Source organism: Streptomyces spiramyceticus, assembly GCF_028807635.1.
In the GTDB taxonomy this organism is placed as follows: domain Bacteria; phylum Actinomycetota; class Actinomycetes; order Streptomycetales; family Streptomycetaceae; genus Streptomyces; species Streptomyces spiramyceticus.
Window position 1 is genome coordinate 4,903,126 of the sequence record NZ_JARBAX010000001.1, and the last position, 57,671, is coordinate 4,960,796.

The following is a 57,671-nucleotide window of genomic DNA, read 5'->3' on the forward strand; positions in this document are numbered from 1 at the left end:
GCGTGGTAGTAAGCCTCCAGCTCGGGCAGATGCGCGCTCGGGAAGAACGGCAGCCCGAAGCGGGCGGCACGCCGGGCAGCGGCCTTCGAGGAACCGCCGATCAGCAGCAGGGGATGCGGCTGGGTGTACGGGCGAGGGGTGACGCGGACGCTGCGGCCGCGGAACGGGAAGGGCTCACCGGTCCACGCCTGGAGCAGGGTGTCCAGCAGCTCGTCCTGGAGCTTGCCGCGTCTGCCCCAGTCGGCGCCCAGCTGCTCGTACTCCTCCGGCCGGTAACCGATGCCCGCGACCGTGACCAGGCGCCCCTTGCTGATCAGATCGAGTACGGCGATGTCCTCGGCCAGCCGCAGCGGGTCGTACAGCGGCCCGATGATCGCCGAGACCGTCACCGAGATGCGCCCGCCCGTCTCCCGACCACCACCCCTCAACGAGGCGCTTCGCGCCGCTGAATTTCCTTGTGTCGCACCGAAGACCGAGCCCGCGAAGACGAAGGGGGAGGGCAGCCAGCCATTGGCGGCGCCGTGGTGCTCCTCGGTCTGGACGGTGTCGATGCCGCGGTCGTCGGCGTACGCGGCCATCTCCAGGGCGGCCCGGTAGCGGGCCGAGAGCGTCTCGGGTGTCGCGTCGGGATCGACGAGGTTGAAGCGGACCACTGTGAAGGCCATGACGAAACGTCCCCCTCCGCCGGGTGTCGATGTGGCGAAGGGGGACGTTAGTTGACGTTTCGTCAGATGGACAGGGTTCCGGCGGGCTCGGACTCGGGCTCCGGCTCGGCATCCTTGCTCATGCCGGACTCCGGCGCCCCGGCAGCGGCCTTCTGCCTCGGCAGCACGGCGTACAGCAGAGCCGCTACGACGATAGTCGCCGCCCAGCCAAGGCCGTTGCGACCGATCCAGGAGCCGGCGAGCGGTCCGCTGAACCAGTCGACCTTGGTGAAGAGCATGCCCACCACCAGGGCAATGCCCCACGCGGTCATGGCCTGCCAGGCGAAGCCGCCCCGGTACCAGTAGGCGCTGGTGCGCTTGGTGTCCATCAGCGCGTCACCGTCGTACGTACGACGGCTCAGCATGTCCACACCGAAGACGCCGATCCACGCCGAGAACGCCACCGCGAGCAGCGTCAGGAAGGAGATGAACGAGCCGAAGAAGCTGGTCGCCACCACCATCAGCAGGAAGCCGAAGATCAGGCTGATGACCGCGTTCACGCTCACGGCCCAGGCGCGCGGCACGTTGATGCCCAGCGTCTGTGCGGTGAAGCCCGCCGAGTACATCGACATCGAGTTGATCAGCAGCATGCCGATCAGGGCGATGAGGAGATACGGAACGGCGATCCAGTTCGGCAGCAGCTCGCCGATGAAGGACACCGGGTCGGAGGCCGACGCCAGGTCCGGCGTACTGACGGCCATCACAGCGCCCATCAGCACCATCGGCAGGACGACGACGCCCGCGCCACCGATGGTCGTGCCGACCAGGCCCTTGCCCGACGCCGTACGCGGAAGGTAGCGGGTGAAGTCGGGGCCCGACGGAACCCAGCTGATGCCGCCGGCCGCGATGGTGCCGATGCCCGCGATCATCATCGCGGTCGAGCCGGCCGGCTTGGAGAAGACGGCCGACCAGTCGGTGTCGGCGATCAGATAGACCAGCACGAGGACGCTGAACGCGCCGAAGAGGTACGTCGACCAGGTGCTGCACCGGCGCAGGGCATTGATGCCCAGACCGGAGACGAGGAACGTGCAGCCCACGAAGAGCAGCAGCGTCACGACGATCAGCACGGTGTTGCTCTTGATCCCGAAGAGCAGGTCGAGCACGGTCAGCACGGCGTACGCACCGGTCACCGCGTTGATCGTCTCCCAGCCCCAGCGCGCGATCCAGATCAGCGAGCCGGGGAAGAGGTTGCCCCGCTGGCCGAAGACCGCCCGGGAGAGCGCCATGCCGGGCGAGCCGCCGCGCTTGCCCGCGATGGAGATCAGGCCGACGAGCCCGTACGAGACGACGGGCGCCGCGACGGCGACGGTCAGGACCTGCCAGATGTTCAGTTTGTTGAACACCACCAGACCCGCGCCCATGGTGAGAAGAAGCACGCTGATGTTGGCGGCGACCCAGGTGGGGAAGAGCTCGCGCACGCGGCCCGAGCGCTCGTCGTCGGGGACGGGCTCAAGACCGCGGGTCTCTATCGCGCCCTCGGACTCCGGGGCGGACGTTTCAGGCATGGGGGAACTCCGTGCAGGGGTGGGGGGAACGAACAGCATCTTACGGGCACACCAACGTACGGTCAGCCCAAAAGGTCCAAAGCGACGCCCCGACCCTCGTGTGATCCTCCGAGAACACTCCTCGGGCATAGACGTGACTGATACTGGGTGAGTTATGGAAATCGTCATCCTTGCTGTAGTCATCGCCCTGGTCGTGATCGGCGCGATCAGCGGGCTCGTGGTCAGCAGCCGCAAGAAGAAGCAGCTGCCGCCCGCAGCGCCGCCGAGCGCGCCGACCGTCACTGCCCCGCCCGCCGAACCGCAGGTCGGCGAGGACGCGGCGCCACCGCGCGACGAAGTGCGCCGGACCATCGAGGAGGTGGACCTCCCCGACGCCCCGACGGCCGTCAAGGAGCCCGTCAGCCTTGAGGACCTGATCGCCGCCGAGCCTCTCGCGCCCGAGATCGAGATCCCCGAACCCACCGCTGGCCGTCTCGTGCGGCTGCGCGCCCGACTCGCCCGCTCGCAGAACACGCTCGGCAAGGGTCTGCTGACCCTGCTCTCCCGCGAGCACCTCGACGAGGACACCTGGGAGGAGATCGAGGACACGCTGCTCACCGCGGACGTCGGCGTCGCCCCGACCCAGGAGCTGGTCGACCGGCTGCGCGAGCGCGTACGGGTGCTCGGCACGCGGACACCGGAGGAGCTGCGCACGCTGCTCCGCGAGGAGCTCCTGAACCTGCTCGGTACGGACATGGACCGCGTCGTCAGGACCGAGAGCGACACCGACACCCCCGGCGTGATCATGGTCGTCGGTGTCAACGGCACCGGTAAGACCACCACCACCGGCAAGCTCGCCCGCGTCCTGGTGGCCGACGGCCGCAGCGTGGTGCTGGGGGCGGCGGACACCTTCCGCGCGGCCGCCGCCGACCAGCTCCAGACCTGGGGCGAACGGGTCGGCGCGCGTACGGTGCGCGGGCCCGAGGGCGGCGACCCCGCGTCGATCGCCTTCGACGCGGTGAAGGAAGGTATCGCCGAGGGCGCCGACGTCGTACTCATCGACACGGCGGGCCGTCTGCACACCAAGACCGGGCTCATGGACGAGCTCGGCAAGGTCAAGCGCGTCGTGGAGAAGCACGGTCCGCTGGACGAGGTGCTGCTGGTACTGGACGCGACGACCGGCCAGAACGGCTTGGTGCAGGCGCGTGTCTTCGCCGAGGTCGTGGACATCACCGGCATCGTGCTGACGAAGCTGGACGGCACGGCGAAGGGCGGCATCGTGATCGCGGTCCAGCGCGAGCTGGGCGTACCGGTGAAGCTGGTGGGCCTGGGCGAGGGCGCGGACGATCTGGCGCCGTTCGAGCCGGAGGCGTTCGTGGATGCGCTGATCGGCGACTGAGCGGGTTTCCCCTCACCCGCGCCTTCCTGAAGTCCTCAAACGCCGGACGGGCTGGATTTTCCAGCCCGTGGGGGTTCCCCCCTGGACGAAGTCCTTGGGGGAGTTTGAGGACCACGCCCGAAGGGCGTCAGGGCGCAGCCGGTGGGCGGCGGTGGCAGATGTACGCCAGCGTGCCGAGCAGCAGCCGTGCCTGCGGCGGCGCCTCCGCCGTGTCCAGGGCAGGCGGACGCAGCCAGCGGACGGGTCCCAGGCCGCCGAAGTCGGACGGCGGCGCCGTGATGTGGTCGCCGGGCCCCAGACCGCGCAGGTCGAGGTCCGCGTCGTCCCACCCCATCCGGTAGAGCAGCTGGGGAAGCTCGGCGGCGGCTCCGGGCGCGACGAAGAAGTGGGCCCGGCCATCAGGCGTGGCGGCCACCGGACCGAGCGGCAACCCCATCCGCTCCAGCCGTACGAGCGCCCGGCGCCCCGCCGCCTCCGCGACGTCGAGGACGTCGAAGGAGCGCCCGACGGGCAGCATCATCGCCGCACCGGGGAACCCGGACCAGGTCCGCGTGACCTCGTCGAGCGTGGCCCCAGCCGGAACTTCGGGCGCGAAGCCCAGGGGATGGGCGCCGGGTGCCCGGCACGACGTATCGCCGCACGAGCACTCCCGCGGCGCCGAGTTTCCGGAACCCCCGGCCGACGCTCTCGCGCCCGGGACGACTGCCCAGCCCCAAATCCCGGTGTACTCCGCCACCGTTGTGCACTCTGATGTGCGGCCGCGGCGCCGTGAGCCGGACCGCATTTCCCGGCCGATCGTGAAGCCCATGCCCCCTCCAACGGGTCCAGTGCACCGGTGGTTACGACTGGTTACGACAGGAGCCGTGTCGTGCCGCTCCTCCCCGCTGCCACCGGCCTGTCCTGCGGCGCGCAGTGTCACAAAGGGTGGTGCGGCCCAGCCCGCGCGCTCCGGCGCGCATCGCCCCGCCAGCCCCTGGTCGTCGTATGTCAAGTGAATCGCGCCAGGCCGGAACCGAGTTCATTCGAAGGGGTGGCGAATGGTGGCGTTTCTGGAATCCCCATGGCCGGAGGGGTGATCGTAGGATTACTTTCAGTACACGAACCCCGAAAAGACGCGCCCATGGGTATGCCGGAGGCAAGCCGGACTCCTGTTCCAAGGGGCGCATCCTCCGGACAGGAGGCCGCAATTCACGGCACTCTGTCAGGGGTTCACGCAAAGAGGCTTCAGCGGGATGGGGGCGTTCCAGTGAGCGGCAGTGGCGCAGGCGGTATCAACGCTGGGAAGCGCCCGAACGAGCAGCTGGGCTCATGGTTCGTGCGCAGCGGCTGGTCCAAGGGCGAGCTCGCACGTCAAGTGAACCGCAGGGCACGCCAGATGGGCGCCCACCACATCAGCACGGACACCTCCCGGGTACGCCGCTGGCTGGACGGCGAGCAGCCGCGCGAGCCGATTCCGCGCATCCTCTCCGAGCTGTTCTCCGAGCGCTTCGGCAGCGTCGTCGCCGTCGAGGACCTCGGTCTGCGCACCGCGCACCAGTCACCCTCGGTGTCCGGAGTCGACCTGCCCTGGGCGGGCCCGCAGACGGTCGCCCTGCTCAGCGAGTTCTCGCGCAGCGACCTGATGCTCGCCCGGCGCGGCTTCCTCGGGACATCGCTCGCACTCGCCGCGGGCCCCGCCCTCATCGAGCCCATGCAGCGCTGGCTGGTGCCGGTGCCCCCCGGCGAGCCCGGGCACCCCGAGCCGGCCGCCGTGTCGCGACGGCCGTCCCGGCTCTCCAAGCCCGAGCTGGACCTGCTGGAATCCACGACCATGATGTTCCGCCAGTGGGACGCCCAGTGCGGCGGCGGACTGCGGCGCAAGGCCGTCGTGGGACAGCTCCACGAAGTCACCGACCTTCTCCAGGAGCCGCAGCCCGAGGCCACGTCGAAGCGGCTCTTCAAATGCGCCGCCGAGCTGGCCGAGCTGGCCGGCTGGATGAGTTACGACGTGGGCCTCCAGCCCACCGCGCAGAAATACTTCGTGCTCGCCCTGCACGCCGCCAAGGAAGCGGGCGACAAGCCCCTCGGTTCGTACGTCCTGTCCAGCATGAGCCGCCAGATGATCCACCTCGGCCGCCCCGACGACGCGCTGGAGCTCATCCACCTCGCGCAGTACGGCAGCCGGGACTGCGCGACGCCCAGGACCCAGGCCATGCTGTATGCGATGGAGGCCCGCGCCTACGCCAACATCGGCCAGCCCAGCAAGTGCAAGCGGGCCGTCCGGATGGCCGAGGAGACCTTCGCGGACTCCGGCATCGACGGCGAGCCCGAGCCGGACTGGATCCGCTTCTTCTCCGAGGCCGAGCTCAACGGGGAGAACGCCCACTCCTACCGCGACCTTGCCTACGTCGCCGGGCGCAGCCCCACGTACGCCTCGCTCGCCGAGCCCGTCATGGCGCGTGCCGTGGACCTCTTCGGCAAGGACGACGAGCACCAGCGGTCGTACGCACTCAACCTCATCGGCATGGCCACCGTGCACCTGCTGAAGCGCGAGCCCGAGCAGTCCGTGGTGCTGGCCGGACAGGCCCTGGGCGTCGCCAAGCGGGTCCGTTCCGAGCGGGTCAACAACCGGCTCCGCAAGACCGTCGACACGGCCGCCCGGGACTTCGGCGACGTCGCCGAGGTTCTCGATCTCACCGACCAGCTCGCAGCCCAGCTGCCCGAAGCCGCCGAAGCCGTCTGACAGGCGGACCCGCAGACCCCTGAACCCCCGCGGACGCCGACACCCAAGGACGCCGGCCGCGACAGCCACCCCGTGAAGCCCGACTCGGCTCCCCTGCGCCAGGTCAATCGGGTAGCCGTCGCGGCCGGTTTTGCTGTGGTGCACGTGACGTGGGCAGAGGGTATCGGCGGCCCACAGCTCCTGCGGGCAGTTCATTCGCACGTAACACGCACGACCTCTTCGTCACTGCGGCGAAACATCGGGCGGCATCTGCCGAAACGGCGCTGCGCCAACCTCATGGCGCATAACCGGCCCACCCTTTTCCAGCCGCACAGGCCAACAGGCTCCGCCCCCGCACGGGCCGCACCTACGACGAGGAGACGCCGATGCCCCCAGGCATCACGACGCTTGCCGCAGACAAGATCGAACTGTCTGCCGCCAACACCGGCTTCATGCTCATCTGTACTGCCCTGGTGATGCTGATGACGCCAGGCCTGGCCTTCTTCTACGGAGGCATGGTCCGCGTCAAGTCCACCCTCAACATGCTGATGATGAGCTTCATCAGCCTCGGGATCGTCACGATCCTGTGGGTGCTCTTCGGCTTCAGCCTCGCCTTCGGCACCGACATCGGCTCCGTCATCGGCTGGTCCTCGGATTACGTCGGACTGAGCAACATCGGCATCACCGAGCTCTGGGACGGCTACACCATCCCGGTCTACGTCTTCGCCGTCTTCCAGCTGATGTTCGCGATCATCACCCCCGCCCTGATCAGCGGCGCTCTGGCCGACCGCGTCAAGTTCACCGCCTGGGCGCTGTTCGTCACCCTGTGGGTCACCGTCGTCTACTTCCCGGTCGCGCACTGGGTGTGGGGATCCGGCGGCTGGCTCTTCGAGATGGGCGTCATCGACTTCGCGGGCGGCACCGCCGTCCACATCAACGCGGGCGCCGCCGCACTCGGCGTGATCCTCGTCATCGGCAAGCGCGTCGGCTTCAAGAAGGACCCGATGCGGCCGCACAGCCTGCCGCTGGTCATGCTCGGCGCCGGTCTGCTGTGGTTCGGCTGGTTCGGCTTCAACGCGGGCTCCTGGCTCGGCAACGACGACGGCGTCGGCGCGGTCATGTTCGTCAACACGCAGGTCGCCACCGCCGCCGCAATGCTCGCCTGGCTCGCGTACGAGAAGATCCGCCACGGCGCGTTCACCACGCTGGGCGCCGCCTCCGGCGCGGTCGCCGGTCTCGTCGCCATCACTCCGTCCGGCGGCGCCGTCAGCCCGCTCGGCGCGATCGCCGTCGGCGCCATCGCCGGTGTGCTGTGCGCCATGGCCGTCGGCCTCAAGTACAAGCTCGGATACGACGACTCCCTGGACGTCGTCGGCGTCCACCTCGTCGGCGGCATCGTCGGCTCTCTCCTCGTCGGCCTCTTCGCCACCGGCGGCGTGCAGTCCGAGGTCAAGGGCCTCTTCTACGGCGGCGGACTCGAACAGCTCGGCAAGCAGGCCGTGGGCGTCTTCGCCGTACTGGCCTACTCTCTGGTGGCATCCGCGCTCCTCGCCTTCGTCATCGACAAGACGATCGGAATGCGGGTCCCCGAGGACGACGAGGTCTCGGGCATCGACCAAGTCGAGCACGCCGAGACCGCGTACGACTTCAGCGGAGCGGGCGGCGGTTCGGCCTCCCGTACGGCCGTACCCGCGCCCGGCCAGAGCGACACGGCCGGCGCCGCGACGCAGACCAAGAAGGTGGACGCATGAAGCTCATCACCGCAGTCGTGAAGCCGCACCGGCTCGACGAGATCAAGGAGGCCCTGCAGGCCTTCGGGGTCCAGGGGCTCACGGTCACGGAAGCCAGCGGATACGGCCGCCAGCGCGGCCACACCGAGGTCTACCGCGGTGCCGAGTACACCGTCGACCTCGTACCGAAGATCCGTATCGAGGTACTGGTCGAGGACAGCGACGCCGAACAGCTCATCGATGTGGTGGTGAAAGCCGCCCGCACCGGCAAGATCGGCGACGGCAAGGTGTGGAGCGTTCCGGTCGAAACGGCGGTCAGGGTAAGGACCGGCGAACGCGGCCCGGACGCCCTCTGACCGGAACGCACGAAGCGCATAAACGGGAGCTGCTGGGTGACGAGCGTTGAAGTGACCACCGAACCGTCCGACTCGGGACCCAGCGGCTACGCGGCGGCCCGGCTGCGTCTTCTCCAGGAGAAAACGCAGTCCGGGCCGCCGCGCCGTTCAGGACTCGCGAAGCTGACCGACGAATGGCTGGAGGCGCTGTTCACCACAGCCGCCCGCGAAACCGGAGTACGCGGCGCCGCCCTGGTCGCCGTCGGCGGATACGGCCGCGGCGAACTGTCGCCACGCAGCGACCTCGACCTGCTGCTTCTGCACGACGAGCACACCAACAAGGCAGAGAAGGGCGCCGTCGCCGCGCTCGCCGACCGCCTCTGGTACCCCGTGTGGGACCTCGGCCTCGACCTCGACCACTCCGTACGTACACCCGCCGAGGCCCGCAAGACCGCCGGCGAAGACCTCAAGGTCCACCTCGGGTTGCTCGACGCCCGTCATGTCGCCGGCGACCTCGGAGTCACCGCCGGGCTGCGCACCGCCGTCCTCGCGGACTGGCGCAACCTGGCCCCCAAACGACTGCCCGAACTCCACGAGCTGTGCCAGGAACGGAACGTGCGGCAGGGCGAGCTGCAGTACCTCCTGGAACCCGACCTCAAGGAAGCCCGCGGCGGCCTGCGCGACGCCACCGCCCTGCGCGCCGTCGCCGCCTCCTGGCTCGCCGACGCCCCGCGCGAGGGCCTCGACGCGGCGCGGCGCCGGCTTCTCGACGTACGCGACGCACTGCACCTCACCACCGGCCGTGCCACCGACCGTCTCGCCCTCCAGGAGCAGACCCAGGTCGCCGCCGAACTCGGGCTGCTGGACGCCGACACGCTGCTGCGGGAGGTGTACGAGGCGGCGCGCACCATCTCGTACGCCAGCGACGTCACCTGGCGCGAGGTCAACCGCGTCCTGCGTGCCCGGTCCGTCCGCCCGCGCCTGCGCGCCATGCTCGGCGGCAGCAAGCCCGCCCCCGAACGCACCCCCCTCGCGGAAGGCGTCGTCGAGCAGGACGGCGAAGTGGTGCTCGCCCGTACCGCACGGCCCGAGCGCGACCCCGTACTCCCACTGCGTGCCGCCGCCGCGGCCGCCCAGTCCGGGCTGCCGATCTCGCTGCACGCCGTACGGCACCTGGCGACGGCCGCGCGCCCGCTGCCCGTCCCGTGGCCCGCCGAGGCACGCGAGGAACTCATCACGCTGCTCGGCGCGGGCGAGGCCACCGTCGGCGTGTGGGAGGCCCTGGAGGCCGAAGGGCTGATCACCCAGCTGCTCCCGGACTGGGAGCGCGTGCGCTGCCGTCCGCAGCGCAATCCCGTCCACACCTGGACCGTCGACAGGCACCTCGTCGAGGCCACGGTCCGGGCCTCCTCACTGACCCGCCGCGTCGGCCGCCCCGACCTGCTGCTGATCGCCGCCCTGCTGCACGACTTCGGCAAGGGCTGGCCCGGCGACCACTCCGTGGCGGGCGAGATCATCGCCCGGGACATCGCCACCAGGATCGGCTTCGCCGGACACGACGTCGCCGTGATCGCCGCACTCGTACGCCATCACCTCCTCCTCATCGAGACCGCCACCCGCCGCGATCTGGACGATCCGGCCACGGTCCGCGCCGTGGCCGACGCGGTCGGAGCCACCGGCACCCTCGAACTCCTGCACGCCCTCACCGAGGCCGACGCCCTCGCCACCGGACCGGCCGCCTGGAGCACCTGGCGTGCCTCACTCGTCACCGACCTGGTGAAACGCGTCGCCGCTGTCCTCGCGGGCGAAGCCCCCGCCGACCCGGAGCCCACCGCCCCCAGCGCCGATCAGGAGCGCCTCGCCATCGAGGCCTTCCGCACCGGCGGACCCGTCCTCTCGCTGCGGGCGCAGACGGAAGGGCAGCCGGCCGCGACAGGGGACGAGCCCGAACCGCTCGGCGTCGAGCTGCTGATCGCCGTACCGGACCAGCCCGGTGTGCTCCCCGCCGTGGCCGGCGTACTGGCGATGCACCGGCTGACCGTACGCACGGCGGAACTGCGCTCCGCCGAACTCCCGCACCCGGTCGCGGACGGCTCGGCCGCGCCCGGCGACGTACTGCTGCTGGACTGGCGGGTGGCGGCGGAGTACGGATCGCTGCCCCAGGCCGCCCGGCTGCGCGCGGATCTCGTACGGGCCCTGGACGGCTCGCTCGACATTCCGTCCCGCCTCGAGGAGCGGGAGCGCGCGTACGAGAAGAACCCGCACCGCCGGGGCGCCCAGGCCCCGCCGCCCCGGGTGACGGTCGCCCCTGCGGGCTCACGCCTGGCCACGGTGATCGAGGTCCGCGCCCAGGACGCCCCCGGCCTGCTCCACCGCATCGGCCACGCACTGGAGGCCGCGGACGTACGGGTGCGCAGTGCGCACATCAGCACGCTGGGCGCGAACGCGGTCGATGCGTTCTACGTCACAGGGCCCGACGGGGCTCCGCTGCCGGAGATCGAGGCAACCGAGGTGGCCAGGGCGCTGGAGGGTGCGCTCCGGTAAGGAGCAGGGGGCAGACCCCACCGCAGACGGACAGATACCCTGGGGGTCATCTCTGTCCACCCGTCCCCTGACCCGAGGATTCGCGACCGCCGTGTTCGATACTCTTTCCGACCGCCTCGCAGCGACATTCAAGAACCTCAGGGGCAAGGGCCGCCTTTCCGAGGCGGACATCGACGCCACGGCGCGGGAGATCCGTATCGCGCTGCTGGAAGCGGATGTCGCGCTGCCCGTCGTCCGTGCCTTCATCAAGCAGGTCAAGGAGCGCGCGACCGGTGTCGAGGTCTCGCAGGCGCTGAACCCGGCCCAGCAGGTCATCAAGATCGTCAACGAGGAGCTCGTCGGCATCCTCGGCGGCGAGACCCGCCGTCTGCGGTTCGCCAAGAACCCGCCCACCGTGATCATGCTCGCGGGTCTCCAGGGTGCCGGTAAGACGACCCTCGCCGGAAAGCTGGGCCTCTGGCTCAAGGGCCAGGGCCACTCCCCGATCCTGGTCGCCTGCGACCTCCAGCGCCCCAACGCCGTCAACCAGCTGAGCGTCGTCGCCGAGCGCGCCGGTGTCGCGGTGTACGCCCCGCAGCCCGGCAACGGTGTGGGTGACCCGGTCCAGGTCGCCAAGGACTCCATCGAGTACGCGAAGAACAAGCTGCACGACATCGTCATCGTCGACACCGCGGGCCGCCTCGGTATCGACCAGGAGCTGATGCAGCAGGCCGCGGACATCCGCGACGCCGTCAGCCCCGACGAGGTCCTGTTCGTCGTCGACGCGATGATCGGTCAGGACGCGGTCAACACCGCCGAGGCCTTCCGCGACGGCGTCGGCTTCGACGGCGTGGTGCTGTCCAAGCTCGACGGTGACGCGCGTGGTGGTGCGGCGCTGTCCATCGCCCAGGTGACCGGCCGTCAGGTCATGTTCGCCTCCAACGGCGAGAAGCTGGACGACTTCGACGCGTTCCACCCGGACCGCATGGCGTCCCGCATCCTCGGCATGGGCGACATGCTGTCGCTCATCGAGAAGGCCGAGCAGACCTTCAGCCAGCAAGAGGCCGAAGCGATGGCGGCCAAGCTGGCGAAGGGGCCGAAGGAGTTCACGCTCGACGACTTCCTGGCCCAGATGGAGCAGGTCAGGAAGATGGGCTCCATCTCCAAGCTGCTCGGGATGATGCCCGGCATGGGGCAGATCAAGGAACAGATCAACAACATCGACGAGCGCGATGTGGACCGTACCGCCGCGATCATCAAGTCGATGACCCCTGCCGAGCGCCAGGACCCGACGATCATCAACGGCTCGCGCCGGGCCCGTGTCGCCAAGGGTTCGGGTGTCGAGGTCAGCGCCGTGAAGAACCTGGTGGAGCGGTTCTTCGAGGCGCGCAAGATGATGTCGAAGATGGCCCAGGGCGGCGGGATGCCGGGTATGCCCGGGATCCCCGGCATGGGTGGCGGCCCCGGCCGTCAGAAGAAGCAGCAGAAGCAGGCCAAGGGCAAGCGCAAGAGCGGCAACCCGATGAAGCGCAAGCTCGAGGAGCAGGCCGCCGCCGAGCGCCGCGAGCAGGCCGGGCAGCCGGGCGCCGCGCTGGGGCTGCCGGGCGGTCAGGTCCCGCAGGACTTCGAACTGCCCGACGAGTTCAAGAAGTTCATGGGCTGACGCCCGCTGTTCATACGCGCCGTGGGCGCCCCTCCTTCATGGAGCGGGCGCCCACGTTGCTTGCGGGGTCAGATCACGGCGTACGCGCTATCAGGTACCGGAAGACGTTCGACATCCAGACCGTCCCGTCGGTGCGCAGATGAGGATGGAGGGCCTCGGTGAGTTCCTTCTCGACCTGCGCCGGATCCGTCGCCCGTACGGCCGAGTCGAACAGCCCGGTCGACAGCAGCCCGCGTACGGCGCTCTCCATGTCGGCGTAGCCGAAGGGGCACGAGACGCGCCCCGAGCCGTCGGGCTTCAGCCCGGCCCGCGAGGCCACGTCCTCCAGGTCGTCCCTGAGCGCGGGACGCCAGCGGCCGCTGTGGGGGGCGCGCAGCGTCTCGGTCAGCCGGGACGCGACCCGCAGCACCGAGGACGTGGCGCAGCGCTCGGGCGGGCCCCATCCGGCGATGACCACGGGGCTGCCGCGTTCCGCGAGCGGTACGGCGCCTTCGAGCGCCGACGCGATTCCTTCCGAGTCGCCGGCCGCGCAGCCCAGCGGCTCGAAGGCGGTCACCAGGTTGTACGCCGGAGCGCTGGGCTCGCACACCGCCGCGGTGTCTCCGGCGAACAGGCGCCTCGACGCCTTGGGCCCGCCCTCTGATGCGCCACCCCAGGCGGCCGCGTCCGGGAGCAGCCGCTCGCGGGCCAGCGCGACTCGTTCGGTGTCGGCTTCGACGCCTGTCACGCGGGCGCCTCGCGCAGCCGCGATCAGCAGGGCGAGGCCGGAGCCGCAGCCGAGGCCGAGCAGCCGGGTGTCGGGGCCTACCTCGAGCCGCTCGTACACCGATTCGTAGAGCGGCACCAGCATCCGTTCCTGAATCTCGGCCCAGTCACGAGCGCGCGCACCGGCGTCCGCCGCCGGCGTGGAGGCCGTGTTCGGGTGGTGCTGTACGAGCGTAGCTGTCATCGAAAGCGCCCCAATCCGCCGAGAGGTCATTCTGAGTCCTGATTGACGTCCCCCGTGTGCGTGCGCTCGTGCTCCCCCCGTAAGCCAGGGAACTGCTCATCCGCCCCCAAGTCCAGAGGTCGTATGGCAATGCTTGCGTGCCCCCGCCGTGCGCCCCCGCGTCCAGCGTGGATCCATCATCCAGAGTGCTGCCGAAACGGCGTTCTCGCCACGGCAGCCGCTGACGGGCCGGTTCCGGATGCCCCGGCTGCCACGGGTACTGTCGCCATCGCGGCGTGCACCCAATTGGGGTACTCGGCAGCGCCCGGCGTGCAACTGGCGCCCCCCGGAGCGCCTGATGCCCCGGCGTGCGGGGGTTGTCTACGCGCTGGGGCGTACGCGCTGGTACATACCGGGTTGATGCGAGCTGGGCGGGTCCTCCGCAGATCAGCGCACCCGCCCTCGTCAGGACGCATCAACGGCAACTGACGGGTACGTGCAAATTATTTGGGATGGCCCGGAATAGGAACACCGGGGCACCCCGGCTCGTTGTCACGACGTGAGCACGACACCACCTGTTCTCGCCGCAGAGCTGGCGCAGGCGTGGGCCGACATTCAGCGGTACCACCCCGAGCTGCCAGATCTAGCCGCGCCCGAGTCCCTGATCGGAGAGTCCTCGTCCGCCTGCGGCGCGGAGCTCTCCTTCGAACGACTGCTGCACGAGGCAGTCCATGGCATCGCCGCCGCGCGGGGTGTCCGTGACACCTCGCGCGCCGGCCGCTACCACAACCGCAGATTCCTCGCGATCGCCGAGGAGATGGGCCTCGACCACCCGGAGGAGCCGCATCCCAGCAGTGGCTTCTCGCTGGTCCTGCTCAACCCCGAGGCGAAGCGGCGCTACCGGCCGACGATCGAGCGGCTGCAGCGGGCCCTCAAGGCACACACGGTCGCCACCGCCGCCGACACGAAGCGGAGCTTCCGCGGGCCTGCCGCCCGGCACGGCTCGTCCGGCGGTGGGGTGCGGGTCAAGGCGGTCTGCGACTGCGGACGCAACGTCCGGGTCGTCCCGTCGGTCCTGGCCCAGGCCCCGATTGTGTGCGGTGGCTGCGGCAAGCCGTTCCGTATCCCGGAAGTGGTGGCCGCAGCGAGCTGACCGTTCCTCGACACCGCTCCCCACCCCCGTGCGAGCGGTGCTGGTCGGGTGATGCCGCACCGTAGGTGTGTGGCACAATGGCTAGCTGTACTCGACAGCCGCATAGGAACCCTCTCGCCTCCGGCTGACGCGTCCATCGGGCACCCGAGTACCGCAACCCCACGTGGCATCTTCGTTGTGCCCAACCACGTCAAGACCAGGAGACACCACTCCAGTGGCAGTCAAGATCAAGCTGAAGCGTCTGGGCAAGATCCGTTCGCCTCACTACCGCATCGTCGTCGCCGACTCCCGTACCCGCCGTGACGGCCGGGCCATCGAGGAGATCGGTCTGTACCACCCGGTGCAGAACCCGTCGCGCATCGAGGTCAACTCGGAGCGTGCGCAGTACTGGCTGTCCGTCGGCGCCCAGCCGACCGAGCCGGTTCTCGCGATCCTGAAGCTCACCGGCGACTGGCAGGCGCACAAGGGCCTTCCGGCCCCGGCCCCGCTGCTCCAGCCGGAGCCGAAGGCCGACAAGCGTGCCGCGTTCGACGCGTTCGCCAAGGGCCTCGAGGGTGGCGACGAGTCCAAGGGCGAGGCGATCACCCAGAAGGCGAAGAAGGCCGACAAGAAGGCGGACGAGGCTGAGGCAGCCGCGTCCACCGAGTCGACCGAGGCCTGAGCATGCTCGAGGAGGCTCTCGAGCACCTCGTGAAGGGCATCGTCGACAACCCCGATGATGTGCAGGTGGCTTCGCGCACCCTGCGCCGTGGTCGTGTGCTCGAGGTCCGGGTCCACCCCGACGACCTCGGCAAGGTGATCGGCCGCAACGGCCGCACCGCACGCGCACTGCGTACCGTCGTGGGCGCCATCGGCGGCCGTGGCATCCGGGTCGACCTCGTCGACGTGGATCAGGTTCGCTGACAAGTTGGTTGTTTTACCTAGATACGCCGGCTCGGGCCGGGGAGGGCTCCAGGGCCCTTCCCGGCCCGCAGTCGTATACGAAGTGATGCCGAAGGCACACGACAGGAGAAGTTCACGTGCAGCTCGTAGTCGCGCGGATCGGCCGCGCCCACGGGATCAAGGGCGAGGTCACCGTCGAGGTACGTACGGACGAGCCGGAGCTGCGGCTCGGGCCCGGCGCCGTACTCGCCACCGACCCCGCCTCCGCCGGGCCGCTGACCGTCGAGACCGGCCGGGTGCACAGCGGCCGGCTGCTGCTGCGCTTCGAGGGCGTCAAGGACCGTACGGCCGCCGAGGCGCTGCGCAATACGCTCCTCATCGCCGAGGTCGACCCGCAGGACACCCCGGAGGACCCCGAGGAGTTCTACGACCACCAGCTGATGGACCTCGACGTCGTCCTGGCCGACGGCACCGAGATCGGCCGGATCGCCGAGATCACCCACCTGCCCTCGCAGGACCTGTTCATCGTGAAGCGGCCCGACGGCAGCGAGGTGATGATCCCCTTCGTCGAGGAGATCGTCGCCGAGATCGATCTGGAAGAGCAGCGCGCCGTCATCACGCCGCCGCCCGGCCTGATCGACGACAGCGAGGCGGAGGTCGTGTCGTCGAGGGACGAAGGCGACGAAGCATGAGGCTCGACGTCGTCACGATCTTCCCCGAGTACCTGGAACCGCTGAACGTTTCGCTCGTCGGCAAGGCCCGCGCCCGCGGGCAGCTCGACGTCCATGTGCACAACCTCAGGGACTGGACGTACGACCGGCACAACACGGTCGACGACACCCCCTACGGCGGCGGACCCGGCATGGTCATGAAGACCGAGCCGTGGGGCGCCGCCCTCGACGACGTCATGGCGGACGGCTACGAGAGGGGCGCACACGGCCCTGTCCTGGTCGTGCCCACGCCCAGCGGCCGCCCCTTCACCCAGGAACTCGCGGTCGAGCTGTCCGAGCGCCCCTGGCTGGTCTTCACGCCCGCCAGATACGAAGGCATCGACCGCCGCGTCATCGACGAGTACGCCACCCGGATGCCCGTGTACGAGGTGTCCATCGGGGACTACGTCCTGGCGGGCGGCGAGGCCGCCGTACTGGTCATCACGGAGGCCGTGGCCCGGCTGCTGCCCGGTGTGCTCGGCAACGTCGAATCGCACCGCGACGACTCCTTCGCGCCCGGCGCGATGGCCAATCTCCTGGAAGGCCCCGTCTACACCAAGCCGCCCGAGTGGCGCGGCCGCGGCATCCCGGACGTCCTGCTCAGTGGGCACCACGGGAAGATCGCGCGGTGGCGGCGGGACGAGGCGTTCCGCCGTACGACCGCCAACAGGCCGGACCTGATCGAGCGTTGCGAACCCGCCGTCTTCGACAAGAAGGACCGCGAGATGCTCAGCATCCTGGGCTGGCGGCCGGGACCCGACGGCCGATTTGGGCGTAACCCCGAGGCCGTGGAAGAATAGGCCGCTGCTGTACGTCCGGCGTGCGCCCCTGCCACAGGGGGAACGACGCCCGCCCGACGCGGACAGCACCCCGAATTCTCTCTTAACGTTCCGTCGATGACCTGTGGCATCGACGAGGAAGCAGACCAACATGTCCAACCTGCTCGACTCTGTCGACGCCGCATCGCTGCGCACCGACGTCCCCGCCTTCCGTCCCGGTGACACCGTGAACGTCCACGTTCGCGTCATCGAGGGCAACCGCTCCCGTGTGCAGCAGTTCAAGGGCGTAGTCATCCGCCGCCAGGGCGCGGGCGTCCGCGAGACCTTCACGGTCCGCAAGGTCTCCTTCTCCGTCGGCGTCGAGCGCACCTTCCCGGTGCACAGCCCGATCTTCGAGAAGATCGAGCTCATCTCCCGCGGTGACGTCCGTCGCGCGAAGCTGTACTTCCTCCGTGAGCTGCGCGGCAAGGCCGCGAAGATCAAGGAGAAGCGCGACAACTGATCGCGCACTCGGCGTCCGGGACCGGCCGGATAGGCTCACGTCCCGATGGACACCGAAGCACACGTCACGGAGCGCGACCGCTCTTCCGACCCCGATACAAGGGAGGGAGAGGGGTCGCGCTCCGCGCGTTTTCTCGATGCCCCGTGGCGCAGGCCTGCTCTCCTCGGCACTGCCTGTGCGGCTTTTCTGCTGCTGTTCAGCACCTTCGTGATGCAGCCCTTCCTGATCCCCAGCGGCTCGATGGAGCCCACGCTGCGGGTCGGGGACCGGGTGCTCGTCAACAAGTTGGCGTACCGTTTCGATTCCGTGCCGCAGCGCGGTGATGTTGTCGTCTTCGACGGCACAGGGTCCTTTGTACGCGAGGAGCCCGCCGGTAATCCGGTCACCGGGCTGGTGCGGTGGGCGGCCGCGGCCGTTGGACTGGCCGAGCCCGCCGAAACCGACTACATCAAGCGCGTGGTGGGCGTGGGGGGCGACCGCGTCGTGTGCTGCGACAAGCGGGGGAGGGTCGAGGTGAACGGCCGGGCGGTCGACGAGACGTACCTGTATCCGGGCGATGTCCCGTCACGGGTCCCGTTCGACATCGTCGTTCCACAGGGCACGCTCTGGGTCATGGGCGACCACAGATCGCACTCCCGCGACTCCCGTGACCACCTGGGGGAGCCCGGCGGTGGCATGGTGCCTGTCGGGAAGGTCGTCGGGCGGGCGGACTGGATCGGCTGGCCGGTGGGCCGCTGGTCGTCACTGGAGCGGCCCGACGCGTTCGGGCGCGTCACCGCGCCGGGGCCGGTCGGGTCCCATGGGTAACCGCGGACGGGCACGGGCGAGCCATCGCGCGGACACCCGGCTGCCCACGGGTACGCGCCCGACGAGCGGGCCGGCGCTGCCGGGCCGGGCGGACCGGCGGAAGCTGGCGCGCAGGGTGAAGCGGCGGCGGCGCAGGTCGGCCGTGAAAGAGATACCGATCCTCATAACCGTGGCGCTGCTCATCGCCCTGGTGCTCAAGACCTTCCTGGTACAGGCCTTCGTGATCCCGTCGGGCTCGATGGAGCAGACGATCCGTATCGGCGACCGGGTGCTGGTGGACAAACTGACGCCGTGGTTCGGATCGCGGCCGCAGCGCGGTGACGTGGTGGTCTTCAAGGACCCGGGCGGCTGGCTGCAGGACGAGAACACGAGCGTCAAGGACGACCCTGTGGTCGTCAAGCAGATCAAGGAAGGCCTCACGTTCATCGGGCTGCTGCCGTCCGAGGACGAGCAGGACCTGATCAAGCGGGTGGTCGCGGTCGGCGGCGACACCGTGAAGTGCTGCGACCAGGACGGCCGGGTCACCGTCAACGGCGTACCGCTCGCGGAGCCGTATCTGAATCCGGGCGACCGTCCGTCGAAGCTGGAATTCGACGTGAAGGTGCCTGCCGGGCGGCTCTTTGTGATGGGAGACCACCGGTCGAATTCGGCCGACTCCCGTTTCCACCTGGACGAGAAGTTCGAGGGCACCGTCTCGGAGGACGAGGTCGTCGGGCGGGCCGTCGTCATCGCGTGGCCGTTCAGCCACTGGCGGAAGCTTGAGGAGCCCGATACGTACGCAACGGTCCCTGATCCGCGCGGCGGGGCGACGGCGGCGCCCGGCCTGTCGAATAGGGTGTCGTCCCAGGATCCGAACGCGTTGATCCGGCTCCCGAGCCCTGCGGAACTCCCGCTCGTTATGGGAGTGATGGGTCTGCGTCAGTTCTGGCGCGGGCGGTGGCACGGAATGAGGAGTGGATGTGGGGGATTTGGCGGTCGGCGCACGATCCGAACGCAACGAGCCCGAGGAACGACCGGAGTCACCCGCAGCCGTGAAAGATGACGTGCGGAACGTGGAGAACAGCAGTAACGGCGCGAACGGCGACGGCAGTGGCGGTGACAGCAGTGCTGGAAAGGCCGACGCCGGTGGGAAGAAGCCGCGTTCGTTCTGGAAGGAACTGCCGCTGCTGATCGGCATCGCGCTCCTTCTCGCGCTGCTGATCAAGACGTTCCTGGTGCAGGCGTTCTCCATCCCGTCCGACTCGATGCAGAACACACTGCAGCGTGGCGACCGGGTGCTGGTGGACAAGCTGACGCCGTGGTTCGGCTCGGAGCCCGAGCGCGGCGAGGTCGTGGTGTTCCACGATCCGGGCGGCTGGCTGGAGAACACCGCGACGCCGGACCCGAACGTCGTACAGAAGTTCCTCAGCTTCATCGGCCTGATGCCGTCCGCCGAGGAGAAGGACCTGATCAAGCGGGTCATCGCGGTCGGCGGGGACACGGTCGAGTGCAAGAAGAACGGCCCGGTCACGGTCAACGGCAAGGCGCTCGACGAGAAGTCGTACATCTTCCCCGGTGACACCCCGTGCAACGACGAGCCGTTCGGTCCGCTCAAGGTGCCGGACGGCCGGATCTGGGTCATGGGCGACCACCGCCAGAACTCCCTGGACTCTCGCTACCACCAGGAGCTGCCGGGCGAGGGCACCGTCTCGAACGACGAGGTCGTCGGGCGGGCCGTTGTGGTGGCGTGGCCGCTCGACCGCTGGTCGACGCTGCCGGTTCCCGACACCTTCGACCAGGCGGGGCTGAACGCTGCTGCGGCGGCGATGTCCGCCGCACCGGGCGCGCTGGGGCTCGCGGGCGCGGTGCCGCTGGTGATCTGGCGCAGGCGAAGGCTGACCGGCGGGCGTACCGCCGGGTAGGGTGCCGCTCGGACCAGCGATTTATCGATCTCCGAGGTGGGGACGCTGCGATGAGCGGAACAGGACGTACAGAAGACGGCCGCGGCCGGCTCGGCAACGCATTGTCCGGGCTGGCCGTGGCCGTCGGCTGTGTGCTCTTCCTCGGCGGCTTCGCCTGGGGAGCGGTGGAGTACAAGCCGTACACCGTGCCCACCGATTCGATGACCCCGTCGATCAAGGCGGGGGACCGGGTGCTCGCGCAGCGAATAGACGGCAGCCAGGTCCGGCGCGGAGACGTCGTCGTCTTCACCGATGCGGTGTGGGGCAATCTGCCGATGGTGAAGCGCGTGGTCGCGATCGGCGGCGACAAGATCGCCTGCTGTGACGAGCAGGACCGGCTCACCCTCAACGGCAAGCCCATCGAAGAACCGTATCTGCAGGACGGGGAGCCGGCGTCGACCACTCCCTTCACGTCCGAGGTGCCCGAGGGCCACCTCTTCCTGCTCGGTGACGAGCGGCGTACGTCGGTGGACTCGCGCGGACACATCACGGACGCCGCAAAGGGAACGGTTCCGGTGGGCAAGGTGGACGCGCGAGTGGACGCCGTTGCCTGGCCGCTGGGCGGGATGATCGACCGGCCGGGGACCTTCGCGGCGCTGCCGGGCGGGGTCTCGACTCCGGGACCGGTCGCTCTGGTGGTGGGCTCGGTGGTGGCGGGCGTGGTGCTGATCTTCGGTGGAGCGGCGTACGGGCCGGTCGCGCAGCGGGTCAGGCGCAGGAAGGTGAGCACGGGTGGACGGTGACGTGAACCGTGGTACGACGGGTGACGTGACCGGTGGTGCGACGGGTGACGTGACGAGTGACGTGACGAGTGACGTGATGAGTGACGTGATGGGCGAGGTGACCGGGGCGGCGCCGCTGCGGAAGGTCGCACGGGTGATCCTGCTCGACCCGGACGACCGCGTCCTGCTGATGCACGGGTACGAGCCCGACGATCCGGCGCTGACCTGGTGGTTCACGCCGGGGGGCGGCCTTGAGGGCGACGAGACGCGGGAGCAGGCCGCGCTGCGCGAGCTCGCCGAGGAGACTGGAATCACAGAGGTCGAGCTCGGGCCTGTGGTCTGGCAGCGGACCTGCTCGTTCCTGTTCGACGGACGGCGCTGGGAACAGGACGAATGGTTCTACCTGGGCCGCACTGCACAGACCGAGACCTTCATGGACGGACTCACCGGCCTTGAGCAGCGGAGCGTCGCGGGGCTGAGGTGGTGGACCTCCGCCGAACTGTCCGCGACGCGTGAGACGGTGTACCCCATCAAGCTCGCCGGGCTGCTGCGTACGCTGCTGGACGAGGGTCCTCCGAGTACGCCGATCGTCTTGGCCCCGGAAGTCGCATAGGGGCGCACGGGGCTGGCGCACAATAGGGGGACGCAAGGCTGAAGGGGAACATGCCATGAGCGCCGAGGACCTCGAGAAGTACGAGACCGAGATGGAGCTGAAGCTCTACCGGGAGTACCGCGATGTCGTCGGTCTGTTCAAATACGTGATCGAGACCGAGCGGCGTTTCTACCTCACCAACGACTACGAGATGCAGGTGCACTCGGTGCAGGGCGAGGTTTTCTTCGAAGTCTCCATGGCGGATGCCTGGGTCTGGGACATGTACCGGCCGGCCAGATTCGTCAAGCAGGTGCGGGTGCTCACGTTCAAGGACGTGAATATCGAGGAGCTCAACAAGAGTGATCTCGAACTTCCGGGTGGCTGAGTTTTCCACAACTGACGCACTGTCCACCAAGATCCACTAGCTGACGGGGTTCGCGGCACATTCGGTTCCGGAGGTGGAACCGGATGAACGCGAAGAACGCAACAGGAGCACTCGGCCGGTACGGCGAGGAGCTGGCGGCACGCAGGCTCACCGAGGACGGTATGACCGTCCTGGAGCGCAACTGGCGCTGCCGCGCAGGGGAGATCGACATTGTCGCCAGGGACGGCGACGCGCTGGTCATCTGCGAGGTCAAGACCCGCAGAGCGGGACCGTTCGAGCACCCGATGCAGGCCGTCAGGTCCATCAAGGCCGAGCGGCTGCGCCGTCTCGCCGAGCGCTGGGTGCACGAGCACGGCGGGCCGCCGCCGGGCGGGGTGCGTATCGATCTCGTAGGGGTGGTGCTGCCCCGGCGCGGGGCGCCCGTCGTCGAGCATGCGCGGGGGGTGGCCTGATGGGGTTCGCGCGTACGTGCTCGGTGGCGCTGGTCGGCGTCGAGGGTGTGGTGGTTGAGGTCCAGGCCGATCTGGAGCCGGGAGTGGCCACTTTCGCGCTGGTGGGGCTGCCCGACAAGAGCCTGGTCGAGAGCCGGGACCGGGTGCGGGCGGCTGTGGTGAACTCCGGCGCTGACTGGCCGCAGAAAAAGCTCACTGTGGGGCTCAGCCCGGCCTCTGTACCCAAGAGCGGCAGCGGATTCGATCTGGCCGTCGCCGTGGCTGTCCTGGGTGCGGCGGAGCGTATCGACCCCAAGGCGATCGCCGACCTGGTGATGATCGGGGAGCTGGGGCTCGACGGCAGGGTCCGGCCGGTGCGGGGCATCCTGCCCGCCGTCCTGGCTGCGGCCGAAGCCGGGTACAGCCAGGTCGTCGTACCGGAACAGACGGCGGCTGAGGCCGCGCTCGTGCCCGGGGTGTCGATCCTGGGCGTACGGAGTCTGCGGCAGCTCATCGCTGTGCTGACGGGTTCCGAGGTGCTGGATGAGGAACGGGTGGGGGAGGGCCGACCCGACGCCATGCTCGCCGGGCTCATGCTGCCGGGTGCCGGGGCGGGCACCGGGCTGGCCGTCGGTGGCTGCGGAGGCGAAGGCGACGGGCCGGACCTCGCGGATGTCGCGGGACAGCATGCGGCTCGGACGGCCCTGGAGGTCGCGGCGGCCGGCAACCACCATCTTCTGCTGCACGGCCCGCCGGGGGCCGGGAAAACGATGCTCGCCGAGCGGATGCCCGCGATTCTGCCGCCGCTGACCAGGCAGGAGTCGCTGGAGGTCACGGCGGTGCACTCAGTGGCCGGCATCCTGCCGCCGGGCGAGCCACTGGTCAGGACCGCGCCGTACTGCGCACCGCACCACTCGGCGACGATGCAGTCGCTGGTGGGCGGGGGCAACGGGCTGCCGAGGCCGGGGGCCGTTTCGCTCGCGCATCGCGGAATTCTCTTTCTGGACGACGCAAGCGACGGCCAGTGCACCCGCGGGGCCAGCAAGGCCCGTCAAGGGCGTCAGGTGGGCGTTGAGGCCAGCGTACGCCGCTGGAAGCCCCGGAGTTCGGGCTGGACGTGTTGGCGCGGTTGATGGCCCGCTGAGGGACTTGCTCCACGCAGCGGACCACGGTTCGTCGATCGTTCGGCGACGCGTGCACCGGTGTGACTGAGTTCTTCAGATGGCCCGTGAGCGGTTGAGTTGGCCCGGCTGAGCATCAGAGGTGGCTCGCCGGTAGCGGTTGGCGCTTTCATCTGCGGTGTTTTCGCGGGAAGCGGCAAGAGAAGTTGCTCGGGCGGGCTGTGCTGGGGGCATGGAGGCATTGGTCCGTACACCGGCCGTCGTGTCGGGGCCGGTTTGGTCGCACAGCTGCACGCCCATCACTGTGCGGTGCGTGTCTGCATCGCCCAGTGATGGGCTACTCCGAGGAGGCCGATCAGCTCCGGAGGACGTTACCTTTAGCCGCTCCCGCTCCCGCTCCCGCTCCCGCTCCCGCTCCCGCTCCCGCTCCCGCTCCCGCTCCCGCTCCCGCTCCCGCTCCCGCTCCCGCTCCCGCATCCGTTGTGGGTACTGTCCCCGACAGGACGGGCTCGTCGTTTCCTACGGCGTGGTGAGGTTCAGCTTGTACGTGGGCTCACCCTCGACCCAGGTGTCGACGAGGTCACCGTTCGACTCGTGGCCTTCGACGCGCAGGTTCAGAGTGAAGCGGTAGGTGCCAGGCCCCGCGTAGCGCAGCTCCTTTACATCCAACGGGGCGCCGTCCTTGGACACGCTGAGTAGATGCGACCACGTCACACGGCACTCGGGGAGCTCCCTCCACGGAGAGAACGGGGATGAGATGAAGCACCTCGCCGACTCCAGCTCAAACTTCAACGTCTCACCGTCAGTGGACGCGCACAACTCAACCTTTGAGCTCATGTACTTCCAACCGTCATCCGTGCGGAAGTCCTCGATGGAACAGACTTTCCCGGCCCCCGGCACCGGGGCCGCGCTGGCCGTAGTGGCCGACGTCGATAGCGCACCGGCGACCAGCAACGAAGCGCCCAAGAGCATGGGAAGAGACGACTTTCGGACCGACATGAGGGATCCTCTCGCGGAGTCGACACAAACGAAGGGCCTGGACACGCGCCACGACCGGCGGAAGGTCCGCCCCCGCGCGACAGCCTGCCCAGCCGCCCACCCCTGTGAAGGCCGCCGCGACCGCGCGGCGGACGGGCAACGGGCGCCCGCAGGAACAACCTGTCCGCAGCCGCGTCCGACCTCACTCGAACACCACGCGATGGCCGGAACCTCACCAGGGCAGCGAAAAGATCGCGTCATCGCTTCCGTCCAGCACAAAAGCCAGGGGCCCGCCCAGCGGCCACCAGGCGTCACCCCCGTCCCGTGTTCCACCTGTCTGACGCCTTTTCCCTCGCAGCCAGCCCATCCGGAGGCAGCGGACCCCCGGCACCTGCACCAGAGTCACGACTCATTCCCCATCGCTCACCCGAGTGATCACCCCCCCGATCTCAGCCACGACGTAGCCAACACCGGGCGAAGGCGGCGTCCCTGGCGGTGTCGGCCCCCGGCCGGGCCAGGCACTGGGGCCGCTAACCCGACCATCGAGAGCACCCGAGACTCCACAGGCGAGCGCTTGACACCGTCCTAAGCACCGAGGATCGGAATCAGCTTCTCACCCACGGCTGAACACGCACCGGCCAACTGCGACGCTCAGCCGGGCCAACTCAACCGCTCACGGGCCATCTGAAGAACTCAGTCACAACCGGACGCCAGCAATCATTCGATCAGCTGCGCATTGCGTGAGCAGGCTGAGCTGGTCCAACGTGGAAGCAGGGCTAATCGCTGGGAGGTCGCGCGATGGGCTTCTCTATCAAGATCGCACCCGGGGTTCGGGTCCGCGCCTCATCCCGCGGGATCGGGGCGAGCGTAGGACCGCGAGCTGCCCGAGTGCATGTCGGTGGTGGTCGGACGGGCTTTTCCACCGGCATCGGGCCGGTCGGCTACTACACGAGCGCTGGCCGGCGGCGCGGCGGTGGAGCCCGTACAACGCTCGCCGCACTTGAGCGTCAGGCGCGAGCCGCTCAGAAAGCCGATGAGTACGACGCTGTCGCGCGGGCAGAGGCGGAACTGGTCTCCGTGCACCTGGAGGAGTTCCAGCCCGCTGTTGCTCCCGTGGTGCCAGCACCAATGCCGGTCGACGAGAAGGCACTGCGCCGCACGCTGCGACAGCAGGCCCGCGAAGGTATCTCGTGGTGGAAGTTCTCGGCTCGATCCTTGGCACGCAAACAAGCCGACGAGCGACTGCCCGCCGCCATCCAGGAAGAGACGGCGCGCCGGGCGGACGAACAGGCGGCGACTCAGACCACGGCCGATATTGAGTGGGCTCTGCTGGCCAGCGGCGACCCTCACACGGTGATCGCAGCGCTGGAGGCGGCCTTCGAGGACAACGCATCCCCAGCGGCAGCGGTCGACTGCACAGGCGCTTCGGCGACCGTAGTCATCACGATTCCGCCGCCGTCCATGGTGCCGGAGCGCAAACAGGCGACCACTCCGTCCGGTGCGCCGACGCTCCACAAGCGCACGAAGACCGAGCGGAACGACCTGTACATCCAATCGCTGGCCTCGACTGTATTGGCGACTGTAAAAGAGGCCCTGGCCGTTGCACCCAGCCTCAAGGAGGTTGCCATCCTTGTCGTGAGACAGGACCCGGCGGCGGCGCGGCCGGAGGACTACCTCGCCGCCATCTACGCTGGCCGCTTCACCCGCGATCGACTGGCAGCACGCAACTGGCAACAGGTGGACCCAGTTGCCGAGTTGCTTCTCGCGCCCAGCTCGATGCTGCATCGGCGGGGGCAAGCTGGCGAGGTGACACCGCTCAATCTCACTGCGGAGCCAGAACTCGCGGCCGTTGTGCAGCAGTTGCGGGCGAACCTGACGAGCTGATGTGGGAGCCCTCAGCATGAGGCGCGGAAGCGGTTGTTCATAGGGGCGCCGACGCCCGAGTCGTCGGGTGCACCACGGTGCAGGAGCACACCCCACCGTGGGGCTGGACCGAGCAGGAACTCTCCGAGCCAGCGCACTGCCTGTACACAACGGTGACCGATCCGGCTTACCGGGTGCACAAGCCCGGAACTCTCATCGTCCTGTGGGCCGTGGACCGAGCTGCCCACGAAGGCAAGGACTGGGTGCGGCGGGGCTGCATGTTCCCGGGGCTGGTCCGCTACTAACCAAACGCAGGGCTTCGAGCTGATGCACGAGGTTCAGCGCACCCGCAACCGCATCTACCTTCATGGCCCGCGCCGCCGAGCGGATCGCATCGCTGGAGGACATGTGCCGGCACAGCCTGTCGCGCGAATGAGGCTGCTGGCGACGTGGGCCGCGGGCCCCACCCAAGCGGACGCTCGCGTCTGTTCGGCCGGGAGCAACCCGCCCCACTCGCCTTTAGGCCACGCGCGTCGAACGTGGCCCACTTCATCGTCGACATCGAACCCTCCGGGGCGCAGGCGTTCGCTTGCTTGCTGTACAGAGGACGCCTTGTTCTGGTTGTGGTTCGCTTGCGAAGGCGAGGATGGCTGGCCGCTTACCTCCTTACGCTGCAACGAATGCGCCAGTGGTAAGCGGCGCGTGCTCCAGGTCCTGGAGCACGGCCGCGCAGACGGCGCTGTCCTCCGCCCCAGAGCGGCACTGGCCCCAGCCTGGCTAGGCTAAGAGCCCGGACACGTCAGAAATCCCCCATCCGATGAAATACGGATGGGGGATGCTCTCATCTGATCGCGGTTCGTGGCGATCAAGGGAGAGAAGGTTAGACAGGGGCGAAGGCGCGGCGATACCGTTCCTTCATTTCGATGTGGTCACGCCGAAAGCGATCAAGCATGACCCTGCCGGATTCGGTTAGCCGGAAGTACCCTCCAGGCAGTTCTTCCAGCATGCCGATCTCGATCAGGGCGTAGAAATGCCGTTCCGGCTCCCGCGTGAAGGCGCTCGGCCCGGCGAGCTGATCTTGATGGTAGATCGCAGCCGCACGGTGTCGAACCGATACGCCCCCGAACTTCTCTTCCTGCTCAACCTCCAAGATGGCTTCGCAAAGAGCATGATCGTACGCTGCCGCAGCGTTACCTTCTAGTGACCCTCGGTAATAGCCACTGATGCCAGACATCCCTCGGGCGCTCATGCGTCCTCCATGCTTCCGTGCAGGATGCGCGCCACCGTAGCAGATCAATACGATCTTGCTTTATGAGGATGTGGCTGATCGGCAGCGTCACGAACCTTCGAGGTGGCGACGCTGCTGCGCTTTGTAATTCTCCAGCAAGAGCTGGGGGAATTTGCGATTTTCGTTGGTCATCAGATTGCGCATGACAGTAGAACCTTGCCCGCGCAATCCTGGCGCCAATTCACAGTCTGGCACAACCACGAAAAATGTAAAGAGTTTGATGCGTTTGTCCTCGGCGTCGATGAGAGCATTCACGATGGGGCTCGACTCACGCAACGAGTGAAGCTCTTTCACGGAATCAACGATGCGGATATTCTTCTCTTTCTCTTTGACAGCGGCGAAAGAGCGGAACATCGTTTCCCAGAAGCCGGGCTTTCCATTTATGGGGCCAAGCTCTGTGTTGAGGGTGGTGCTGAAATCGAGCGCATTCTCTCCAACCGCATATTGTGCGACGTGGTTAAGGAGCTGCACAGCCATACTTCCCGGCAGCGCGGGGCCCGACTCCGCTCGATGAGTGTCCCCATCAGCTTGGACGAACGGACCTGTTGCCTGCTCCGCTTCTCTGTACCGCTTCGCGAAACTCGGAGTCCCCCCTACGTCAGTCTCTTTCAGGTTCAGCCAAAACTCACGTATGCCCACGCGGAGGTCTTCATCGAGGTCCTTCGCGACGGCCATGTAGTCCTCGTAGTTGTTCCAGCCGATAAAGAAGTTCTTCCGGCGATGCATGCAAGTTGAGTAGTAAGACACGAGGCGCTGCGCATACTGCTCGGGATCGCCGGAGAGTGCATTGCGCTGCAACAATTCCCGAGCCAAGAAATTTCCCTGCTTGAGCCACTCTATGGCGGCACCGTCATCGAAGATCGCCTGGAAATCGCGCGGGACCTCATCAGACCAGTCGTGGCTTGAACCAGTAACCATTCTCCCCTTCGGTGCCGGCAACCTTTCGGCCTGTGCTCCCAGTGTGTCGCTAACGGCAGGATCTCGGCGCATAACGTAATCGAGATTGGGCCGGAGCTCTGCGAAGAGGTGCGCCACCTTCTGTGCGCTCTCATCTCCTATCGCCGACTCTCCAAAGCGCTCTAGCGCCATTAGCATTTGTAGACCACGCAGCAGGAATAGGTTGGAAGCCACCACCCATGGATGGAAGAGGACCCAGCGGTAGACCTGGAGTCGCTGGATTAGGAGGGTCTCAGCGGCTGACCTACCCCGCCATCCGAGGGCAACGAATGGCGGGTTTTCTGCATTTGCTCCACCTTTCGGTGTGCATAGTTCCACTGAGTCCAACAAGCGACGATAGTCTATAGCGCCAAATTCGCTACCAGCGCGCTGGGAATCTCGCATCAAGTAGTCAAGGCGATCTACGTCGATCTCGCCGTCTATGAGCCCGTAGAGGATTTTAGTCCAGCGCCCTTCTGGGTCAGCCATCGCGTGGTTAAGTCGCTCAATGAGCGTCCGCAAGAGATCATCTTTCAGGTCGACCTCTGCAAGTATTTCTTCCACGATGATATGTCCAGCCACCTCATGGAATGCGTCTCCCTTGTATTCGCTACGCTTGGCCCAAAAACCTGGAATCAGGCTCTTTTTGTCGTCTTCTGCAAGGTATTGATCGTACAAGGGTTCAAGAGCATGTGAAAAGGGAGGGTGTCCCACATCATGCAGCAGCGCCGCGCATGCTAGGGCTTGTGTTAGAGACTCCTCCCTTCTTTCCCTCTTCGCGGCTGGCACATCCTCGTCGGCATCGAGATCTTTCCAGATGTATTCGAGAGCATCCCCGGAGGAGTTAGCCAAAAGCGCCTTCCATGCGATCTGCATGAGATGCATCGTGCCCAAAGCGTGTTCGAACCTGCTGCCTGTCATAGATGGGTAGGCGGCGGTTGCCTTAGACGTCTGGGATATCCGTCGCAGACGCTGAACAAAGGGGTGGTCGACAATCGGGAATAGCTGACTCGGTATAGTCACATACCCATACAGTGGGTCCCTGATCACCCGATCTCGTTTCTCACCCATGGCGGCTCCCAATTGACTTGGTAGTGCAAATTCATTGATCAAAAACTGTCAGCGAGCAGGCAGTCCACACTTCTGTTGGTTGCCCGCTATGAGGGTGTGTAGGAATTCCCTGGCTGAGTTCCAATTACGCTGCTCCACCCCACTCTCGACAGTGGGAAGGCCGATAAGCCAACATCTGTGCGCCGCAATGTTTGAGCTGCTTGGCGCCATGCCTCCAGGCAGCCGCTGACGGTCCGCGAGCAGGAGCCCACCAGGGCTGTCCGACGCGAGGATGGATTGAGCACCGGTATTCGCCTAGCCGCCCCAGCGCCTCACTCCCACGGTGCGCCCAGGGGGAGTCGTGGTTCAAGGGGTTGAGCGCTGAAGGAGAAGCAGATCACGTTCGGACTGGAAGTCGCGAGCGCGTGACAGGAGACACCAGCGTTGGCACTGGTCGCAGGTACATCAGCGCATGGCCAACGCCACGTCGTTGCCCGGCACAGCCTGCTGGGCTCCTTCTACCTCCAACGTTCCCACCTGACCGGCGCTGCATGGATGCACATAATCTGACCTCTTCCAGGTGGTTGGATGATTTCTAAACTTTCCATCGGATCTCGATGAATGCCGGGTTAAGCGGTAGCCCCGCCACCGCATCCGCCTGGGTGTCCGGGGTGCACGATCACCTTCTCCGCTACCAGGCGCACGACGCTGCGGCGCCACTCCAGGCTGGCTGTCTCCCAGGCTTCGCGGATGGTCCGCCGTGCTGGCATGCGGGCGGCCGCCGACTCGTCCTGGTAGTGCGCTAGAGCCTCGCGGGCTTCCTACGCGGACGCCTCGGCCATGCCTTTGGCTTGGATGTACTGGTCGCGGCTCAGCACGTCGGTGGCGTAGTCGGTGACGAGCTGGTCGAGCTTGGCCTTACGCCGATCGAACTCCTGCACCAGGCGTCGCACCTTGTCCTCGTCCACCTTGGGCGCGAGGGTGACAGCGATCTTGGGGTCATCGAAGACGTGCCAGACGGCTGCGGTCACCGGTAGCTCGACCGGCTCAGCGACGCCCAAGCTCTTGCCGCACCCGATGATCCGCCCATGGTTGTCCGTCCGCCGGCAGTGGTAGCGCAGCTGTGGCAGCTGCCCGCTCTCCCGAGTCCGGCCGTTGCCGACCATGGCGCTGCCACACCGGCCGCAGTAGATGAAGCCGGTCAGGAGGTACTTCCGGGTGCCCCCTTGCCCTTCGGATGCTCGTCAGCGTCAACGGCTTCATAGCCGACACGCGCGGGAGTACGACAAGCTCACCTCGTTCATCGCGATGAAAGGGCGGCGACCCCTTCTGCGCGCTGGAAGGTCGTATCTCACTTGGCGAGCTGCTGCGCCGCAAGAAGCGTCACCAGGTAATGGTCTTCGCTGTTTCCCTGCCCACCTGGCACCAGCTGTGAAATGAGACGGGCGGGTAAAACGCCGGCTGTTGCAATCTCCGTGAAATCGTGAAATAATCCAGAATTCCAGATCGCGCCCCTACCTTGAGTGGTAGTGGCGGTGTGGTCTGGAAATCCTAGACCGCATCGAGTGGAGGTCTGGGAATGACTACTGCTACTGACCGTCGAGAGCGACAGATCGCGTCTGACGCGAGCCCTCAGGCCAAGAAGACTTACACGACTGATGATTTCTTCGACTGCCTGCGAGGGAACCCGAGGTGGGCGCCCAAGATGCTGCCCTTTAGGGTTCGTGGTGAGTTCGTTGAGACCGACGAGGAGGAGTTTGTAACCATCCTCGTCGTGCCGACTGCCATCCGAACGATATACGACTACTACGCCGAAGGCGTCCGCGAGGAGCACGAAGCTCCGGAGTATGAGTTCGAGGGCTGGCTGGTCGGGGATTACCCGAAGAAAGTCTGGGTAGTCGGCACTCTACTGGCCAACGGTCACGTATGCCTGTATCGGCTTGAGCCGGGCGAGGAACTGGGCACGGCCTTTAGTGCCTTGACTCGACCAGTACGTACCTTGCAGGACCCGTAAGCATAATATCCCGACTCCACAGGGTCGCAACTAAGTTGCGGCCCTTTTCTATAGGTTCCTGTATCTTTCTATAAGTTCTTGTATCGCTCTGGGTGGCGGGTAGTAATCAAAGGTGAACCCTAGAAACGTGTGGGGTGTGGGCTTGTGAACCACTAGAGTGTACTCTCCTGATTTCTCGCTGTGGACTCTTGTCTTGGAGCGTTTGTCAATCCAGGGCGGCTCTTCCCTCTGGTTGTAGTAGGTGAAGACGCCTCCGCTTGGTTCAAGTTCCGGAGGGATGATGACCCGCACGGTTATGAGATCGTGTGACTCGGCGGGCCTTACCATAAGAGCGTCGTCACGCATGCCGTGCGGTTCTGTCATTTCGATTCTGTAGCCAAGCCTCCTCAGCTCGCCATGCTTAGCCCCGGGGCAACGCAGTACAACTTTCGGCAGCGTAAACTCGTCGCGCTCGAGTAGCCTTAGTTCAAAGTTTCCAGTGAATGCTTGATAGGCTATGGGATCTCTAGGATATGGGAACCGAACCATTTCAGGATCGTCTATCACCTGAGTATTCCCGGTCTTGCTCGCCCTGATAGTTCTGACCTTCTCGACGCGCTTTATGGCTAGCCTGCCATCAGAGGCGCCGCGGCCCCATGGATTCGCCACCGTGGAGATTGTGATCTCAAGCGACTCCGTGCGTCCCTCGTCGGTGACTTCGGGAGCCAGGGTAATCACGCGCCTAGCGAGAATCTCCATAAGGTCTCGGCGAGGGCTGTGTACGTCGGGGCTGCCGTAGAACGTTCTCTCGCCACATTTGATACCTAGAGCCTCAATGGCTTTCAAGTGCCGCTCCACTGCCTTGCCCAAGCCGCCTTGATGGCGGAGGTTGAAGATGAGGGCTATCGCCTCGCTCACCCGGTCGCTGGTGACTGTGACTATCTTCCTTCGGCCGGTGTGTATCGGGTATTCAGTAGGAACGCCATCGGCCTTTTGCTCACCGCGAAGGCTCTCGGTCGCGTCTCTAATCGCCGTTTCAACGGCGTGACGCCACTCGCCAATATCCTTGGGCTTAAATACCTCCATCTCGACCTGAGGCAAGGCTGCCAGTTCCCCGAAGTCGTCAGGTTGTTTGGCGTCATGGAGCCCTTTACCCGCGAAGTGGTCGAGCCGCTCTCTGATAGCGACCAGGTCTAGCTCTACGTCTTCCACAGCGCTCCTTCACAACAACAGGCCCATGGCGCGCGCCAGGTGCTTTCTTTCCACGTTCTTGCTTTGAGGGAATCCGCGTCTCTTGCGCGCGGACACCCATTGGCCGGACGGTGAACAGGACCCCAACCGCATCGGGTCTAGGTGAAAGACCAAGGGAAAGGAGCGGACGGAATGATCAAGCCGAACAACGAAGAGGGCCTGTGGTACCAGGCGCTCGCTGCCGCGCTGGACGCGGTGGAGAAGGAGTACCAGTCTCTCAAGCAGGTGTCTTCAACGCATCCGATACCGGCGCGAGGGCTGCGCGACATCGCGTCGAAGTTGACCTTCATGCGCGTCGCTGTCGAGGGAGACGAGACGGCTCTTCGCCGTCTGCGCGAGATGGAAGAGGACATTTCGTGGATGCAGCACGACACCACCCAGAGCAACTTCTGGGATGAGGCCGCATGACTACTCCATGGATACCGGCGGAGGACGGGAGCCAGGATCCCACCGCCGAGGCCCACGCAGCGCAGACGTTCGCGCTGACGTCCTGGAGCGTCGAGGAACTGGAGAAGTCCGAGCGGTTCATCGAGGACTTCGTCCTCAAGCGGCTGCACGACCTGATCGAGTCCGTCTGCCGGCGGAGTTTCAGCGACACCCGAGCTGCTGTTGTCGGACACCTCGACACGTTCGAAGCTCTACGCCCACCCCAGCGGGACATCGAGGCCGAGGACCTTGTCTCCAGCTACAGGGATCAGATCACAGCCGAGCTCGAACGGGTCGAGGAGCGGAACTGCTTCCTCTTGGCCAACCTCGCTGACTGGGAAGACGATCTTGGTGATACCGGTCTCCACGACCTCGCCGACATCGCGGCTGCCCTCCAGCACCACTGGCAGAAGGGGGACAGTTACGAACACAAGATCGAGATCATTCGGCGCGTTCTCAATGGCGAACCTCCCACACCGGCGGCCGATGAAGTGGCGCGGCGGCTGGCCGAGTTGTACAAGCAGGCCCGGGGCGAAGTCGATGACGATGAAGCCTGATCGGTTCACCGGGCGAGTCGTCCTGCTGATCGTGCTACTGATCGTCGCCCAGGGTGTCATCGTCAGCCTCGAACCCCTGATGCCCTGGGTCATCGTCTTGGTGGTGGTCGGGGGCGGGGCGACGATAACCGTCCTCGTCCTCAGCCGCCGACGGTGGTGAGGCGCCCTGGACGAAATCGTGGCCGACCTTGTGCTCCGTTCTCGGGCAGCTCAGGGCCTACCACCCAAGGCCCTCGATCAAGCAATCATCGCGCGCCTGGCCACCTTGATCGCTGTGGCCCGCGAGACCGAGCGAACACGTCAGACCGAACGCTCGGGGCAGGTCGACGACCGGCCGGACACCGAGTCAGGCGGGATCACCGCCCCCAGCACCACGCCGCCAGCCTCATGACCTGACGGCACACCTTGCGCGCCGGAGCGACAGCTGCGTTCCGGCGTCTTTTCATCTCTGCCCCACCCCGACACGAAGGAGCAACCCTGTCATGCCCGAGCACCAGACCCATCAGGAAACCCCTGCCCGCCGTACCTACGTTCTGAGCTTCCCGAAGAGCCTCCGACACGATGCCGTGCTGAACTTCTTCCGCGCCCTAGCCGGCCCGCTACGACCATCGCTCCTAGATCAGGACGCGACCGTCGCCATCGAGCTCTATGGGGACAAGAAGGGGATCCAGCTGTTCCTCAGCCTTGATCCGCAGGTTACGGAGGCGGTCGACCACGCGCTGCTGACGCACCTGCCTGGCGCGACCATGAGTCGGGTGGACGAGGCGGACGACCCCATCACGACCACGCGCTGGACTCGTGTCATCGAGGTCGGGACCACGAATCCGCACGCCCCGCTGCGGATCGCTTCCCCTGCTGCCGTCACCGCTGGCCTTCTGTCGTGCTTCACGCGCCTCGAAGCCGGGGAGGCGCTGGCTCAGCAGTTTGTAGTGACAGGTGCCCGACCCTACGGCGAGCCGCCAGGGCCACGACTGTGGCCGCCGGGACGAGCCGTCGACCGGGATGCCTTCAAACGCAAGCAGGCCGACGTCACCTTCCTAGCTATCGGCCGAATGGCAGCCACCGGACCCAACCCGTCGGCCTTGCTGGCTCGGCTCCAGGCTCACTACGGCAGCCTGCGGACCCATGGTGTCAGCGTGCGGAAGCGCCTGGCCCGGTCGTCAGCGGCGCGACGACGACTTCAGCTGCGCGCCGGGGCCTGGGCCTACCCCGCCACCTTGTCCGCCGAGGAGCTAACGGCCGTAATCGGCTGGCCCTTCGGCGTGCCGTCGCCGTATGTGCCGGGTCTGCCATCCAGTGGTACGCGGCAGTTGGCCCCAGAACATGCGATACCCAAGGCTGGGGCGGTGTTCGCAATGAGCACGTTTCCGGGTGCTGAGCGGCCCTTGGCGATCTCGACCGAAGACAGGGCGGCGCACACCCTGGTGGTCGGGCCGACTGGCACCGGTAAATCCACATTGATCGAAAACCTCATCAGCCAAGACATCGCCGCCGATCGTGGAGTGATCTTCGTAGACCCGAAAGGGGACGCCGTTTCGAGGGTCCTGGACGCCATTCCGCGTGAGCGCTTGGCCGATGTGGTGGTCTTCGACGTGACGGACGAGCAGCCCATCGGCTTGAACGTCCTTGCTGGAGAGCGGCCCGACCGCATCGCCGGCCAACTCATGCTGATCTTCGACCAGCTGTTTGAGCTCTCACGCAACACGCCGCGCGCCTTCGATGTCCTCCGAAACACGCTGATGACCTTGGCCATGCGCGGCCGGACCGTCATCGAGGTGCCCTGGGCCTTGGCTCCCGGCCCGCGCGGGCAAGCCTTCCGCGACTTCCTGACCGCCGCGCTGGACCACGACGAACTGCGCGAATTCTGGCGGTGGTTCAACCACCTGAGTACCCGCGAGCAGGCCGAAACCGGCGCACCCATCACCCGGCGGCTGCGACCGCTGCTGCTATACCCGGAACTGCGCTGCACCTTTGGTCAGTTGGGGCCGGGCCTGGACCTGGGTCAGGCCATCCGGGAGCGGCAGATCGTGCTGGTGCCGCTGTACCGGGCCCAGCTCCATGAGGAGGCCAATCTCGTCGGCACGCTGCTCCTCAACCAGCTGTGGAACACCGTCCAAAGCACCGAACTGGTCGACCAATTCTCCCTGTACGTCGATGAGTTCAAGGACGTGGCTCATCTGGCGGTGTCCTTCGGTGATCTGCTGGCCAAGGCTCGCGGTCACCGGCTGCCCATCACCCTGGCGACCCAAGATGTCAGCCGCCTGTCGGAGGGCCTGCGCAAGGATGTCCTCAACAACACCCGGACCAAGATCTTCTTTCAACCGGCTGGCTCGGACCTGTCGATCCTGACCCGCGAGCTGGGCGGCTGGGTGTCTGAGGACGACCTCGCCAATCTTGGTTCACGCGAGATTGTCGCTCGCGTGAACGTGGGCGGTGCCGCCCTGCCACCGGTGACGGGCCGGACCTTGCCGCCGCCTCCGCCGGTGGGGTTGGGTAACGCGGCTCGGGCCGCTTCTCGTGCCCGCTACGGCCGTCCTCGTGACGAGGTGGAAGCCGAGATACGTCAGCGTCTGCGCGCGGCCACCGGCGGCGTTCGGCAGCCGACAGCCGCGCCGGCCCCTCCCTTGCCACCGCAGCCGCCAGAGGAGATCGGCTGGGAGGAGTGGGAGCTGTGAGCATCACGAACCGGTACTTGAACCAGCTGGGGCCGCAGCTGACCGAACGCGACCTGTCCATCATCCACGAGGTCGGCCGCTTCAAGCTGCTGACTGGCGGCCAGCTGGAACGGTTGTTCTTCGCCGACTGTTCTGACACCAGTCGGGCCCGCAACCGCCAAGCGGTGCTGCGGCGGCTGACCGGCCACCGGGTGCTGGCTCGGGTCGGTCAGCGGCGAGTCGGTGGAGCCCAGCGCGGTTCAGCCTCGTATTTCTACACGCTGGACGTGGCCGGACAGCACCTGGCTCAGGGCACCAGTGGCCGACCGCGCCGGCCCTACTCCTGGTACGAGCCCACCGCCGCCCACTTCTTGGCCGTGGCGGAGCTGTACGTGACGCTCACCGAGGGCGCCCGCAGTGGCAGCTTCGCTCTGCTCGACTTCCAGCCCGAGCCGTACTGCTGGCGGACCTTCGGCCACCGCATCCTCAAGCCCGACGCGTTCGCCCAGCTCGGGGTCGTCTATCCCGACGGCCGCCGTCGTAAGGGCAGCTTCTTCGTTGAGGTCGACCGGGCCAACCAGTACGGGGCCAAGATCGAGACCAAGCTGCCGCAGTACCTGGCCTACTACCAGCATCACCGCCAGGCGCAGCCGGAGCAGAGCTTCCCCCGCGTTGTTTTCTTCGCTCCGCACGAGCAGCGCATGAGGTACCTGCGCCGACTCATCGCGGAACGGCCGGACGCGCGTCACCTGTTCGCTGTGGGATCGCTGGATGACCCACTTGCCGTTCTGCTGAGCTGAAAGCAGCTCTCGTGCACGGCTTTGAAGGCTCTCGGGCTTGAATCAGCGGCCACCGCTGCTGACGCCCGACACCTGCTCTCCCTTGGGTTGTCGGATGAGCCGATTCGGTCATTGCTGTCGCCTGGCACCGTTTGACCCACGCATAACTCTGATCAGCGCATAAGCGCAAGAATCTGCCTGAGGCGTGCGCTCAGCGCACCGGGGGGTTCCGAGTGCGCCGATGACAGTCAGCCACCAGCGCGAGTAGCGTCCCCGGCCAGTAGCTGGGCGAGACACCGCGTGTCGCCGCCCCTTGGCTGCTGGGGTAAGGAAGTAACCGGGGGGAACGAAAGCCAATGAGCGACCACAACCGTCGGCAAGCCTCTGGGAACAATCAGAGCCCCGGACGCCGACCCGACAATCGGCGCGCGACAGGGCATCTGAGAGACAGGGTGGCTCGGGAATTTTCTGACGCGGCGACACGCGGGCTCGATGGTGTCCCGATCGCCGACGAGGCTCGGCCGACCTACCACCAATTCATCCTCACGGGCTTCGACGAGCTGATGGCGCATGAAGACGCCGAAGCCCGACTACCCGTAGCGACAGGACGACTTGAACGCTTCACGGGCGAGCTGGCCAGCGAGACGCGTGGCAGAAGTCTTGCCGCAGTCACCTTGGCCGTGTTCGTCACGATCAAGGACCGCACCTGCCCACTGTGGCCGTTCTGCTAAGGCGAGGAAGACCGATATGGCGGCGTCAGAGGAAGCAGGGGAAGAGCGGCGGAAGCTGGCCCTGGCCGCGGCATCGGAGACAAGTAAGCACGTCCTCACACTGACGACCGTCGTGGTCACCATCACGATCAGCTTCGCGAAGGACATCGCCGGTGACGCGGCGGCGGCGGACCTTTTGTGGCTCAAGCTGGCCTGGCTGGCGCACGCCATTTCGGTTCTGGCCGGAGTGGGCACGCTGCTGGCTCTGGCCGGCACGGTCAGCGAGGGCGACGACACGAGATCGATCTACTCGACGAACATCCGGTTGCCAGCCGCTACCCAGATGGCCTTCTTCGGCCTCGGCCTCGGCCTCGTGGTGCTCTTCGGCGTTCTGGCCACGTAGCTCAGCCGACCCCTCTATACCGCGCCCTGCAATCACTGCTGCACACGTCGCTTCGTCGCCATACCTGGCCTACGAGCAGCACCAAACACAGACCAGAGCGAAGTGATACCACCCCAAATCCGCCCAGGGAGGGACTCACCATGAACACTGAAGCGCCCAACCAAGATTTCGACATCGCAGCCGTCTTTCAGGAGGGGCTCCTCCAGGCGCAGCAAGAAGAAGCCATGCTCAACATCATGCTGGCGGGCCGACCGGGAGTAGGGAAAAGTACCCTGGTTAACGCCATCTTCGGCCAGTCTATTGCCCCGGTCGGCACCGGAGCGCCCGTAACCAAGGAGATCAAGCGATACCGTCGGCCTAATGTGCCGGTAACGGTGTATGACACGCCTGGTTTTGAATTGGGAAAGAGCGCGACAGAAGTGGCTGACTACTTCCTGGGCCAGATCAAGACACAAGTAACAGCCGAAGGATCTGAGATCCATTTCGCTCTTTTTTGCAGTCTAGCCGCCAGTAAGAGGGTCGAGCCTTTCGAGGCTGACCTGATCAGGTCTCTAGCGGCGGAAGTTCACACGGCCTTCGTCTTGACTCAGTGTCTCGACAAGGAGGCGAAAGAGGTCACGGAGCTTCGGGCGCACATTGATTCTCTACGGCTCCCTATCCTGGGGGGACAGCCCTTCCCGGTGCTGGCTGAGGAAATGATGGTTAAGATCGCTGGTCAGAGCATTTTGGTCAAGCCGTTTGGCCTTGGTGAGCTAATTAGCGCTCTAGCTCTGGTGCTGCCGGAGGCGCAAAAACGCACCCTCGCCAGCCGGCAGCGAGTAAACCTTGATCTGAAGGTAACGGAAGCGAATAGCATCGTAGCGGTAGCCGCGTTAAAGGCGGCTGCCATCGCTGCCGTGCCCATCCCGTTCTACGACATCGCCCCGCTGAGCGCGCTCCAGGTGAGGATGTTCGCCCAGATCACGACGGTGATGGGGTTTACGGTGGAGCCCAAGTCTTTGGCTGCGGCCTGTGCGGCCGTTATCGGAGCGGGAACGGCAGCCAGGTCGGCAGCTAGCTTGCTGAAAGTCGTCTTCCCTCTCGTTGGGGGTGCCGTAAACGCCAGTATTGCCGGTTCGACAACGTACGCGATGGGCACTGCCTACATCAAGGCGTGTGAGGGGCTGTTGAGGGCTCAGATCGCCGGGGTGCCAATTGATCAGAAGGACGTCATCGGCGCGTTGGTCAGGGAATGGAAGAAGGCCCGCTGACCATTGCTCCAGCCGCCGGTGCTTTTCCCGTCGCCGCTGTGGTCGTCAGTGAGCGGAACCGTCTTGACGGCGAAGCCCCATGACCGCGTTGCACGTGCTGGCAGCACATCCGGAGAGGTCCCCGAAGAGGCGCTGGCCTCTACGCGTCGGCCTACGCCTCGGGCTACGCGTCGAACACGGCCAATGGTGGCCTGACCTGCTCAGACGCCCCATTCTGCCGCGGACAACCTTCGGTCCTCCCGCTAACTACTCGCCGATCGTCAGCCAGTCGTCGCCTTGCCATCAAGGTCGTTCGTCCTCCCCTCCGCTCATCATCGGCTGTCGGGTGCGGGCGCTCCACCTTGGACGGCAGCTCCTACTGGCTCGTATCGGTCTCGTAGTTAGCGGGAGGACCAGACATGGCCCGATATGTGAATAGGGAAACAGGCGAGATTACTGAGATCACCGACGTAGCGCGGTTTGGCAGGTTGCAAGTCCTGCTCCTACGGCAAAGTAAACCGGTCTCGAATTTGTGGCACAAACGCCCGGCTCCGACCACCGATCTGGTGCGATTTCGCAAGGTGCAAGACCGGTGCGTACAGGACAGCCAACCCGTCTGGAAGCTGCGACAACGGGACAGTCGGCGTAAGGCCCGCAACAGGTGGCTTCGGGGACTGATAAACCACTTCGGTCCACTGGTCATCTGGGCCGGAGTAGCGGCCATCATTCTCGTCACTCGCTAACGCACCACACCAACTAACGGAGGACTCCACGAATGGGTCGGACCACCGGCCCCGCCCAAGCAAGGCCCTTGACAGGAGGGTCGCCATTTCGGACGGCCTGAGCGGAAAATTCGTATCTGGACGGCCCCCTCGAATGGCTTGGCTCTGCCGGTCACTGAAAGGCGGATAAACGCTTGGCCGATCCACAAAGGTATTGACTTTTTGATCATGGTGTGCTATAAGAGATAGGCAATCTTTGCTTGCCCAAGCTTTTTTGCAAGCCCGCCTCCCGCTGCCGCCATCCTGGCCGCGCGGTAGGTAACGCAGTCGCCCGTCGCTCTAGCGGCTGCATTTATGTCCGGATTCTCGGTCCGTAAGGTCCCTCGTTCGCGCCCTCCATTAACCAAACTGGAGGCCGCCTGTGGGTGACACAACTTCGCTTGTCGCAAGCGCCGCGCTCCTTAGCGCCACCATTGGAATCATCCTTCTTCTCCGCTATCGCGATCAGCTGCACCGAGACACCGGACGTTTGACGTACCGACTCGACTTTCCACGTGATCTGTCTTCTGGGCAGGCCAAGGCCTTCATGTACGTCCTCTCACGGCTTCGTCCGTCGCGAGGATGGCTGTTCGGCCGCGACAGCGTGGTTTTCGAGTGGGTCGGTCGTCCCGGCGTGATCGAGCACCGATTACGAGTGCCTCAAGCCCAAGCCGACGTGCTGCTCCGGCAGCTGCGCGGCATCGTGCCCAACCTGCGCACCACGCCCGTCCCCAATCCAGTTCTGCCACCGGCCACCTGGCTTCGCCGTATCCGCCTGACCACGACGGCCCGACCGTTACGGACCGACACGTCCGCCGGTTTCGCGGTGGCCCTGCTCAGTACGCTCCAGCCGCTCGGTGCGGAGGAGACACTGCTGTACCAGCTGGTGGTCTATCCCGTCCGGACGCCTCGGGCCGTTAGTTCCCGCCCTCACCGATCCCAGGTCTTACCGCCTTGGCTGCATCGGCTGGGGCAACTCCTGACGGCCGCTCCGCCGCCCATGACGGACCGGCAAGCCTTGGCCGAGTTCCGCGCCAAAGTGGCCGAGCCGTGGGTGGCTGTGGTGGGTCGGGTTGGGGCTAGCGCCGCCGACCGACCCCGCGCCCATTTCCTCGTGGGTCGGCTCATGGCCACGCTCCACCAGCTCGACCGGGACGGCGCGGCCCTGGTGCCCCGCTGGTTACCTCGTCGCGCGGCTTACTGGCTGGCCCGAGCCGCCACCGGTATGACCGTCGCCCCCGTCTACGTCAACGCCGAGGAGGCGGCCACGCTGCTGGCCTGGCCGTTGGCTGGTCCGACCGTCCCCGGCCTGAGTCTCAAAGGCGGTCCGGTCTTTCCGCCGACGCCGGAGGTGCCCACCACCGGACGTGTCCTGGGTATCGCGACCTACCCCGGTCTGGAGCGCCCAGTCGCAGTGACGCCCACGGACGCCCTGCACCAGTTAGTAACCGGCCCGACAGGCTCCGGCAAAAGCACGTTGCTGCTAGGTGAGATCACCCAGGACCTTCAAGCTGGCCGCGGCGTCATCCTGATCGACCCTGGTGGTGACCTTGCTCGTGAGGCGGCTGACCGCATCCCCCCACACCGCGCCGGCGACCTGATTTACATCGACCTGGCCGACCCGACTCCTGTCGGGGTCAATCCGCTGGACTGCGCGCCGGCAGACGCCGAGCTGGTCGCCGACCAGATGCTGGAGCTGATCCGGGCCAACGCTGACAGTTGGGGCCCACGGCTGGAGGAAGTCCTGCGCGCCGCCCTCGTCTTACTGGCCGCCAGTCCCGGCATGACGCTGGTGGAACTGCCGGCCGTCCTCTTGGACGAACCCTTCCGAGCTGCCTTGCTGGCCCGTCTCGACCCAACCTTCGCCCCGACCGTGGGAGCTTTCTTCTCTCGCTTCGACGACTGGAGCGAAGGCGAACGGGAGCAAGCCGTCTCGGCCGTGCTCAACAAAGTCTCGCCCCTGACCGACCGTCGCCGACTGCGCGCCATGTTGGGTCAAGCTCACCCGAGCTGGACCATGCAACAGGTCGTTGACCAGGGGCAGATCCTGCTGGTGGCGCTGCCGTCCGGCCTGGCTGGCTCGTACGCCGTTGACCTGGTGGGCGGGATGCTCGTTCGCCTGGTCTGGAACGCCGTCCAGCGCCGCGCCGCCACCGTCCGCCAGCAGCGGCGACCCGTCACCCTCTACATCGACGAAGCCGCTCGCTTCCTACGCTCCGGCGCTGACCTGGCCGACATGCTGGCTCGGGCGCGCGGCCACGGGCTGGAAGTGGTGGCCGCCTTGCAGCACCTGGCCCAAGCGCCGCCCCGGTTGCGCGCAGCGCTCTTGAGCGAAGCCCGCACCAAGGTCGCCTTGCAGCCCACCAGCGATGACGCGGTCACCTTGGCCCGGGCCTTCGGGCCACTGGTCAAACCGGATGACCTGCTGACGCTGGAGCCGCGTACGGCCATCGCGGTTGTGGCCACGGCTGGCAACGTCAGTCCACCGGTCACGATTGCCACCAGCCCGCCGCCACCGACCACCGGCTCCGGCCCGGTTGCTCGGGCCGCCTCGCGCTCGTCGTACGGCCGCACCCTGACTGAGGTGGAGCAGGAAATCGCCTCTCGTCGCGGCCTGTCCTGGGCCACGACCGACGCACGGGTGTCGAAGCCAGGGCTGTAGGAGCGGTGTCGCGAAACCTGTCGCGACTCGTCACCACTTCGACGCCGGTTGTATCTGGCAAACCCCAAATCATGCGTATGAAAAGTATGCGTTTATCCCCACCCCATTTACTAAGAACGGAGGTCCGCCATAGCTCCTGCTGCTCATCAGCCCTTAGTTCTCAGCCGCTTACAGCGGATCGAAGCCAGTCTCACCCCGCGCGAACGCACCGTCCTGGAAGTGCTCGGGACCATCAAGGTAGCCACCACCAACCACATCGCTCAGGTGGTCTTCGCCGACCACGTGCCCGTCACCGCTCAGCGTCTCGCGCAACGTCACTTGCAGCGTCTGACTCGGTTCGGTTTGGTGCACCGCTTCGACAACGTGTCCCAGGAGCACCGCCGCCGGGGCGCCTCCGGCTTTGTCCACGGACCGACCAGCGCTGGCCTGCGCCTGGTGGGCCGCGAGCCGCACCGCGGTCAGCGCAAAGCCTGGCAGCCGACTCCGGCCCGGATTGACCACTGGCTAGCCATTACTGACCTCTACGTCTGCCTGGCCGTCGACGCTCGGGCGGGCGGCCCCATCATCCGGGAGTTCCTGGTCGAGGGGGAGGCCAAGCGAACCTTTCGTGACGCGAGCCTGCGCCAGCGCTTCATCTATCCCGATGTGTTGGTGCGGCTCCTGCACGACGGTCTGGAGCTGTCCTGGTTCGTTGAAATCGACCGGGGGAGCGAGGGGCTGTTGCCCATCGCTCAGAAGTGCCGGGCGTACCGCGCCTACGAGCTCTCCGGTCTGGAGCAGGCCCAGCACGCCGTCTTCCCGGGAGTCCTGTTCGTCGTTCCCGACGAGCACCGAGCCCGTCGCCTGGGTGGCGTCATTGCCGCCCAACCAGCCAGCGCCCGCGGTCTGTTCCAGGTGGCGAGGCAGTCCGACGCGCTGGCGGCGCTGCGTACTCCGACGTGAGTCGCACGGCGGGCTCCCTCGCCGTTCAGTCCCACCCGTGACCTCAACAAGAAAGGAGACCGCATTGCCAACCAACGCCACCGACATTGCTGCCTATCAATACCTTGACCAGACCGTTTGCCCCCAATGCACCAAAGACGTGCTGACCCCGTTTGAGCTGGTGGGCGACCCGGATCGCAGCACCGAAGACGTCCTCAACGACATGGCTCAGCGCTGGCGCATCGACCGTCACGCGGACGATTTCAGCTCCGAGGACTTCCCTAAGCCGATTTACGCGCCCGACCTGATCCCCGGTGAGTCCTGCTTCGTCTGCGGCACCAAGCTCTGACTTCGGTCATGGCGGACGCCCACCTGACCAGCCGGATTTGGGCGACCGGCTGGTCGGGCGGGCGTCTGCCCGGGGCGACTGAGCGCTTAAGCCTCACACCGAAATTGAGCGCTTGTTCTTTGAAGGGAGTCAGCCATGGAGCTGACCACTGAGGTGCTGCGGACCATGCCGCCGCAGGACCTGGCCACCCACCTGCCCGCCGTGGTGGGCATGGGTGATGGCATTGGCGTCATTCTCCGCCTGGTCGACACCGACCTGCTGGAGGTGTTCTACGCCGGTGGCTTCACCGCCATTGGCACCCGGGTACTGGAGATCCAGCCGGTGCCGGACCGCGATCAGCAGCTGGACGCCATGCGGACGGCCACCGAAGCCCTGACCATCTGCCGCCGGGTGGCGCTGGAGCAGCACGCCGAACAGCGTGACGTCCATGCTTCCCAACTGGCGGACATCCGGGAGTACGCCATCGAGGCCCATGAAGACGGCAGCATCTGCCGGGACGGTCTGGACAGCTTCCTCAGCCGGTTCGACCTCACGCCGTACTGCGCGCGGGTCAAGGTGATCTACACCATCACCGGCAGCTACGAGGCTGACCGGACCAACGAAATCGCTGCCCAGCAGGACGCCGAGCTGCACCTGACACCCGACCTGTCGGCCCTGGACGATGTGGATGACTACACCATCCAGTACGACGTCGCCGTCGAGGTCGAGGAGCTCTAAGGAGCGCGGCCATGACGTGGATTCCCGACGGACTGGCCGAGGCCTTCGCCGCGGCCTGGACCGACGACATCCTCGTGCGTGACCTGGCCAGTCGGCTCACCTGCATTGAGGTGGAACTGCTGGCCACCGTCCTCAGAGTCTGTGGCGGTGCCCCGGAGTACGGCGACGACTGGATCGGCGCTCACGCCGAGACCGACCAGCCGGGCGACCAGCACTACCGCGGCCCGGCCGCCGCCTGACAGCACCTTTACCAACCACCCACGTACCAACGGGCCCCCGGCGCAATCCAGCGCCGGGTGCTCCCTTCCCATGTCCACCACCACCTGGAAGGGGCGCCTCCATGCCCGCCAATGTGGAATCGATGTTCTCCGTCAGGGAAATGCCCTGGCACCGCGAGGGGTTGGTCCTCGACCAGCACCCGACTACCTGGGACGAGGCTCGCCGCCTGGCTGGCCTGACCTGGGACCCCATTACTGAGCCCGTCTACGAGCTGAGTGGCGTCGACGAGGCCGGCCAACCGCTGTACGCCCCCATTGAGGGTTGGCAGCGCATCGCTCGGTCCGACACCAGCGCCACGCTGTGGATCAACCGGGAAACGTACGCCGTTATCGATCACGGCGAGATGGGCGAGCTGGTGGAAGCCGTCCTGGCCCAGCCCAACGTCCAGTGGGAAACCGCTGGCGTTTTGGACCAAGGCCGCTCGGTCTGGTGCCTGGCCCTGCTGGACGAACCAATCCAGCTGCCCGGCGACGACACCGTCACCTTGCCGTACCTGGCCATCACCAACCGGCACGGCCAACCCGGTGGCTGCACCCTGCGGGCCACCGCCGTTCGCATCGTCTGCGGCAACACCTTCCGCGCCGCCGAGCTGGAAGGCGACCGCACCGGTACGACCTTCTCGTTCATCCACAAGCGGGGCTGGCGCAACCGCCTGGAAGAAGCCCGCCAGGCCGTCACCGGCGCTCGCGCTGAGATGCGGGCCTACGAGGAGCTGGCCCGTGAACTGCTGGCGCTGCCCATCTCTACCCGGCAACGTGAGCTGTTCATAGCCGAGTTCATTCCCATGCCGCCGGATGGACTGGTGACTGACCGCGTCGCCAGAAACGTTGAGGAGGCGCGAAAGGCCATCCGAGACATTCTGGCGTCCCCAACGTCGGTTTCGGTCTCACACACGGCCTACGGGCTCGTACAGGCCGCAGGCGAGTACCTGGATCACGTCCGCCGCTCCCGCACCTGGGAGACCAAACTCAACCGCACGCTCATCCGGCCCGAGCCGCTGAAGGCTCAGGCGCTGAAGTTGGTACGGGAGGTGGTGCGGGTCTGACGAGCATCTGATAACCCCTACTACGCCCGGATCGGCTTCTGCCGATCCGGGTTCTCTCATCTATATACGCAAAGGAGGTCTACGCATGTCTAAAAACCCCCGGACTCACGCTCAGCGCCTGGACGAACTTCAGGACATCATTCGCACTGAATACGGTCGAGAGTACGACCCAACAGAAGTGTCGGAGATTGCTGACTGGCTGACAGGGTTCTATACGACCCTGATTAAGCTAGCCGCCCAACGTCGAGTCGCTGAGCGCGAGCCCGCCATCACTAACGAAGGACAACCCTTGGAGCAGCTGTGAAAATGGCGCATAATGATCATGCGGGGAACCAATTAACCCATCCGACTGCAAGTCGGAGAAGGAGGTTCTACGAGTAACAATGACAAATTACCATTAGCTGTCATCCTCGTCAGGGTGTCAAGCAAAGAGCAGGAGCAAGAGGGCTACTCACTGGAAGCCCAGGAGCGTTACCAGCGCGACTACTGTGGACGGGCCGGACTAGCAGTCGATAAGGTCTTCTATATTTCGGAAAGTGCATCGAAAGCCGATCAGCGGAACACGTTCAACGAGACGATGAAGTATCTCAACAGACGTAAGATCGTGCACTTCGTTTGCGAAAAGGTTGACCGCCTGCTGCGTAACTTCAAAGACACCGTCATGGTCGAAGACTGGTTGGCCGCCGATGAGACCCGACGCCTGCATCTCCCCAAGAACTCACTAGTACTGCATAAAAGCTCATCTTCGCAGGACAAGTTTGTTTGGGGTATGCACGTCGTGGTAGCGAAAAACTACACCGACAATCTGAGCGAGGAGGTCCGTAAAGGCCAACTTGAGAAGCTACGTCGCGGCTGGCTTCCCGGCGTGCCACCACCTGGATACGAAAACGTCGGTCTTGACGGCAAGAAAGTGCAGCGCATAGTTCCAGCTACCGCAGGGCTCGTGGTGAGACTGTTCAAACTGGCTGCCACGGGACAGCATACGTTGACGTCGCTGACAGAAGAGATGGCGCAAGCTGGCCTACTCAACGAGCAAGGCAAACCGCTGAGCCGCAGCATGGTCCACCGGATATTACGAAACCCATATTACGTGGGCCTGATCCGCTGGAAGGGCCTGTCGTACGCGGGCAGTCACGAGCCGCTCATCTCCAATGACCTCTTTGAACGGGCGGTGCGAGCCACCACCAGGCCCCGCAAGGACGGGCATCGGTTCCGCAAACACCGACCTTTGTTCCAGGGACTGGTTATCTGTGCCACGTGCAGGCGGCGACTTATCTGGGAGACCCAAAAAGGTCACTGGTACGGCAAGTGCCCCAAGGTGCGCTCATGTGGTCGTAGTCGATTTGTGCGAGAAGAGACCATGGAGGCGCTGGTCGTATCTCATTTTCAAGCGCTCAAATCTCCCAGTCCGCGGCTCGTCAGCTGGTTGCGGGAGGGATTGGAGAGTGTTATGGAAAGCGAGTTCGCCGGTATTCAAGCGGCTCTACGGCAGCTGAGTGACCGGGAGACCCAGCTGGAGACCCAGCGGGCAACTCTTTATGATGACCGACTCGAAGGTCGTATCGGTGTGGAACTCTACGACGCGCGAGCCGCCAAGCTAAACGTCGAACGAGCAGAGATCAGACGGCGTAGAGCCCAGCTCGAATCGAATGACACGTCATACCTTGAGGCCGGGTTGAACTTCCTCACCTTGGCTCAAAACGTAGCGCTTGAGTATCAGGGATCACGTGATATCTCGCACAAGCGGAAGCTGATTGGCGAGTTTTTCGATGAGCTCTTACTCGATGGAGAGCGACTCGAAGGTACCTACAATGAGCGCGCCCGCTGGGCGCTACGCGAAGTCGTGAGCTTGAAAGTGCCCTCAAATGGCAAAATCGAACCGCCCGATTATGGCTCTGCAAAAGAAAAAAGAGCCTGTTCTGAGACTCTGAATCCTACTTGGCTGAGACTCCGAGACACTATTCGAACTACCTTCATGGCAGATTGTCAATAGCCCGTATCTGTTGAAGGCGCCAATGCTTCGTCGCTTTTGGGAGTCAGCTAGCTGGTTGCGGATCAGTTCCCCGCCTGATCTCGCATGCACTAGAACTCCGTGATCCAGAGCCCCGGACGGTGTCATGACCGCCGGGGCTCTGTTGTTTTACCGCAAGACAGCGCTGACAGCGTGGCGGGGAGCACCTCACGCTCCGGGCGGCCCACTTCGGTCGATGAGACCTTCGTCGATCCCGCCTGCCGGACGCGCGCCCTGGTAGCTACCGTCGCGTAACTTATGTCATCTTGTCGAAAGGTAGCGCCGGTATGACGTTGGTCTTTGTACCCTGTACAGACATCATGTGATCACGGCGCTGCCTTGATGGACGGGGCTAATTGTCTGGGAAGCGGACCGCCGATACAGGATGTTCCGAATTGCGTATAATGGTGAACATGGCTAACGGGTGGTGACCCGGTGGAGGCGCTTTGTCAGACAACGCGGGCATGTTCGTACGCAGTCTCACCGTGAAGAACTTTCGTTCATGCCGTGATTTGACTGTCGAGCTACAGCCTGACATCACGCTGCTGGTCGGAGAAAACAACTCCGGTAAATCCAACATTATTGAGGCGCTGCGCCTCGCTACGACAGCGCTGAACCCACGCAGTACACGCTGGTTCGATGAAACCGACCGGGCGCACGGGCGGGAGCACCTGGACGTTGAGTTCGGGCTGGAGCTGGATGGCCTGACCTCGATCCAACAATCGCAGTACATCGCCGCGCTTGATGTGAACACGAAGCGCGCGTACTACTCCGCAAGCTACCGACCGCGCGGTATAGAGATGCGTCGGCCTCGGCCTGTTTACACGGCGGGACTCACGAAGGGGCTGGACGCGGAGCCTGAGAAGCGTGAGCAGATCACACACGTCTATCTGGCACCCCTCCGGGACGCGCAACGAGAGCTGGGGTCCGCCGACGGCAACCGTCTCATGCGGGTGATCCAGCAGCTCACGGACGAGGACGAACAAGCCGACTTCCTCGGCAAGGCCAACAAGGCGTTCAGCGAACTGCACGACGATCCCGTCCTGGCCAAGACGTCCAGCGCCATCCAAGCGCACCTCACCGGTCTGACGCAGGCCGTCCGCGGCCAGCACGTCAATGTGACCTTCCAAGACTACGAACTCAGCCGGCTGACCCGCTCCCTCCGCGTGAAGATGGCGGAGCATGGCATCGATCCGGCCGACCTGGCGGATTCGGGGCTTGGGTATGCGAACCTGCTGTACATCGCCACTGTCATCCTGGAGCTGTCGAAAGCCAAGGAGTCGGAGCTGACGCTCTTCCTGGTCGAGGAACCGGAGGCACATCTCCATCCCCAGCTCCAAGCTGTGCTGCTTGACTATCTCCAAGAACAGGCCCGCACCTCAGCCCGAGACGACAGTCAGGTGCGAGCCGGCCGCATCCAGGTCGTGGCCACCACTCATTCCGCTCACTTGGCCAGCGCCGTCGGCATCGAGAAGGTGGTCGCCCTGCGAAGCCGCGTGGCCGTCGACGAGGTGACGGTCGAAGGCCAGACGGATTCCCTCAAGCGCAACATCACTCAGCCGATCCCGCTAGGGCGTCTCCCCCTCGATGAACACAGCCGTCGCAAGATCAACCAGTATCTGGACGCGACCAGGGCAGGCATCCTCTTCGCTCGCAAGGTGGTGCTTGTCGAGGGCATCGCCGAAGCCGTGCTGTTGCCAGTGATCGCGAAGCACGGCCTGTACAAGGGCGATGACAAGGAAGCGCAGCGGAAGCGCCGAGCCTTCCAGGCGGTCTCAATCGTCAACGTTGGCAGCGTCGACTTCACGCCCTACATCAAGCTGCTCTTGGGCGAGGTCAACGGCTGCCGGCTGCTCGATCAGCTCGTCGTCATTACCGATGCTGACCCGGAGCTCCCGAAGGAGGCCGAAGACACCCAGGACAGTGAGGCGGATGCCGTCGGCCGCCCGGCTGACGGTGAGACGTCCCAAGACGATGCGAGCGATCCGGACGACGAAGACGATGACGCCGACGAAGACACCTCGGTCTCGAATCGCCGGGTTGACCTAGAGGCCACGGCGGAAGAGCTCGGAGCGGCCGACCGGTTGGTGATCGCCGAAGCCCAGTACACGCTGGAAGCCGATCTGCTGAAGCCGGCAGGCAATGAGGCACTGCTGAGAACGGCCTACCTGAGTCAGCATCCGCGGTCAGTCAAGCACTGGAACACGATCATGGCGGCCGAGGAGCCAGCGTTCGCCTTCTACAAGAAGCTGCGCAAGAACAAGAAGTTCATCGGCAAGGGCGAGTTCGCTCATGACGTGGCGATCGCTCTGGAGGACGGCGCTCAGTTCGAGGCCCCAAGCTACTTGCAGGAGGCCATCGAGCGAGCGTTGTCCGACGCTCCTGCCCAGCCGGAGAGCGACCTTGGAACTCACTGAAGACCAGAAGCACTTGGTTGAAGACCTGTCCGGCAGTGCCTTCGTCATCGCCTGCCCGGGGGCTGGCAAGACGAGGGCGGTGGTAGCCCGCTACCTGAGGCGTACCGAGCAAGAGCCTCGTAAGGGGATTGCCCTGGTCTCCTTCACCAACGCGGCCATCGACGAAGTGCGTCGCCGGTGCGGGGACCAGGAGCCCACTAAGGCTCCCCACTTCGTTGGTACCTTCGACAGCTTCATCCACCGCTTCCTAGTGGCACCGCTGTACCGCGCGATCTACGACGTCAGCCCACGACTGATCCAGTCGTGGAAGGACACCAAGGCGTCCAAGTTCCGGCTGGCGGTCAATCTCCGCATACCTGATGTTGAGCTGTCTTGGTTCGACTTCGACATTGACGGGCGTGCCACGCTCCGCATCGACCGGGTACCCACACGAGCTGGCCAACAGCTGATCGGGCTGTTGCAGGGCAGCCGCCGTGGCGAGGCCGAGACTCGTGCCAGCGGTATCTACCGAGCTCTCCTCCAAGCCGGGACGGTCAGCTGCGACGCTTCCCGTTTCCTGGCCAGCGCCTGGCTTGCTGATCCGCGTACGCGGGCGCTCATCCAGCCGTTGATCACGGACCGCTTCACCGAAGTGATTGTGGACGAGGCGCAGGACTGCGGCGACGAGGAACTAACAATTTTGCAGTTTCTGCGCGACTGTGGCGTAGACATCCTCCTCGTCGGGGATCTAGATCAGTCGATCTACGAGTTTCGGCGAGCGGTACCAGAGAGGGTGGCAGCCTTCGCCGCCACGCTGCCGAACCGGCTGGCACTGGTCGACAACTTCCGCAGCTCTCCGGCCATCTGCGCTATGAATTCGGCTCTCCGGGTGGGTGCAGTGCCTGACCTTGCTCGGGGCCCCTATGCCCAGAGTAAGGTCCCTGTTCAGGTCATCAGCTACAACAGGACCCAGAGCATCGCGGCGGACGTGCTGGCGACAGCCGAGAAGCACGGCCTGATGGCCGACGAAACGATCATTGTGTCTCACGGGACTGCCGACGTGCTGCGGGCGGCGGGGGTCAAGGCCAGTGACGCGGTTGGCACCAACCGTGTGGCGGCGATTGTGGACGCCGGCTACAAGCTCCGCAGCAGCAGCGATGGCAAGTCGCGGGTAGCAGCCCTGGAACGGGTCGAGCGTGACCTGGTGGAAGCGGCGGTGGGGGGCAGCCTGGACCACAAGTCGCTGGAGGCCGTGTGCGAGGAACACAGCATCGAACGACGTTGGCTCCGCGACGCCACGATGCGGCTGTGCCAGGCCCTTGACCCGCACGGGATGACCGCCGCGCAGTTCAGCGCGGCAGTGAGAGCACGGGTCACCGGTCTCGACTGGCCCCCGCACCTCACGGTGAGCAGCTCCCTCTTCAGAGCGCCGGCCGCGGGTAAGTGGTCAGAGCTGCTGAAGAGCGAGGTCAGCGCGGTTCTCCCCTTCTCCACGATCCACGGAGCCAAGGGCTTGGAGTTTCCGGCGGTAGCGCTCGTGCTGTCTGACCGGCTACGCAAGGACGACACCACCCAGCGAACGGTCTTGGACGACTGGGAACAGGGCTACGGAACAGAAGCTCGGCGAGTGCTCTATGTGGGCGCATCACGGGCTCAGCAGCTGCTCATGCTGGTTGTCCCTGCGGCACACAGGGAGCGCGTATGCCGTCTGCTCGCCCGAGACGCGGTGCCGTTCATCGAGACGCCGTGAGATCTCGAACTACCTGACTCAACAAGAGAGCCGCTGATGTACTTCCAGTTTGACTCGTACGGGCTGAATGTGACGTCGGCCAGAAACACGGTCGGGTTGCTGGCCGGCCGAAGAACACACCCGGGTTCGTCATCCTGCCCCGCCGCTGGGTGGTCGAGCGGTCGCTCGCCTGGATCATGCACGCCCGCAGACACGCACGCGACTACGAACGGCTCATCCAACACTCGGAATCGTTGATCACCTGGGCCGCGATCACGCTCATGACCAGGCGAGTCACCCGCCGACAGTCCCGCCGCAGCGGACAGCCGGCATCACGCGAGAACGACCGGGACTGACGTTCACCCGGACCATCGCCGCCCCGGTTTCACCACGATCGCGGCCCGAACACTCTCCCACGGCAGCACCCAGCACGACACCTCGCAGCAGTGGGTGATCACATCAGACGGCCTGCCGGGTCCCCCGCCGGGGTCGTCGTGCCGGTCGGCCGTCGCGCGCACGACCAGGTCCAGGACGTCGTCCAGGGCGAGGCCGCGAAGCTGACACGGCGGCGCGTGCAGCCGTTTCTCAAAGCAAGCCAGCCGGGTCCGCGGCATCCAGGCCGATGCCGAAAGGCTCTACGAGGTCTTCAAACGCGACTACCTTCACCAGCTCCCGCAGGTTGAGAGTCTCTGCGACTTCCGCCAGCACGCTCATGCAATCGGCAACTTCTTGGCAATATCCGCCGCAGCCCGTACGAACTCGCGGACGCGCTCTGTGGTGTTCCCTTCCAGCCAGACCGGTCCCCGTTCGATCGGCTGTGCGTCGTGCAGAGGCACATAGGCCACGTCCGGTCGAGGGTAGTAACGCTGGGAATGTTCTCCGACCGGCAGGACGCCCCTGCCCATCGCAACCAGCGTGAGCATTTCGGAGAACGATCCTCCGGTCGGCCCCTTCGGAACTGGCCTGCCCGACGGGGTGTAGTCCGGTGTGCGATCCCGCTTGAACCCCGCTGAGGTCACCTCCGGGTACTGCACCACGGGGTGTTCCGCGAGCACTTCGAGCGACACCGACTCCTCGCCGGCGAGCGGATGCCCGGCCGCAGCGGCGAGCACTCGTTTCTCCGTCAGCAGTACTGGCCCACAGGCCATTCCATCGAACGGGTACGAAGCAATGAGGACGTCTATCGAGCCGTCAAGCAGGCTCGCACGGGAGTTGGACAGCTGAACCTCCCGTACATCGACCCTGCAGTCGGGGTGGCGCTCGCTGAACAGACCCACCACCTTCAGGAGTGCAGGTGCCGTCCACTCGCCGAGGAAGGCGACCCGCAGTTCTCCCGTGACACCGCGACATGCATTGGTGGCCCTTCGGAGCGCCTCCTCCATCCCGGTGACCAAGGGCACCAGGTCATCGGCCAACTGCCGCCCGATCGCCGTGAGTCGAACCGTTCTGCTGGTCCGCTCGAACAGCATGCCGCCGATCCGCCGTTCAAGCTTCTTGATCACCTGGCTGACCCGCCCAGTCGTGATGCACAGGCGCTCGGCGGTACGGCCGAAGTGCAGCTCTTCGGCAAGCGTCAGGAAAGTCTCGATCTCCACCCGTTCCAGCACGATCCCCCCGTTCGTTGAATCAGGCTCAACGATCGTATTCTGATCCTGCCTTGATGGCGGACTCCCTCCAGCGGATCGTAAACGGCGCCCACCTGGACTCCACCATCGAAGGAAGCCCCATGAACGTCTCGGACATCACCACCTGCCCGGCCCGGACCGACGAGCCCCTGTGGGAGCACGGCCACCCCGCACGGAGCCTCGGCGACCAACCCGGGTTGCCCTCGCTGCGCGTGAAGGCATTCGACCATCTGGTCCTCAACGTCGAGGATGTCGAGCGGTCCCTGGACTTCTACGCCGGACTCCTCGGCCTGGAACCGGTACGCGTTGCCGAGTGGCGAGCTGGCGAGATCCCGTTCCCATCGGTACGAATTACCCCTGAGACCATCATCGACCTGGTCAGTCGCCCTCGGGGAGAGTCCAACGTCGACCACATCTGTCTCACCGTGGAACCGCTGGACTGGGAGGAGTTCATCACTTCGGGAGCCTTCACCGTCCTCGAAGGTCCCATCGACCGCTTCGGCGCACGGGGCACCGCCACGTCGGTCTACGTCCAGGACCCGGACGGCAACACCGTGGAACTCCGCTGGTACCCGCAGGACGCCGCAGCCTGACCGCGCTCAAGCTGCGTGATCACGGCGTCGGAACGGTCCTGGATAGCTCCGTTCTCTGGGCTGAGCCCGCGCTCATTTGACAGGCTGGTGACCGTTCCTGGACCGCTGGCCTGGCTCGCGGGGGTCATGATGACGCAGGAATGGTTCGGGGGGTGCCAAACTGCCCCCGCTGCCCATGGGCTGCGGGGGGGGTGCCCCTATGGGTTTCGTCAAGCGGCCCGGGCAGCCTCAGGCTGGTGATCGCGGTCTGGTGGGAGCCCGGGCTCTGCATACTGGGCATCGGCTGTCTCTGGGGGAGAACTGATGAGTGCGTGGGCTGAGCTTGGGCGGGATCTGGTCTTTGGGGCCGCCACTTTGATGGTGGCGTTTAACTACCGCGATGTTGCGTGGCGGATTCACGGCTTCGCGGCGAACACGGTGGGGGGCAGTCGGCTCCTGACGCCTGCGACCGTCAGGGTCACCTGTGGTGTTCTCGCCGCTGTTTCGATAGTGAGCTTCGCGGTTGGTCTGGCCCAGTCCTGAGCGGCTGACGAGCAATGGCTGTTGGCTCAAGTCGCCTTGGCTGATCGTGTTTCATAGAAGGTGCCGTCTCGGAGCATGGCGAAGAGGACGTCGGCTCGGCGGCGGGCGAGGCAGAGGATGGCCTGGGTGTGGTGCTTGCCTTGCTTGATCTTCTTGTCGTAGTAGGTGCGGGAGGCCGGATCGGCCAGGGCGGCGAACGCGGAGAGGAAGAAAGCTCTCTTGAGCTGTTTGTTGCCTCGCCGGGAGGGTTGTTCGCCGCGGATGGAGGAGCCGGAGCTGCGGGTGGCCGGGGCGAGGCCGGCGTAGGAGGCGAGGTGGGCGGCGGACGGGAAGCTGCTGCCGTCACCGACGTCGATGAGGATCCTTGCTCCGGTCCTGACGCCGATCCCCGGCATGGACGTCAGGACCTTTGAAAGAGGGTGGTTGGCCAGCAGTTCCTCGATCCTGGTGGCGAGGAGTTTGCGCTGGTCGAGCACGGCGGTGAGCGAGCCGGCCAGGCTCGGGACGATCAGTGCGGCGGCGTCGGTGCCGGGGACGACCACGGTCTGCTCGTCCAGGGCGGTGAAGACGTCCTCGACCAGGCGTTCGGCCATCCGTGGGGCCTTGGGACGTATCAGGTTCACGAGCCGTCGGCGTCCGGCCTTGCGGATCTGGGCCGGGGACCCGAAGCGTTCCAGCAGCATCAGGACGGCCGGGTGCTGGATCCGCGGGCCGACAACTCGCTCCAGGTGCGGGTGGATCTGAGTCAGCAGCCCGCGGAGCCGGTTCGCGACCCGGGTGACCTCACCTGCGAGGTCGTCGTCGAATCCCACGATCATCTCCAGCTCGGCGACCGTCTCGTCTGCGAGCTCGATGGACCGCAGCGTGTGGGGCATCGCCCGGGCCGCATCCGCGATGATGAACGCGTCGCGGGCGTCGGTTTTGGCCTCGCCCGGGTAGAGGTCGGCGATCCGCCGCATCGTGAGCCCGGGAAGATAGGCGACCTGGCAGCCCGCGTCCCGGGCGACTGCCAGTGGCAGGGCGCCGATAGAGGCGGGCTGGTCGACGACCACGAGCACGGTGCCGTGCTTCGCGATCAGTTTGGCGAAGACCTCGCGGAGCTTGGGCTCGCTGTTGGGCAGCCGCTTGTCGAAGGCTTTCTTCCCGGCCGGAGTCAGGGCGGTGGCGTGGTGTTCGCCTTTGCCGACGTCCAAGCCGAGGAAGGCGCCGATGTCACTGGTGTCGATCACAGGCTCTCTCCGGTCGTACGGTCCCGGCCTCACCTGCGGCACCAGCTGCCGGCATCCACATTACGAAGAACCTCCCTACCTCCCGGAGGAGTCGGTGGTCATGCCCCTCATCAGCGGTCTACCAGTGCCTCCGGGAGCGGTGACACCACCCCCCAGATCATGCGAACTACAGGGGGGAGCAGTCATGCCGTCCCGGAGGCCGGGAACCCCATTGCGGGGCTGATCAAGAAGGTAATGGGGGGTGCGGGCCTGCCGCAGTGAGGCTGCTACCGAACGTCGACGTAGTCGCCCGCGGCCTTGACGGCGTTAGGGGCTGTCCGGTGGGTCATGGGTGAGTCACCGGACACGCCCTAGAAGGCGCCCGGGCTCTCCCTGTCCCTGCCCAGGCTCTCGACGGGCGCGTGAGGCGCCTGTTTCGTGGCCACCATCCACTGGGACATGCCCACGAGCCGACGCTGGAGCAACACCCAGGACAGGACAGACCGCTCAAGTCGACCTAATCTGAAGCTGCTCCCGATACTCCGACTGGTGAGAGGTGTGCGTGATGACGTTCATCCAGGTCATCGACTGCAAGACGAACCAGGCCGACGAGTTGAACCGCCTGATGGATACATGGATCGAAGCCACCCAGGGTAAGCGGACGGCCACGCACTCGATCGTGGGGAAGGACCGCGCCGACTCCACGCACATCATGGAGATCGTGGAGTTCCCCTCGTACGAGGAGGCGATGAGGAACTCGAACCTTCCGGAGACCGATCGCATCTTCCGCGAGATGGTGGCCCTGTGCGAAGGGGAACCGTCGTTCACGGACCTCGACGTCATGCGGGACGAGCAGCTGAACAAGCTCTTGGTCCGTAGCTTCTTCGAGGATGTCATCAACAGGAGAAACCTGGATGCCGTGGACGGGATGTGCACCGCCGACTACCGGGAGCACGACCCGTCTCAGTCGTCGTACGACCTGAGTCTGGCGGAGGCCAAGTCGGAGAACCGGGAAATCCTCGAGGCGTTCGAACCGGTGATCACCATCGAGAGCCTGACGGCCGAGGGTGACATGGTGTGCGTACGGCTGTCCTTCAAGGGCCGTCACGTGGGCACGTACCAGGGCCTGGAGGCCACCGACCGAGAGGTTTCGGGAACCGGCCACGCGACCTTCCGCTGTCAGGGCGGCAAGCTTGCGGAGAGCTGGTGGAACACGGACGACCTCGGCCTGATGCAGCAGCTCGG

General features: G+C 65.9%; 54 protein-coding genes and 4 pseudogenes (2 of these 58 only partly in view). 45 read left to right on the plus strand and 13 right to left on the minus strand.

Annotated elements, in window-relative coordinates; genetic code table 11:
• Positions 1-665, minus strand: the 5' portion of a protein-coding gene (locus PXH83_RS22590; RefSeq protein ID WP_274562350.1) for an LLM class flavin-dependent oxidoreductase. It extends 364 nt beyond the left edge of the window; only the first 665 of its 1,029 coding nucleotides appear in the window; it begins with the start codon at positions 663-665; its stop codon lies beyond the left edge, outside the window.
• A gap of 62 nt (positions 666-727) precedes the next feature.
• Positions 728-2,209 carry a cytosine permease gene (locus PXH83_RS22595; RefSeq protein WP_274562351.1) on the minus strand — a complete coding sequence of 494 codons (1,482 nt, stop codon included), beginning with the start codon at positions 2,207-2,209 and terminating at the stop codon, positions 728-730.
• Between the two features lie 154 nt (positions 2,210-2,363).
• Here PXH83_RS22595 and ftsY point away from each other — a divergent pair, with 154 nt between their 5' ends.
• On the plus strand, positions 2,364-3,587 hold the full coding sequence (gene ftsY, locus PXH83_RS22600) for a signal recognition particle-docking protein FtsY (protein WP_214927781.1): 1,224 nt from the start codon (positions 2,364-2,366) through the stop codon (positions 3,585-3,587).
• 127 nt (positions 3,588-3,714) lie between these two features.
• Here the strand turns inward: ftsY and PXH83_RS22605 are convergent, their stop codons facing one another.
• Complete coding sequence (locus PXH83_RS22605; RefSeq protein ID WP_274562352.1) at positions 3,715-4,395, minus strand: bifunctional DNA primase/polymerase; 681 nt, start codon at positions 4,393-4,395, stop codon at positions 3,715-3,717.
• Between the two features lie 438 nt (positions 4,396-4,833).
• Between PXH83_RS22605 and nsdA the strand changes: the two genes are divergently transcribed.
• From nsdA to ffh, 5 genes are all read left to right on the plus strand, one after another.
• Positions 4,834-6,309 carry a transcriptional repressor NsdA gene (gene nsdA, locus PXH83_RS22610; protein ID WP_274562353.1) on the plus strand — a complete coding sequence of 492 codons (1,476 nt, stop codon included), beginning with the start codon at positions 4,834-4,836 and terminating at the stop codon, positions 6,307-6,309.
• Between the two features lie 365 nt (positions 6,310-6,674).
• Positions 6,675-8,039: an ammonium transporter gene (locus tag PXH83_RS22615; RefSeq protein ID WP_274562354.1), complete on the plus strand. Its 1,365-nt coding sequence runs from the start codon at positions 6,675-6,677 to the stop codon at positions 8,037-8,039.
• On the plus strand, positions 8,036-8,374 hold the full coding sequence (locus PXH83_RS22620) for a P-II family nitrogen regulator (protein ID WP_274562355.1): 339 nt from the start codon (positions 8,036-8,038) through the stop codon (positions 8,372-8,374). The genes PXH83_RS22615 and PXH83_RS22620 overlap by 4 nt, the downstream gene beginning before the upstream one ends.
• 36 nt (positions 8,375-8,410) lie before the next feature.
• The gene (locus tag PXH83_RS22625; RefSeq protein ID WP_274562357.1) at positions 8,411-10,897 is read left to right on the plus strand and encodes a [protein-PII] uridylyltransferase; all 2,487 of its coding nucleotides are present in this window, start codon (positions 8,411-8,413) and stop codon (positions 10,895-10,897) included.
• A gap of 91 nt (positions 10,898-10,988) precedes the next feature.
• Positions 10,989-12,539, plus strand: coding sequence for a signal recognition particle protein (gene ffh, locus PXH83_RS22630; protein WP_274562358.1), 1,551 nt, complete (start codon positions 10,989-10,991; stop codon positions 12,537-12,539).
• Positions 12,540-12,612: 73 nt separating this feature from the next.
• On the opposite strand, the gene PXH83_RS22635 is transcribed toward ffh, so the two are convergent.
• Positions 12,613-13,488, minus strand: coding sequence for an SAM-dependent methyltransferase (locus PXH83_RS22635; protein ID WP_274562359.1), 876 nt, complete (start codon positions 13,486-13,488; stop codon positions 12,613-12,615).
• A 538-nt stretch (positions 13,489-14,026) separates the two neighbouring features.
• On the opposite strand from PXH83_RS22635, the gene PXH83_RS22640 reads away from it, so the two are divergent.
• The 14 genes and pseudogenes from PXH83_RS22640 to PXH83_RS22705 all read left to right on the plus strand — a co-directional run.
• Complete coding sequence (locus PXH83_RS22640; protein ID WP_214927788.1) at positions 14,027-14,620, plus strand: hypothetical protein; 594 nt, start codon at positions 14,027-14,029, stop codon at positions 14,618-14,620.
• A gap of 214 nt (positions 14,621-14,834) precedes the next feature.
• Positions 14,835-15,281, plus strand: coding sequence for a 30S ribosomal protein S16 (rpsP, locus tag PXH83_RS22645; protein ID WP_274562360.1), 447 nt, complete (start codon positions 14,835-14,837; stop codon positions 15,279-15,281).
• Positions 15,282-15,283: 2 nt separating this feature from the next.
• Positions 15,284-15,523, plus strand: coding sequence for an RNA-binding protein (locus tag PXH83_RS22650; RefSeq protein WP_003980229.1), 240 nt, complete (start codon positions 15,284-15,286; stop codon positions 15,521-15,523).
• Between the two features lie 116 nt (positions 15,524-15,639).
• Positions 15,640-16,194, plus strand: a complete 555-nt coding sequence (rimM, locus tag PXH83_RS22655) for a ribosome maturation factor RimM (protein WP_274562361.1) — start codon at positions 15,640-15,642, stop codon at positions 16,192-16,194.
• Entirely contained in the window at positions 16,191-17,012 is an 822-nt protein-coding gene (trmD, locus tag PXH83_RS22660) for a tRNA (guanosine(37)-N1)-methyltransferase TrmD (RefSeq protein WP_274562363.1), read from the plus strand. The genes rimM and trmD overlap by 4 nt, the downstream gene beginning before the upstream one ends.
• A gap of 130 nt (positions 17,013-17,142) precedes the next feature.
• Positions 17,143-17,493: a 50S ribosomal protein L19 gene (gene rplS, locus PXH83_RS22665; protein ID WP_214927792.1), complete on the plus strand. Its 351-nt coding sequence runs from the start codon at positions 17,143-17,145 to the stop codon at positions 17,491-17,493.
• Between the two features lie 45 nt (positions 17,494-17,538).
• Positions 17,539-18,300, plus strand: a complete 762-nt coding sequence (gene lepB / locus PXH83_RS22670) for a signal peptidase I (protein ID WP_274562365.1) — start codon at positions 17,539-17,541, stop codon at positions 18,298-18,300.
• Positions 18,293-19,342, plus strand: coding sequence for a signal peptidase I (lepB, locus tag PXH83_RS22675; protein ID WP_274562366.1), 1,050 nt, complete (start codon positions 18,293-18,295; stop codon positions 19,340-19,342). The genes lepB (PXH83_RS22670) and lepB (PXH83_RS22675) overlap by 8 nt, the downstream gene beginning before the upstream one ends.
• Positions 19,343-19,457: 115 nt before the next feature.
• Complete coding sequence (gene lepB, locus PXH83_RS22680) at positions 19,458-20,201, plus strand: signal peptidase I (RefSeq protein ID WP_420803236.1); 744 nt, start codon at positions 19,458-19,460, stop codon at positions 20,199-20,201.
• Between the two features lie 50 nt (positions 20,202-20,251).
• A complete protein-coding gene (lepB, locus tag PXH83_RS22685) occupies positions 20,252-20,983 on the plus strand; it encodes a signal peptidase I (RefSeq protein ID WP_274562367.1) in 732 nt (243 codons plus the stop codon).
• Between the two features lie 88 nt (positions 20,984-21,071).
• Positions 21,072-21,575: an NUDIX hydrolase gene (locus tag PXH83_RS22690; protein WP_274562972.1), complete on the plus strand. Its 504-nt coding sequence runs from the start codon at positions 21,072-21,074 to the stop codon at positions 21,573-21,575.
• A 55-nt stretch (positions 21,576-21,630) separates the two neighbouring features.
• Positions 21,631-21,939, plus strand: coding sequence for a DUF2469 domain-containing protein (locus tag PXH83_RS22695; RefSeq protein ID WP_003965949.1), 309 nt, complete (start codon positions 21,631-21,633; stop codon positions 21,937-21,939).
• Between the two features lie 83 nt (positions 21,940-22,022).
• Complete coding sequence (locus tag PXH83_RS22700; protein ID WP_274562369.1) at positions 22,023-22,391, plus strand: YraN family protein; 369 nt, start codon at positions 22,023-22,025, stop codon at positions 22,389-22,391.
• A pseudogene (locus tag PXH83_RS22705) lies at positions 22,391-23,389 on the plus strand (ATP-binding protein); the annotation flags it as partial. The gene PXH83_RS22700 and the pseudogene PXH83_RS22705, both read left to right, overlap by 1 nt.
• A 621-nt stretch (positions 23,390-24,010) precedes the next feature.
• On the opposite strand, the gene PXH83_RS22710 reads toward PXH83_RS22705, so the two are convergent.
• Positions 24,011-24,160, minus strand: a complete 150-nt coding sequence (locus PXH83_RS22710) for a hypothetical protein (protein WP_274562370.1) — start codon at positions 24,158-24,160, stop codon at positions 24,011-24,013.
• A 1,107-nt stretch (positions 24,161-25,267) separates the two neighbouring features.
• Between PXH83_RS22710 and PXH83_RS22715 the strand changes: the two genes are divergently transcribed.
• A complete protein-coding gene (locus PXH83_RS22715) occupies positions 25,268-26,353 on the plus strand; it encodes a DUF4236 domain-containing protein (RefSeq protein ID WP_274562371.1) in 1,086 nt (361 codons plus the stop codon).
• A gap of 77 nt (positions 26,354-26,430) precedes the next feature.
• The gene (locus PXH83_RS22720) at positions 26,431-26,637 is read left to right on the plus strand and encodes a hypothetical protein (protein ID WP_274562372.1); all 207 of its coding nucleotides are present in this window, start codon (positions 26,431-26,433) and stop codon (positions 26,635-26,637) included.
• A gap of 575 nt (positions 26,638-27,212) precedes the next feature.
• Here the strand turns inward: PXH83_RS22720 and PXH83_RS22725 are convergent.
• The 4 genes and pseudogenes from PXH83_RS22725 to PXH83_RS22740 all read right to left on the minus strand — a co-directional run.
• Positions 27,213-27,581, minus strand: coding sequence for a hypothetical protein (locus PXH83_RS22725; protein WP_274562373.1), 369 nt, complete (start codon positions 27,579-27,581; stop codon positions 27,213-27,215).
• 87 nt (positions 27,582-27,668) lie between these two features.
• The gene (locus PXH83_RS22730) at positions 27,669-29,432 is read right to left on the minus strand and encodes an HD domain-containing protein (protein WP_338054726.1); all 1,764 of its coding nucleotides are present in this window, start codon (positions 29,430-29,432) and stop codon (positions 27,669-27,671) included.
• 995 nt (positions 29,433-30,427) lie between these two features.
• Entirely contained in the window at positions 30,428-30,667 is a 240-nt protein-coding gene (locus PXH83_RS22735; RefSeq protein ID WP_274562993.1) for a hypothetical protein, read from the minus strand.
• A 60-nt stretch (positions 30,668-30,727) separates the two neighbouring features.
• A pseudogene (locus tag PXH83_RS22740) lies at positions 30,728-30,772 on the minus strand (hypothetical protein); the annotation flags it as partial.
• A gap of 413 nt (positions 30,773-31,185) precedes the next feature.
• Between PXH83_RS22740 and PXH83_RS22745 the strand changes: the two are divergent.
• Positions 31,186-31,620: a hypothetical protein gene (locus PXH83_RS22745; RefSeq protein WP_274562375.1), complete on the plus strand. Its 435-nt coding sequence runs from the start codon at positions 31,186-31,188 to the stop codon at positions 31,618-31,620.
• Positions 31,621-31,668: 48 nt separating this feature from the next.
• Here PXH83_RS22745 and PXH83_RS22750 read toward each other — a convergent pair whose 3' ends face one another.
• The gene (locus PXH83_RS22750; RefSeq protein ID WP_274562376.1) at positions 31,669-32,811 is read right to left on the minus strand and encodes a hypothetical protein; all 1,143 of its coding nucleotides are present in this window, start codon (positions 32,809-32,811) and stop codon (positions 31,669-31,671) included.
• A gap of 171 nt (positions 32,812-32,982) precedes the next feature.
• Here PXH83_RS22750 and PXH83_RS22755 point away from each other — a divergent pair, with 171 nt between their 5' ends.
• The 19 genes and pseudogenes from PXH83_RS22755 to PXH83_RS22845 form a co-directional block, all read left to right on the plus strand.
• The gene (locus PXH83_RS22755; RefSeq protein WP_274562378.1) at positions 32,983-33,258 is read left to right on the plus strand and encodes a hypothetical protein; all 276 of its coding nucleotides are present in this window, start codon (positions 32,983-32,985) and stop codon (positions 33,256-33,258) included.
• Positions 33,255-33,833, plus strand: a complete 579-nt coding sequence (locus PXH83_RS22760) for a hypothetical protein (RefSeq protein ID WP_274562379.1) — start codon at positions 33,255-33,257, stop codon at positions 33,831-33,833. Before PXH83_RS22755 ends, PXH83_RS22760 begins: the two co-directional genes overlap by 4 nt.
• Positions 33,817-33,993, plus strand: coding sequence for a hypothetical protein (locus PXH83_RS22765; protein WP_274562381.1), 177 nt, complete (start codon positions 33,817-33,819; stop codon positions 33,991-33,993). Before PXH83_RS22760 ends, PXH83_RS22765 begins: the two co-directional genes overlap by 17 nt.
• A gap of 322 nt (positions 33,994-34,315) precedes the next feature.
• Positions 34,316-36,508: a type IV secretory system conjugative DNA transfer family protein gene (locus PXH83_RS22770; protein ID WP_274562382.1), complete on the plus strand. Its 2,193-nt coding sequence runs from the start codon at positions 34,316-34,318 to the stop codon at positions 36,506-36,508.
• Complete coding sequence (locus PXH83_RS22775) at positions 36,505-37,287, plus strand: replication-relaxation family protein (protein ID WP_274562383.1); 783 nt, start codon at positions 36,505-36,507, stop codon at positions 37,285-37,287. Before PXH83_RS22770 ends, PXH83_RS22775 begins: the two co-directional genes overlap by 4 nt.
• A gap of 335 nt (positions 37,288-37,622) precedes the next feature.
• Entirely contained in the window at positions 37,623-37,997 is a 375-nt protein-coding gene (locus tag PXH83_RS22780; protein ID WP_274562384.1) for a hypothetical protein, read from the plus strand.
• A gap of 16 nt (positions 37,998-38,013) precedes the next feature.
• Positions 38,014-38,379 (plus strand): hypothetical protein, encoded by a 366-nt coding sequence (locus PXH83_RS22785; RefSeq protein WP_274562385.1) that lies wholly within the window; start codon positions 38,014-38,016, stop codon positions 38,377-38,379.
• Positions 38,380-38,519: 140 nt separating this feature from the next.
• Complete coding sequence (locus tag PXH83_RS22790; protein WP_274562386.1) at positions 38,520-39,629, plus strand: GTPase; 1,110 nt, start codon at positions 38,520-38,522, stop codon at positions 39,627-39,629.
• 1,122 nt (positions 39,630-40,751) lie between these two features.
• On the plus strand, positions 40,752-43,031 hold the full coding sequence (locus tag PXH83_RS22795) for a TraM recognition domain-containing protein (RefSeq protein ID WP_274562387.1): 2,280 nt from the start codon (positions 40,752-40,754) through the stop codon (positions 43,029-43,031).
• A gap of 219 nt (positions 43,032-43,250) precedes the next feature.
• Positions 43,251-43,973 (plus strand): replication-relaxation family protein, encoded by a 723-nt coding sequence (locus PXH83_RS22800; RefSeq protein ID WP_274562389.1) that lies wholly within the window; start codon positions 43,251-43,253, stop codon positions 43,971-43,973.
• Between the two features lie 64 nt (positions 43,974-44,037).
• Entirely contained in the window at positions 44,038-44,301 is a 264-nt protein-coding gene (locus tag PXH83_RS22805) for a hypothetical protein (protein WP_274562391.1), read from the plus strand.
• 135 nt (positions 44,302-44,436) lie between these two features.
• A complete protein-coding gene (locus tag PXH83_RS22810) occupies positions 44,437-45,018 on the plus strand; it encodes a hypothetical protein (protein WP_274562393.1) in 582 nt (193 codons plus the stop codon).
• A gap of 11 nt (positions 45,019-45,029) precedes the next feature.
• Positions 45,030-45,257, plus strand: coding sequence for a hypothetical protein (locus PXH83_RS22815; RefSeq protein ID WP_274562395.1), 228 nt, complete (start codon positions 45,030-45,032; stop codon positions 45,255-45,257).
• A gap of 101 nt (positions 45,258-45,358) precedes the next feature.
• Positions 45,359-46,342 (plus strand): DUF932 domain-containing protein, encoded by a 984-nt coding sequence (locus PXH83_RS22820; protein ID WP_274562397.1) that lies wholly within the window; start codon positions 45,359-45,361, stop codon positions 46,340-46,342.
• A gap of 85 nt (positions 46,343-46,427) precedes the next feature.
• Positions 46,428-46,646 carry a hypothetical protein gene (locus tag PXH83_RS22825; RefSeq protein WP_274562399.1) on the plus strand — a complete coding sequence of 73 codons (219 nt, stop codon included), beginning with the start codon at positions 46,428-46,430 and terminating at the stop codon, positions 46,644-46,646.
• A 102-nt stretch (positions 46,647-46,748) separates the two neighbouring features.
• Positions 46,749-48,335, plus strand: a complete 1,587-nt coding sequence (locus PXH83_RS22830; RefSeq protein WP_274562974.1) for a recombinase family protein — start codon at positions 46,749-46,751, stop codon at positions 48,333-48,335.
• A gap of 482 nt (positions 48,336-48,817) precedes the next feature.
• Positions 48,818-50,770, plus strand: a complete 1,953-nt coding sequence (locus PXH83_RS22835; protein WP_274562400.1) for an ATP-dependent nuclease — start codon at positions 48,818-48,820, stop codon at positions 50,768-50,770.
• The gene (locus tag PXH83_RS22840; RefSeq protein WP_274562401.1) at positions 50,757-52,499 is read left to right on the plus strand and encodes a UvrD-helicase domain-containing protein; all 1,743 of its coding nucleotides are present in this window, start codon (positions 50,757-50,759) and stop codon (positions 52,497-52,499) included. Before PXH83_RS22835 ends, PXH83_RS22840 begins: the two co-directional genes overlap by 14 nt.
• An 89-nt stretch (positions 52,500-52,588) precedes the next feature.
• Positions 52,589-52,780 (plus strand): annotated as a pseudogene (locus PXH83_RS22845) (IS5-like element IS4811 family transposase); the annotation flags it as partial.
• A gap of 283 nt (positions 52,781-53,063) precedes the next feature.
• Here PXH83_RS22845 and PXH83_RS22850 read toward each other — a convergent pair.
• Positions 53,064-53,192: a hypothetical protein gene (locus PXH83_RS22850; protein ID WP_274562403.1), complete on the minus strand. Its 129-nt coding sequence runs from the start codon at positions 53,190-53,192 to the stop codon at positions 53,064-53,066.
• The gene (locus tag PXH83_RS22855) at positions 53,189-54,085 is read right to left on the minus strand and encodes a LysR family transcriptional regulator (RefSeq protein ID WP_274562404.1); all 897 of its coding nucleotides are present in this window, start codon (positions 54,083-54,085) and stop codon (positions 53,189-53,191) included. Before PXH83_RS22855 ends, PXH83_RS22850 begins: the two co-directional genes overlap by 4 nt.
• A gap of 224 nt (positions 54,086-54,309) precedes the next feature.
• Here PXH83_RS22855 and PXH83_RS22860 point away from each other — a divergent pair, with 224 nt between their 5' ends.
• Complete coding sequence (locus PXH83_RS22860; protein ID WP_274562976.1) at positions 54,310-54,696, plus strand: VOC family protein; 387 nt, start codon at positions 54,310-54,312, stop codon at positions 54,694-54,696.
• 15 nt (positions 54,697-54,711) lie between these two features.
• Positions 54,712-54,792, plus strand: a pseudogene (locus PXH83_RS22865) (IS5/IS1182 family transposase); the annotation flags it as partial.
• Positions 54,793-55,244: 452 nt separating this feature from the next.
• On the opposite strand, the gene PXH83_RS22870 reads toward PXH83_RS22865, so the two are convergent.
• Positions 55,245-56,447: an IS110 family RNA-guided transposase gene (locus PXH83_RS22870; RefSeq protein WP_274556079.1), complete on the minus strand. Its 1,203-nt coding sequence runs from the start codon at positions 56,445-56,447 to the stop codon at positions 55,245-55,247.
• Positions 56,448-56,991: 544 nt separating this feature from the next.
• Here PXH83_RS22870 and PXH83_RS22875 point away from each other — a divergent pair.
• Positions 56,992-57,671 carry the 5' portion of an ester cyclase gene (locus tag PXH83_RS22875; protein ID WP_274562405.1) on the plus strand. 16 nt of this gene lie beyond the right edge of the window, so only the first 680 of its 696 coding nucleotides appear in the window; it begins with the start codon at positions 56,992-56,994; the stop codon falls past the right edge of the window.

Excerpts from the sequence above, each read along its gene's own strand:
- PXH83_RS22595 (WP_274562351.1), bottom strand. The coding sequence starts at position 2,209 with ATGCCTGAAACGTCCGCCCCGGAGTCCGAGGGCGCGATAGAGACCCGC.
- ftsY (WP_214927781.1), top strand. The coding sequence starts at position 2,364 with ATGGAAATCGTCATCCTTGCTGTAGTCATCGCCCTGGTCGTGATCGGC.
- PXH83_RS22605 (WP_274562352.1), bottom strand. The coding sequence starts at position 4,395 with ATGGGCTTCACGATCGGCCGGGAAATGCGGTCCGGCTCACGGCGCCGC.
- PXH83_RS22615 (WP_274562354.1), top strand. The coding sequence starts at position 6,675 with ATGCCCCCAGGCATCACGACGCTTGCCGCAGACAAGATCGAACTGTCT.
- PXH83_RS22620 (WP_274562355.1), top strand. The coding sequence starts at position 8,036 with ATGAAGCTCATCACCGCAGTCGTGAAGCCGCACCGGCTCGACGAGATC.
- PXH83_RS22635 (WP_274562359.1), bottom strand. The coding sequence starts at position 13,488 with ATGACAGCTACGCTCGTACAGCACCACCCGAACACGGCCTCCACGCCG.
- PXH83_RS22650 (WP_003980229.1), top strand. The coding sequence starts at position 15,284 with ATGCTCGAGGAGGCTCTCGAGCACCTCGTGAAGGGCATCGTCGACAAC.
- trmD (WP_274562363.1), top strand. The coding sequence starts at position 16,191 with ATGAGGCTCGACGTCGTCACGATCTTCCCCGAGTACCTGGAACCGCTG.
- rplS (WP_214927792.1), top strand. The coding sequence starts at position 17,143 with ATGTCCAACCTGCTCGACTCTGTCGACGCCGCATCGCTGCGCACCGAC.
- lepB (WP_274562365.1), top strand. The coding sequence starts at position 17,539 with ATGGACACCGAAGCACACGTCACGGAGCGCGACCGCTCTTCCGACCCC.
- lepB (WP_274562366.1), top strand. The coding sequence starts at position 18,293 with ATGGGTAACCGCGGACGGGCACGGGCGAGCCATCGCGCGGACACCCGG.
- lepB (WP_274562367.1), top strand. The coding sequence starts at position 20,252 with ATGAGCGGAACAGGACGTACAGAAGACGGCCGCGGCCGGCTCGGCAAC.
- PXH83_RS22690 (WP_274562972.1), top strand. The coding sequence starts at position 21,072 with ATGGGCGAGGTGACCGGGGCGGCGCCGCTGCGGAAGGTCGCACGGGTG.
- PXH83_RS22695 (WP_003965949.1), top strand. The coding sequence starts at position 21,631 with ATGAGCGCCGAGGACCTCGAGAAGTACGAGACCGAGATGGAGCTGAAG.
- PXH83_RS22700 (WP_274562369.1), top strand. The coding sequence starts at position 22,023 with ATGAACGCGAAGAACGCAACAGGAGCACTCGGCCGGTACGGCGAGGAG.
- PXH83_RS22715 (WP_274562371.1), top strand. The coding sequence starts at position 25,268 with ATGGGCTTCTCTATCAAGATCGCACCCGGGGTTCGGGTCCGCGCCTCA.
- PXH83_RS22725 (WP_274562373.1), bottom strand. The coding sequence starts at position 27,581 with ATGAGCGCCCGAGGGATGTCTGGCATCAGTGGCTATTACCGAGGGTCA.
- PXH83_RS22730 (WP_338054726.1), bottom strand. The coding sequence starts at position 29,432 with ATGCAGATCGCATGGAAGGCGCTTTTGGCTAACTCCTCCGGGGATGCT.
- PXH83_RS22745 (WP_274562375.1), top strand. The coding sequence starts at position 31,186 with ATGACTACTGCTACTGACCGTCGAGAGCGACAGATCGCGTCTGACGCG.
- PXH83_RS22755 (WP_274562378.1), top strand. The coding sequence starts at position 32,983 with ATGATCAAGCCGAACAACGAAGAGGGCCTGTGGTACCAGGCGCTCGCT.
- PXH83_RS22760 (WP_274562379.1), top strand. The coding sequence starts at position 33,255 with ATGACTACTCCATGGATACCGGCGGAGGACGGGAGCCAGGATCCCACC.
- PXH83_RS22765 (WP_274562381.1), top strand. The coding sequence starts at position 33,817 with ATGACGATGAAGCCTGATCGGTTCACCGGGCGAGTCGTCCTGCTGATC.
- PXH83_RS22770 (WP_274562382.1), top strand. The coding sequence starts at position 34,316 with ATGCCCGAGCACCAGACCCATCAGGAAACCCCTGCCCGCCGTACCTAC.
- PXH83_RS22780 (WP_274562384.1), top strand. The coding sequence starts at position 37,623 with ATGAGCGACCACAACCGTCGGCAAGCCTCTGGGAACAATCAGAGCCCC.
- PXH83_RS22785 (WP_274562385.1), top strand. The coding sequence starts at position 38,014 with ATGGCGGCGTCAGAGGAAGCAGGGGAAGAGCGGCGGAAGCTGGCCCTG.
- PXH83_RS22790 (WP_274562386.1), top strand. The coding sequence starts at position 38,520 with ATGAACACTGAAGCGCCCAACCAAGATTTCGACATCGCAGCCGTCTTT.
- PXH83_RS22810 (WP_274562393.1), top strand. The coding sequence starts at position 44,437 with ATGGAGCTGACCACTGAGGTGCTGCGGACCATGCCGCCGCAGGACCTG.
- PXH83_RS22815 (WP_274562395.1), top strand. The coding sequence starts at position 45,030 with ATGACGTGGATTCCCGACGGACTGGCCGAGGCCTTCGCCGCGGCCTGG.
- PXH83_RS22820 (WP_274562397.1), top strand. The coding sequence starts at position 45,359 with ATGCCCGCCAATGTGGAATCGATGTTCTCCGTCAGGGAAATGCCCTGG.
- PXH83_RS22825 (WP_274562399.1), top strand. The coding sequence starts at position 46,428 with ATGTCTAAAAACCCCCGGACTCACGCTCAGCGCCTGGACGAACTTCAG.
- PXH83_RS22835 (WP_274562400.1), top strand. The coding sequence starts at position 48,818 with ATGTTCGTACGCAGTCTCACCGTGAAGAACTTTCGTTCATGCCGTGAT.
- PXH83_RS22850 (WP_274562403.1), bottom strand. The coding sequence starts at position 53,192 with ATGAGCGTGCTGGCGGAAGTCGCAGAGACTCTCAACCTGCGGGAGCTG.